Annotated in this window: 36 protein-coding genes and 1 other RNA gene; 20 read left to right on the top strand and 17 right to left on the bottom strand. The window is 71.7% G+C overall.

Annotated elements, in window-relative coordinates:
- Positions 1–124: 124 nt before the first annotated feature.
- Genes ACFWUY_RS31245 through ACFWUY_RS31265 form a run of 5 tightly spaced genes read right to left on the bottom strand, consistent with a single transcriptional unit; the run spans position 125 to position 5,547 of the window.
- On the bottom strand, positions 125–1,435 hold the full coding sequence (locus ACFWUY_RS31245) for a DUF58 domain-containing protein (RefSeq protein ID WP_384117527.1): 1,311 nt from the start codon (positions 1,433–1,435) through the stop codon (positions 125–127).
- A 12-nt stretch (positions 1,436–1,447) separates the two neighbouring features.
- Positions 1,448–2,431 (bottom strand): AAA family ATPase, encoded by a 984-nt coding sequence (locus ACFWUY_RS31250; RefSeq protein WP_384117529.1) that lies wholly within the window; start codon positions 2,429–2,431, stop codon positions 1,448–1,450.
- Positions 2,428–3,630, bottom strand: a complete 1,203-nt coding sequence (locus tag ACFWUY_RS31255) for a DUF4350 domain-containing protein (protein WP_384117532.1) — start codon at positions 3,628–3,630, stop codon at positions 2,428–2,430. The genes ACFWUY_RS31250 and ACFWUY_RS31255 overlap by 4 nt, the downstream gene beginning before the upstream one ends.
- Entirely contained in the window at positions 3,627–4,319 is a 693-nt protein-coding gene (locus ACFWUY_RS31260) for a DUF4129 domain-containing protein (protein WP_384117537.1), read from the bottom strand. Before ACFWUY_RS31260 ends, ACFWUY_RS31255 begins: the two co-directional genes overlap by 4 nt.
- Positions 4,320–4,323: 4 nt before the next feature.
- On the bottom strand, positions 4,324–5,547 hold the full coding sequence (locus tag ACFWUY_RS31265; protein WP_384117540.1) for a hypothetical protein: 1,224 nt from the start codon (positions 5,545–5,547) through the stop codon (positions 4,324–4,326).
- Positions 5,548–5,877: 330 nt separating this feature from the next.
- On the opposite strand from ACFWUY_RS31265, the gene mtrA reads away from it, so the two are divergent.
- The 6 genes from mtrA to ACFWUY_RS31295 all read left to right on the top strand — a co-directional run bounded on the left by mtrA (position 5,878) and on the right by ACFWUY_RS31295 (position 13,317).
- Positions 5,878–6,555 carry a two-component system response regulator MtrA gene (gene mtrA, locus ACFWUY_RS31270; protein ID WP_030224028.1) on the top strand — a complete coding sequence of 226 codons (678 nt, stop codon included), beginning with the start codon at positions 5,878–5,880 and terminating at the stop codon, positions 6,553–6,555.
- Between the two features lies 1 nt (position 6,556).
- On the top strand, positions 6,557–8,575 hold the full coding sequence (mtrB, locus tag ACFWUY_RS31275) for an MtrAB system histidine kinase MtrB (protein ID WP_384117548.1): 2,019 nt from the start codon (positions 6,557–6,559) through the stop codon (positions 8,573–8,575).
- Positions 8,565–10,457 carry an LpqB family beta-propeller domain-containing protein gene (locus tag ACFWUY_RS31280; protein ID WP_384117553.1) on the top strand — a complete coding sequence of 631 codons (1,893 nt, stop codon included), beginning with the start codon at positions 8,565–8,567 and terminating at the stop codon, positions 10,455–10,457. Before mtrB ends, ACFWUY_RS31280 begins: the two co-directional genes overlap by 11 nt.
- Before the next feature lie 101 nt (positions 10,458–10,558).
- On the top strand, positions 10,559–11,368 hold the full coding sequence (locus tag ACFWUY_RS31285) for a ComF family protein (RefSeq protein ID WP_384117558.1): 810 nt from the start codon (positions 10,559–10,561) through the stop codon (positions 11,366–11,368).
- A gap of 295 nt (positions 11,369–11,663) precedes the next feature.
- Positions 11,664–12,344, top strand: coding sequence for a ribosome hibernation-promoting factor, HPF/YfiA family (gene hpf / locus ACFWUY_RS31290; protein ID WP_384117561.1), 681 nt, complete (start codon positions 11,664–11,666; stop codon positions 12,342–12,344).
- A 220-nt stretch (positions 12,345–12,564) separates the two neighbouring features.
- Positions 12,565–13,317, top strand: coding sequence for a response regulator (locus ACFWUY_RS31295; RefSeq protein WP_384117563.1), 753 nt, complete (start codon positions 12,565–12,567; stop codon positions 13,315–13,317).
- Between the two features lie 44 nt (positions 13,318–13,361).
- Here ACFWUY_RS31295 and ACFWUY_RS31300 read toward each other — a convergent pair whose 3' ends face one another.
- Positions 13,362–14,531 carry a winged helix-turn-helix domain-containing protein gene (locus ACFWUY_RS31300; protein WP_384117566.1) on the bottom strand — a complete coding sequence of 390 codons (1,170 nt, stop codon included), beginning with the start codon at positions 14,529–14,531 and terminating at the stop codon, positions 13,362–13,364.
- A 30-nt stretch (positions 14,532–14,561) separates the two neighbouring features.
- Positions 14,562–15,152, bottom strand: coding sequence for a GNAT family N-acetyltransferase (locus ACFWUY_RS31305; RefSeq protein WP_384117569.1), 591 nt, complete (start codon positions 15,150–15,152; stop codon positions 14,562–14,564).
- A gap of 239 nt (positions 15,153–15,391) precedes the next feature.
- Here ACFWUY_RS31305 and secA point away from each other — a divergent pair, with 239 nt between their 5' ends.
- Positions 15,392–18,202: a preprotein translocase subunit SecA gene (gene secA / locus ACFWUY_RS31310; protein WP_384117572.1), complete on the top strand. Its 2,811-nt coding sequence runs from the start codon at positions 15,392–15,394 to the stop codon at positions 18,200–18,202.
- Between the two features lie 132 nt (positions 18,203–18,334).
- Here the strand turns inward: secA and ACFWUY_RS31315 are convergent, their stop codons facing one another.
- Positions 18,335–18,907 (bottom strand): Rv3235 family protein, encoded by a 573-nt coding sequence (locus ACFWUY_RS31315; RefSeq protein WP_384117575.1) that lies wholly within the window; start codon positions 18,905–18,907, stop codon positions 18,335–18,337.
- A 275-nt stretch (positions 18,908–19,182) separates the two neighbouring features.
- Here ACFWUY_RS31315 and ACFWUY_RS31320 point away from each other — a divergent pair, with 275 nt between their 5' ends.
- Both ACFWUY_RS31320 and ACFWUY_RS31325 read left to right on the top strand, forming a co-directional pair.
- On the top strand, positions 19,183–19,689 hold the full coding sequence (locus ACFWUY_RS31320) for a DUF6912 family protein (RefSeq protein ID WP_384117577.1): 507 nt from the start codon (positions 19,183–19,185) through the stop codon (positions 19,687–19,689).
- Between the two features lie 58 nt (positions 19,690–19,747).
- Entirely contained in the window at positions 19,748–20,404 is a 657-nt protein-coding gene (locus tag ACFWUY_RS31325) for an HAD family hydrolase (protein WP_384117580.1), read from the top strand.
- 207 nt (positions 20,405–20,611) lie between these two features.
- On the opposite strand, the gene ACFWUY_RS31330 is transcribed toward ACFWUY_RS31325, so the two are convergent.
- Positions 20,612–21,166 carry a DJ-1/PfpI family protein gene (locus tag ACFWUY_RS31330; protein ID WP_384117583.1) on the bottom strand — a complete coding sequence of 185 codons (555 nt, stop codon included), beginning with the start codon at positions 21,164–21,166 and terminating at the stop codon, positions 20,612–20,614.
- 431 nt (positions 21,167–21,597) lie between these two features.
- Here ACFWUY_RS31330 and ACFWUY_RS31335 point away from each other — a divergent pair, with 431 nt between their 5' ends.
- The gene (locus tag ACFWUY_RS31335) at positions 21,598–26,568 is read left to right on the top strand and encodes an NAD-glutamate dehydrogenase (protein ID WP_384117586.1); all 4,971 of its coding nucleotides are present in this window, start codon (positions 21,598–21,600) and stop codon (positions 26,566–26,568) included.
- An 86-nt stretch (positions 26,569–26,654) separates the two neighbouring features.
- Here the strand turns inward: ACFWUY_RS31335 and ACFWUY_RS31340 are convergent, their stop codons facing one another.
- The 3 genes from ACFWUY_RS31340 to ACFWUY_RS31350 are packed head-to-tail and all read right to left on the bottom strand — an operon-like array spanning position 26,655 to position 29,762.
- Positions 26,655–27,974, bottom strand: coding sequence for a glycosyltransferase 87 family protein (locus tag ACFWUY_RS31340; RefSeq protein ID WP_384117589.1), 1,320 nt, complete (start codon positions 27,972–27,974; stop codon positions 26,655–26,657).
- A gap of 26 nt (positions 27,975–28,000) precedes the next feature.
- Entirely contained in the window at positions 28,001–28,798 is a 798-nt protein-coding gene (locus ACFWUY_RS31345) for an ABC transporter ATP-binding protein (RefSeq protein ID WP_384117591.1), read from the bottom strand.
- Positions 28,791–29,762 carry an ABC transporter permease gene (locus tag ACFWUY_RS31350; RefSeq protein WP_384117594.1) on the bottom strand — a complete coding sequence of 324 codons (972 nt, stop codon included), beginning with the start codon at positions 29,760–29,762 and terminating at the stop codon, positions 28,791–28,793. The genes ACFWUY_RS31345 and ACFWUY_RS31350 overlap by 8 nt, the downstream gene beginning before the upstream one ends.
- A gap of 160 nt (positions 29,763–29,922) precedes the next feature.
- Between ACFWUY_RS31350 and ACFWUY_RS31355 the strand changes: the two genes are divergently transcribed.
- Positions 29,923–30,522, top strand: a complete 600-nt coding sequence (locus ACFWUY_RS31355) for a TetR/AcrR family transcriptional regulator (RefSeq protein WP_384117597.1) — start codon at positions 29,923–29,925, stop codon at positions 30,520–30,522.
- A gap of 14 nt (positions 30,523–30,536) precedes the next feature.
- Here the strand turns inward: ACFWUY_RS31355 and ACFWUY_RS31360 are convergent, their stop codons facing one another.
- From ACFWUY_RS31360 to ACFWUY_RS31375, 4 genes are all read right to left on the bottom strand, one after another.
- Entirely contained in the window at positions 30,537–31,454 is a 918-nt protein-coding gene (locus tag ACFWUY_RS31360) for a carbohydrate ABC transporter permease (protein WP_384117603.1), read from the bottom strand.
- Positions 31,451–32,818 (bottom strand): carbohydrate ABC transporter permease, encoded by a 1,368-nt coding sequence (locus ACFWUY_RS31365; protein ID WP_384117608.1) that lies wholly within the window; start codon positions 32,816–32,818, stop codon positions 31,451–31,453. Before ACFWUY_RS31365 ends, ACFWUY_RS31360 begins: the two co-directional genes overlap by 4 nt.
- 9 nt (positions 32,819–32,827) lie before the next feature.
- On the bottom strand, positions 32,828–34,183 hold the full coding sequence (locus ACFWUY_RS31370) for an ABC transporter substrate-binding protein (RefSeq protein ID WP_384117611.1): 1,356 nt from the start codon (positions 34,181–34,183) through the stop codon (positions 32,828–32,830).
- A gap of 123 nt (positions 34,184–34,306) precedes the next feature.
- Complete coding sequence (locus tag ACFWUY_RS31375) at positions 34,307–38,350, bottom strand: FtsK/SpoIIIE domain-containing protein (protein WP_384117614.1); 4,044 nt, start codon at positions 38,348–38,350, stop codon at positions 34,307–34,309.
- A gap of 536 nt (positions 38,351–38,886) precedes the next feature.
- Between ACFWUY_RS31375 and ACFWUY_RS31380 the strand changes: the two genes are divergently transcribed.
- The 4 genes from ACFWUY_RS31380 to ACFWUY_RS31395 all read left to right on the top strand — a co-directional run bounded on the left by ACFWUY_RS31380 (position 38,887) and on the right by ACFWUY_RS31395 (position 44,513).
- The gene (locus ACFWUY_RS31380) at positions 38,887–40,620 is read left to right on the top strand and encodes a serine/threonine-protein kinase (protein ID WP_384117617.1); all 1,734 of its coding nucleotides are present in this window, start codon (positions 38,887–38,889) and stop codon (positions 40,618–40,620) included.
- Positions 40,621–40,728: 108 nt separating this feature from the next.
- Positions 40,729–41,973: a serine/threonine-protein kinase gene (locus ACFWUY_RS31385; RefSeq protein WP_384117619.1), complete on the top strand. Its 1,245-nt coding sequence runs from the start codon at positions 40,729–40,731 to the stop codon at positions 41,971–41,973.
- 57 nt (positions 41,974–42,030) lie between these two features.
- On the top strand, positions 42,031–43,134 hold the full coding sequence (prfB, locus tag ACFWUY_RS31390; RefSeq protein ID WP_384117621.1) for a peptide chain release factor 2: 1,104 nt from the start codon (positions 42,031–42,033) through the stop codon (positions 43,132–43,134).
- 392 nt (positions 43,135–43,526) lie between these two features.
- Positions 43,527–44,513: an LPXTG cell wall anchor domain-containing protein gene (locus tag ACFWUY_RS31395; RefSeq protein ID WP_384117624.1), complete on the top strand. Its 987-nt coding sequence runs from the start codon at positions 43,527–43,529 to the stop codon at positions 44,511–44,513.
- 94 nt (positions 44,514–44,607) lie between these two features.
- On the opposite strand, the gene ACFWUY_RS31400 is transcribed toward ACFWUY_RS31395, so the two are convergent.
- Positions 44,608–44,790, bottom strand: coding sequence for a hypothetical protein (locus ACFWUY_RS31400; protein WP_030209918.1), 183 nt, complete (start codon positions 44,788–44,790; stop codon positions 44,608–44,610).
- Positions 44,791–45,025: 235 nt separating this feature from the next.
- Between ACFWUY_RS31400 and ftsE the strand changes: the two genes are divergently transcribed.
- The 5 genes from ftsE to ssrA all read left to right on the top strand — a co-directional run bounded on the left by ftsE (position 45,026) and on the right by ssrA (position 48,973).
- Complete coding sequence (ftsE, locus tag ACFWUY_RS31405; RefSeq protein ID WP_030223113.1) at positions 45,026–45,715, top strand: cell division ATP-binding protein FtsE; 690 nt, start codon at positions 45,026–45,028, stop codon at positions 45,713–45,715.
- Positions 45,716–45,738: 23 nt separating this feature from the next.
- On the top strand, positions 45,739–46,656 hold the full coding sequence (ftsX, locus tag ACFWUY_RS31410; RefSeq protein ID WP_384117627.1) for a permease-like cell division protein FtsX: 918 nt from the start codon (positions 45,739–45,741) through the stop codon (positions 46,654–46,656).
- A gap of 78 nt (positions 46,657–46,734) precedes the next feature.
- Positions 46,735–47,922, top strand: coding sequence for a S41 family peptidase (locus tag ACFWUY_RS31415; RefSeq protein WP_384117630.1), 1,188 nt, complete (start codon positions 46,735–46,737; stop codon positions 47,920–47,922).
- An 18-nt stretch (positions 47,923–47,940) separates the two neighbouring features.
- Complete coding sequence (smpB, locus tag ACFWUY_RS31420) at positions 47,941–48,480, top strand: SsrA-binding protein SmpB (RefSeq protein WP_384117634.1); 540 nt, start codon at positions 47,941–47,943, stop codon at positions 48,478–48,480.
- 100 nt (positions 48,481–48,580) lie between these two features.
- Positions 48,581–48,973, top strand: a transfer-messenger RNA (tmRNA) gene (gene ssrA, locus ACFWUY_RS31425).
- Positions 48,974–49,140: the final 167 nt, after the last annotated feature.

Below are 49,140 nucleotides of genomic sequence, written 5' to 3' on the forward strand. Positions count from 1 at the left end.
GGGGGACCCTGTGGGAGAGTAGGACACCGCCGAACAATCATTGTGGGAAAGCCCCGCACCTTCTGGTGCGGGGCTTTTCTGCGTTTACAGGCCGGCACCCTTTTCGGGGGCGGGACGCCGGGTGTCAGAGGCGGCCGGCGGCCTTGAGGGCGAGGTAGGCGTCGGCCAGGGCGGGGGCGAGGGTGTCGGGGGCGGCGTCGACGACCGTGACACCGCGGCGCTTGAGCTGGTCGGCCGTACGGGAGCGCTGGGATGTCGTCTGGGTCGCTGCCGCAGCCTCGTAGACGCCGTCGATCGTGCCGCGAGTTGCCGTCATCCGGGCGATGTGGGGATCGGCCACGGAGGCCACCAGGACCGTGTGGCGCTGGGCGAGCTGAGGCAGGACCGGGAGGAGGCCCTCTTCGATCGGGGCCGCGTCGAGGCTTGTCAGCAGGACGATCAGTGAGCGGCGAGGAGCGCGCGCGAGGGCGGTCGCGGCCAAGCCGCGGGCGTCGGTCTCCACCAGCTCGGGCTCGAGCGGGGCGAGGGCGCTGATCACGGCAGGGAGGACGTCGGCGGCGGAGCGGCCCTGAACCTGGGCGCGGAGGCGCCGGTCGTAGGCCAGGAGGTCCACGCGGTCACCGGCACGGGAAGCGAGCGCGGTGAGGAGGAGAGCCGCGTCCATGGAGGCGTCCAGGCGAGGAACGTCGCCGACGCGGCCGGCCGAGGTGCGGCCGGTGTCGAGCACGATGAGGATGTGACGGTCGCGCTCGGGGCGCCAGGTGCGGACGGCGACCGTGCTCTGGCGGGCGGTGGCACGCCAGTCGATCGAGCGGGTGTCGTCGCCGGGGACGTACTCGCGGAGACTGTCGAACTCGGTACCTTCGCCGCGGGTCAGCACGCTGGTGCGGCCGTCGAGTTCACGGAGCCTGGCCAGGCGGGACGGCAGGTGCTTGCGGCTCGTGAAGGGCGGCAGGACGCGAACGGTCCAGGGGACCTCGTGGTTGCCCTGGCGGGCCGCGAGGCCGAGGGGGCCGTAGGAACGGACCGTGACCCGTTCGGCCCGGCGGTCACCGCGACGGGTCGGGCGCAGGGTCGTGGTGAGACGGCGGCGTTCCCCGGCGGGGACGGTGAGTCGTTGGCGTGAGGCGGCCTGCTCGGTGCCGGAGAGCCAACTGCTGGGCGGCCAGGCGTCGCGGAGCTGGGCGCGGAGAGTGCGGCGGGATGGGTTGGTGACGGTGAGCTGGACGTCCGCCACGTCACCGAGTCGAACGGATGTATCACCACTTCGGGTGAATTGGAGTGTTCGTACTGGCGCCGCCAGGGCGTAGTCGCACAGAATTGCGAGGGAGAGGGGTGCGTTCACCGCGAGCATCCCCGCCCAGCTGGGGGCGAGGATGCCGACGGGGAGCGATCCGAGGGCGGCGAGCAGCGCGGTTCGTCCGGTGAGGGCCATGGGGCGCCGTTCTCAGCGGGGGACGGGGACGTGGGCGAGGATCGAGTTGATGACGGAGTCGGGGGTGACCCCCTCCATCTCGGCCTCGGGCCGCAGGTGGATGCGATGTCGCAAGGTGGGGAGAGCGAGGGCCTTCACATCGTCCGGGGTGACGTAGTCCCGGCCGGTGAGCCAGGCCCAGGCGCGGGCGGTGGACAGCAGAGCGGTGGCGCCTCGGGGGGAGACCCCGAGCGCGAGTGAGGGGGAATCACGCGTGGCACGGCAGATATCGACGACGTAGCCGGCGATCTCGGAGGAGACCGAGACCTTGGCGACGGCCGCCCGGGCGGCTTCGAGCTCGGCGGGGCCCGCGACGGGGCGGACACCGGCGGCCTTCAAGTCGCGGGGGTCGAAGCCCTCGGCGTGACGGGTGAGGACCTGGATCTCGTCCGCGCGTGAGGGCAGAGGGACCGTCAGCTTGAGGAGGAACCGGTCCAGTTGGGCCTCTGGGAGGGGATAGGTGCCCTCGTACTCGACGGGGTTCTGGGTCGCGGCCACCAGGAAGGGCTCGGGCAGGGCGCGTGGGGTGCCGTCGACCGTGACCTGGCGTTCCTCCATCGCCTCCAGGAGGGAGGCCTGGGTCTTCGGGGGCGTGCGGTTGATCTCGTCGGCGAGCAGGAGGTTGGTGAAGACCGGGCCGGGCTGGAAGGAGAACTCGGATGTCCGGGTGTCGTAGACCAGGGAGCCGGTGACATCGCTCGGCATGAGATCGGGGGTGAACTGGACGCGCTTCGTGTCCAGTTCGAGTGCGGCGGCGAGCGAGCGGACCAGCAGGGTCTTGGCGACGCCGGGCACGCCTTCGAGGAGGACGTGTCCCCGGCAGAGCAGGGCGACGACGAGACCGGTGACGGCGGGGTCCTGGCCGACCACGGCCTTCGCGATCTCGGTGCGCAGGGCCTCCAGGGAGGCGCGGGCGCTGACCGAGTCCGTAGCGGTCTCGGGGGTCGGGGCGCTCATGAGGTGCGTACCTCTCTTTCGAGGGCGTCGAGTTGGTCCGCCAGGCGGATGAGAGTGGCGTCGTCGGCGGGAGCCGGGCCGAAGAGAAGGTTCCTGGGGTCCGCGGTGGTCTCGGGGAGACGGGCGGAAAGCGCGGGGAGGAGGCGCTCGGAGGAGTGGGCGTCCTGGGCGGGGACGCCGAGCACGGGGGCGATCCGGGTCCGGGTCGCGGTGCGCAGGACGGAGGCGGCGCGGTCACGGGCGTTCGCCTTGCGGTAGAGGCGGGCGCGGCCCTCGGTGGCCTCGGAGGCTCGGAGGGCGACGGGGAGTTGCTCGGTCACCAGGGGGCCGAGACGGCGGCCGCGCCAGATGGCGGCGAGCAGGGCCGCGATCGCGAGTTGGAGTGTGCCCCAGAGCCAGCCGGAGGGGATGAGGGAGAGGAAGTTGCCCGTGGTGTCGTCGTCGGATGTGTCGGCGGCGGCGGAGGCATCGGAGAGGGAGGGGAGGTACCAGACGAGATGGGGGCGGGAGCCGAGGAGTTGCAGGGCGAGCGAGGCGTTGCCCTGCTGGTCGAGACGGTCGTTGTAGAGGATGTCGGGCGAGCCGAGGAGGACGGTGTCGGAGGTACCGGGGCCGGGGACGCGGACCAGGGACGGCAGGTCGTCGGAGGGGTAGCAGGCTTCGGCGTCCGTGTCGGGGCCGGTGACGTAGCGCTCGCCGCCGAGGTCGACGCTGCCGGCGCGGGTGGCCGCCCCCAGAGTGCAGGAGGGGGAGCGGTTCCCCACAGGCGTGCTGGTGGCGGTGGTGACCCCTGGAGCCAGGACGGAGAGGGAGGGGGCGCCTGCGCCGAGGAGGACGGTGCGGCCGGTGGATCCGGCGATGGACCGGCGGAGCGTGGACTGTTGGGTCTCCGTCAGCAGGTCGGGTGCGGTGACCAGGAGGGTGCTCGTGGTGTCGGTCGCGCCCGTGGCCTCGTCGAGGGTGGTGGCGAGGGTGATCATGACGCCACGGGCCTTGAGGAGTTCGGCGACCGCTCGGCTGCCGTGGGGGTCGGCGGAGCGGGGGTCGAGCGCGCCGTGGGAGTCGGTGGACCGCACGGTCGCGAGGACGATGCCGCCGATGAGGACGAGGGCGAGGACGAGGACCGTGCCCCGGGCACGGGTCCAGAGCCGGCGGGGGGAGAGGGCGGTCGACGTGGTGCTGGTGGCCGGGCGGCTCATGCGGGCGTTCCCGTGGAGGCGGTGTCGAGGATGGGACGGGTCCGCTCCAGGGCGGTGTCCAGTTCCTCGATGCGGCGGTACGCGGTCTCGTCGGCGGTGCGACCGCCGTATGTGACGTCGTCGAAGGCGCGGGCCGCGAGGCGCAGTTCGTCCGCGTGGGAGGGCAGGGTGCGGCCCGCCTCCGCGGCAGCCTCGTCGGCGGTACGGCCGGGGCGGGGGTCGAGCAGGGTGCGCTCTTCGAGGGAGCGGACGACGGCCCGCATCCGTTCCTGGACCGCCTGGTTCCAGCGGCCGGCGGAGGCGTGTCGGGCGGCGGCGGCCCGGTGGTCGCGGGCGGTGCGGGGGCCGTCCGTGAAGAGGGAGTCGGCGGTGGTGCCGGGTGCCCGGTGGGGGGTGCCGAGGCGCCACCAGAGGGCGGCGGCGAGGGCGGCCACGAACAGGACCACCACGGCGAGTCCGAGGACACCGCCGGGGGTGGCCCCGGACGCGGCGCTGAAGAGGTCGCCGACCCACTCCCAGAAACGGTCGAGGCCGCGCTGGAGGAGGTTCGGGTCGTTCTCGTGGTACATCGGCTTGGACAGCTCCCGTTCCGCCGCCTCGCGGGCGGGGACGCGGGAGATGTCCACCGGTACGTCGTCGGCGGCGGCGTACCGCGCCCATGCCGTGGTGGTTCCCCCCGTGACCGTCACGGCATCAGCCTCCGACGGCCTGGTCGCCCGGTGCGGGGCCGTAGCCGGGGAGGCCCGCGGCCCGTGCCAGTTCGAGGTCCAGGGCTTCGCGGCGGATGCGCTGGTCCACGTAGAGGAGCACCGTGACACCGGCCGAGATGGGGTAGGTGATCGCGCCGGTGATCACTCCGCCGATGCCGGTGACGATCAGGAACGGCCAGCCGAAGGTGCTGGACGAGCCGGAGAGCAGGCCGGAGAAGCCGTCGCCGTCGACAGCGATGCCGATCATCGTGAACGGGATCGCGATGATCATCGTGAAGACGAAGATCAGCAGCTGGGTGAGGAGGGTGATGCCGAAGATCCGCCACCACGCGCCCTGGACCAGCTTGGCCGAACGCTTCAGCGAGGCGATCACGCCCTGGCGCTCCAGTATCAGAGCGGGGGGAGCGAGGTTGAAGCGGATCATGAGCCAGATGGCCGCGGTCAGGGAGCCGAGGCCTCCGAGGAGGACCAGTGCGACGCCCGCGCCGCCGCCGATCAGGACTCCGGGGAGTACGCCGACGAGGACGATTCCCGCGCTCAGGGCCGCGATCAGCAGAGTGAGGCCGAGGAGCTGGAGAAGGCGGGGACGGGCCTCCTGCCAGGCGGAGCCGAGCGACACCGGACGGCCGAGGATGGCGCGGCTGATGACGACGGTCAGCAGGGCGGCGCAGACCAGGGACGCCATCAGCGTCACCAGCAGGGCCGGGCCCAGGCCGATCAGGGACGACTGGGCCGACTCCAGCGACTGTTCGAGGGCCTCGGCGGGGGTGGCGTCCGGGTTCACCGCCGGGGCCGCGGGGGCGAGATACCGCTGGGCCAGGATGCTGGCGACCTGCGAGATCACCGAGACGGTGACCGAGATCGCCAGTACCGTGCGCCAGTACGTGCGGAGGGTCTTCACCGCGCCGTCGAGGATCTCGCCCATGCCCAGCGGGCGCAGCGGGATCACGCCGGGCTTCGCGGCAGGAGGCCTGCCCCAGTGGCCGTTCGAGTGCGGGGCGTTCCAGCCCGGGCCTCGTACGGGGGCCCGCGGCGGGGGCGGGTTGCCGTGGGTCGGCGGGGACCACCGGCCGGCGGGCGGCTGGTCCTTCGACCACTGAGGGGCGGAGCCGTTCGCGTCGGCCGGAACAGGCCGGGGAACCCCGGAACCGTCCTGGTCGTCGGAGGGGGCGGATCCGGGCGAGGTCCAGCCCGGAGTGTCGTTCACGGTCGTCCACCTCGGAGGAATGGTCGCGGTGCCGGATCGGCGAACCGGCTCGGTCACGGCGGCCGACACCTGGCACGGCGGCGGGCCGGGTGCCATCGTGCCACGCGGGACCCGCCCGTGGGCGGGACCGGTCTTGTCGTTCGTACCTTTGTCCGGACCTTCATTGTGCGAGCGGTAGGCGGCACACTGTGCGGATACCCGATCATCTCGCGCGAACCGTGCGATGGCGGGCCGAGCGGGGCGCGGTCGACGGGATCGCGCTCCGGGCTGGGGGAGGCGCTGTGGGACAGGTCACGGCAGGTAACGATTGGCTAATGGGATGATGTCGATATGAAGGGACGCGTTCTTGTCGTCGACGACGACACCGCACTGGCCGAGATGCTCGGCATCGTGCTGCGGGGTGAAGGGTTCGAGCCGTCGTTCGTCGCGGACGGTGACAAGGCGCTTGCCGCATTCCGGGAGGCCAAGCCTGACCTGGTGCTGCTCGACCTGATGCTGCCCGGAAGGGACGGCATCGAGGTGTGCCGCCTGATCAGGGCCGAGTCGGGTGTGCCGATCGTCATGCTCACGGCCAAGAGCGACACGGTGGACATCGTCGTGGGCCTGGAGTCCGGGGCCGACGACTACATCGTGAAGCCGTTCAAGCCGAAGGAGCTTGTCGCCCGTATCCGGGCACGGCTGCGGCGGTCCGAGGAGCCGGCTCCGGAGCAGCTCACCATCGGTGACCTCGTCATCGACGTGGCCGGGCACTCCGTGAAGCGGGAGGGGCAGTCCATCGCCCTGACCCCGCTCGAGTTCGATCTGCTCGTCGCGCTGGCGCGCAAGCCGTGGCAGGTCTTCACCCGTGAGGTCCTGCTGGAGCAGGTCTGGGGTTACCGGCACGCGGCCGACACCCGGCTGGTGAACGTGCACGTCCAGCGGCTGCGCTCGAAGGTCGAGAAGGACCCCGAGCGCCCGGAGATCGTGGTGACCGTCCGTGGCGTCGGTTACAAGGCAGGACCGAGCTGACATGAGTACAGGCAGTGCTGCTCCGAAGCCCGGGGACCCGGGAGACCGTACGGGGCGGGCTGCCGGACCGGGGCGGGGGGGCTCGCGTTCCGGCCGTCCGCCCCGCGGTGGACGGCTGTTCCAGGACGGGGCGCCGGGTGGACCGGTCCTCCGGCTCTTCGCACGCTGGGTGCGCCGCCCGCTGCTGCCCGCTGTGCGGCTGTGGCGGCGGAACATCCAGTTGCGGATCGTCGCGGGCACCCTGCTGATGTCCCTCGGAGTGGTGCTGCTGCTCGGCTTGGTCGTCATCGGCCAGGTCCGCAACGGTCTGCTCGACGCCAAGGAGAAGGCCGCCCAGAGCCAGGCCGCCGGAGGGTTCTCCGCCGCCCAGGACAGGGCGGCGACCACGTCATCCGCCCCCGGTCAGCAGGACGGCAGGCGGGCCGGCGCTTCCGTGGACTGGCGTTCCACCCTGGTCGAGCAGCTCGCCAGTGGTGGTCAGAGCGCCTTCAACGTGGTGGCGCTCTCCCTCGACACCGGTGACACCGCGAGCCGTGGCGTGCGCGCCTCGGGCGAGGTCGATCCGGCCACCAGCATCCCCGCCGAGCTGCGGCACTCGGTGGCCCAGGGCGCGGGCACGTTCCAGACGTTCGCCAGCATCCACTACACGAACGGCAAGGCGCCCGAGGCCGGTCTCGTGATCGGCAAGCGGCTGAACGACGCCGAGGGCGACCAGTACGAGCTGTACTACATCTTCCCGCTGACCCAGGAGGAGGACTCCCTCACCCTGGTCAAGGGCACCCTGGCGACCGCCGGGCTCTTCGTGATGGTCCTCCTCGGTGCCATCGCCTGGCTCATGGTGCGCCAGGTCGTCACACCCGTACGGATGGCCGCGGGGATCGCCGAACGGCTCTCGGCCGGCCGGCTCCAGGAACGCATGAAGGTCACCGGCGAGGACGACATCGCCCGGCTCGGCGAAGCCTTCAACAAGATGGCGCAGAACCTCCAGCTCAAGATCCAGCAGCTGGAGGAGCTGTCGCGGATGCAGCGGCGGTTCGTCTCGGACGTCTCGCACGAGCTCCGCACCCCGCTGACCACGGTCCGGATGGCCGCGGACGTCATCCACGAGGCCCGGGTCGACTTCGATCCCGTCACCGCGCGCTCCGCCGAACTCCTCGGCGACCAGCTCGACCGCTTCGAGTCGCTGCTCTCCGACCTCCTGGAGATCAGCCGCTTCGACGCGGGCGCGGCGGCTCTGGAGGCCGAGCCGATAGACCTGCGGCAGGTCGTGCGCCGGGTCATCGGCGGCGCCGAACCGCTGGCCGAGCGCAAGGGGACCCGGATCGTGGTCGTCGGCGACCAGCAGCCCGTGGTGGCCGAGGCGGACGCCCGCCGGGTCGAGCGGGTGCTGCGCAATCTCGTCGTCAACGCGGTCGAGCACGGGGAGGGCCGGGACGTCGTGGTGAAGCTGGCCGCCGCGGGCGGGGCCGTCGCCGTCGCCGTACGCGACTACGGCGTCGGGCTGAAGCCGGGCGAGGCCACGCGGGTGTTCAACCGCTTCTGGCGGGCCGATCCGGCCCGTGCGCGCACCACCGGCGGTACCGGTCTCGGCCTGTCCATCGCGGTCGAGGACGCCCGGCTGCACGGCGGCTGGCTCCAGGCCTGGGGTGAGGCCGGCGGCGGTTCGCAGTTCCGGCTCACCCTGCCGCGCACCGCGGACGAGCCGCTGCGGGGCTCCCCGATACCCCTGGAGCCCGAGGACTCGCGGCGCAACCGGGAGCAGGCGGCCACCGGGCGCGCCCAGGAGGACGCCCGTCTCACGGCGGCGGTGCCGGCACAGGCCGTCGGCGACCGGCCGCAGCTTCCCGTACCTCCGAGGCTGCCCGTGCCGCCGCGGGCGACCGTCGACCCGACGGCCCTGCCCGGCAGTGGCGCACGCGTGGTGGCACGGGCGGTGGCGGACGGCGGTGGTGGGGCGGGTCCGGCGACGGCCGACGGACACGGGAACGTGGAGTGGGAGGACGGGACACGTGGGCGCTGACTCCCGGAAGGGGCACGCGGGGCGGGGCTTTCGAGAGGGGTCGGCGACACGGGCGCGGAGTCCGCGCGCGGTGGTGATCGCCGCGTGCGGCGGGCTGCTCGTGACCGGTTGCGCGACGATGCCGGACAGTGGCGACGTGCAGGCCGTCAAGGGGGTCAACCAGGGCGACTCGCAGGTGCGGGTCTACGCCGTCGCGCCCCGGGAGAACGCGACTCCGGACGAGATCGTCGACGGCTTCCTCGAAGCCATGACCAGTGACGACCCCGGCTTCGCCACCGCCCGCAAGTACCTGACGCAGCGGGCCGCGCAGACCTGGAAGCCGGAGCAGAGCATCACGGTGCTCACCACGGCGCCCGTCCGCGACCCCTCCGACCGCCACGCCGACCCCGACAACCAGGGCCGTGCCTACCCGCTCTCCGGCCGCAAGATCGCGACCGTGGACGCACGTCACGCGTACCAGCCGGTCAGCCCCGCCACGTACCTGCAGTCGATCCATGTCGTGCAGCAGCCCACCGCCAACGGCAAGGGCAAGGAGTGGCGCATCGACAGCCTGCCGCCCGGCCTGGTGCTCGGCGAGGCCGACTTCCTCCGCAACTACCGGTCGGTCAACAAGTACTACTTCGCCTCGGGGGAGGACTGGGTCGTCGCCGACCCCGTCTACATCCGCCAGCGGCAGGACCCCGTCACCCGGATGGATCCGGTGACGCAGACGGTCAAGGCGGTCCTCGAAGGTCCCACGAACTGGCTCAAGCCGGCCGTCGACTCCCGCTTTCCCTCCGGTACGGAGCTGAAGAAGGGCGTCACCACGCTGGCGACCGACGACCAGTCCACGCTCAAGGTGCCGCTCAACGCCAAGGCGGACCTGGTGGGTGGTGAGGCGTGCCGGCGGATGGCGGCGCAGCTGCTGTTCACGCTGGGCGGTCTGACGTCCGTACGCGTCGAGCAGGTGGAGCTGCTGGGGTCGTCCGGTCAGTCGCTGTGCCGTCTCGGCAAGGGACAGGCGGCCGAGTTCGCCCCGGTCAGGAATTCGGACCTGGAGGAGAACCCGTACTTCGTCGACGAGCACCACAAGTTGATGATGCTGGCCGTCGAAGGCAGGGAGGCGAACGCGCCCCTGGAGGTGCCCGGCCCGCTCGGCAAGGGCACGACCCCGCTCCGTTCGGTCGCCGTCGACCGGGGCGAGACCCGCGCCGCCGCGGTCGGGGAGAACGGCCGGGATCTCTTCGTCTCCTCCATCACCGCGGAGGAGGACCTGTCGCCGGCGGTTCTGAGTAGCAAGGCCGTCAGGCCCGTCGACCGGCTGTCCGCGCCCAGCTGGGACGGCCGGGGCGACCTGTGGGTCGCCGACCGCGATCCCGCCGCGCCCCAGCTGTGGATGGTGCCCGGTGGCACCGGCGACCCCGTCAAGGTGCGGACGCCGTGGCTGGGGGACGACGCCAGGATCGACTCGCTGCGGGTCTCCGCCGACGGTGTCCGGATCGCCCTGGTGGTCACCCGGGGCGAGCGCACGACCCTGCAGATCGGCCGGGTGGAGCGGCAGACGACGGACGAGGAGCGGGTCGTCTCCGTGCTCGCCCTCCAGCCCGCCGCGCCCCGGATGGAGTCGGTCACGGCCGTCTCCTGGGCCGGGCCGAGCCGGCTCGTCGTCGTCGGCAGGGAGGCGGGTGGCGTCCAGCAGATCCGCTACCTCCAGACGGACGGCTCGACCTCGGCGACCTCGGTGCTCCCCGGTCTCAACGGGGTGACCTCGGTGGCCGCGCCGCAGACCGACTCCATGCCGGTGGTCGCCGACTCCGGCGACGACGGCATCGTGCGGCTGGCCCCCGGCACGAACTGGCAGCCGCTGGTCAAGGACGGCACCTCGCCCGTCTACCCGGGGTAACGACACCGGGGCCCACGGCCTGCGCGGGCCTCTGACCTGACGTACTCCGGTGGTTTTCCACAGGGGTGGCCGGAGGGCTCGCAAAGGCGCACAGTGGAGCCATGCGGGGGTGGTGGCGCGAGATCGCCGGGCTGGTGTTGCCGGTCGCCTGCGGAGGCTGCGGCAGACCGCGCACCGAGCTGTGCCCCGCGTGCGCGACCGCGCTGACCGGGGCGGGAGCGGGACCGCGCAGGGTGCGGCCCTCGCCCGAACCCGCCGGGCTGCCCGTGGTCCACGCGGTCGCGCCGTACGCCGACGCCGTACGGGAACTGCTCCTCGCCCACAAGGAACGTGGGGCGCTCACTCTGGCCCGGCCCCTGGGCGGCGCCCTGGCCCTCGCCGTGGAGGCCGCCGCCGGGGAGGCCGAGGGGCCTTCGACCGGTCCGCTGCTCCTCGTGCCGGTGCCGTCCTCACGGCGCTCCGTGCGGGCGCGTGGTCACGATCCGACGAGGCGGGTCGCCCTTGCGGCGGCGGCCCGACTGCGGTCCTCCGGCCGTCAGGCGCGGGTCGTTCCCGTGCTGCGGCAGCGGCGGTACGTGGCGGATCAGGCGGGGCTCGGGGCGCGCGGACGGCTCGCGAACCTCTCCGGAGCCCTGGAGGTCGTGCCGGGCGGCGGACGGCTTCTCGCGACGGGGAAGGTGGTGCTCGTGGACGACCTGATGACCACGGGGGCCTCGCTGGCGGAGGCGGCGCGCGCCCTCGGAGTCGTACACCACCCGTTCATTCCTGGAATACCGCACGGTTTACCGGGTGGTTTCAGGCAGCGCGGATTCGAACAGCGGGTGGCGGCTGTGATCGCATCCTCTCCCGCTTCGTTCGAAATAAACCGGAACTTGCCAGGAACTTGGATCGTTGCAGGTGGTGAGAGGTGAAAACACCCGAACGGAGGTATGTCGCGGTAGCGGGTGCCGACACCCGTCCGAAGGGGCTATGTTCGGTTGTGAGGAATGGTGAAAGCCATCGCCTCCGACGAATACTGGTTGCGCCTACAGGACAGGAGTTCAGGGCGAATTAACCTCTTGTCGATGGGGTGGGGATCATGTCGACTGGGGAGGAGGAGGTGAAAGTCGCCAAGTCCGAGCTCCGGTAATCCACCGGAGTCTGGTGCAAAGGGAGATGCCCGGCGGCCAAGGAGCCGACCAGGGCGATCCGGGAACGGAGTTCTGCGTGGACATCGTCGTCAAGGGCCGCAAGACCGAGGTGCCCGAGCGGTTCCGCAAGCACGTGGCCGAGAAGCTGAAGCTGGAGAAGATCCAGAAGCTCGACGGCAAGGTGATCAGCCTCGACGTCGAGGTGTCCAAGGAGCACAACCCGCGGCAGGCCGACAGGTCCGACCGCGTGGAGATCACCCTCCACTCCCGAGGCCCGGTGATCCGGGCGGAAGCTGCGGCAGGCGACCCGTACGCAGCGCTCGACCTCGCCAGCGACAAGCTCGAGGCACGACTGCGCAAGCAGCACGACAAGCGGTACACCCGCCGTGGAAACGGCAGGCTTTCGGCGGCGGAGGTCGGGGACGTCGTGCCCGGCGCCGCCCAGTTCAACGGAGACGGCCAACTGGTCGCCGACGAGTCCGACAAGGTGCCCACCACGATGATGGGCTCGATCGAAGTCCAGGGCGAGGGCCCGCTGGTGGTCCGCGAGAAGACCCACCGGGCCGCACCCATGACGCTCGACCAGGCGCTCTACGAGATGGAGCTGGTCGGACACGACTTCTATCTCTTCGTCGACTCCGACACGAAGCAGCCGAGCGTCGTCTACCGGCGACACGCGTACGACTACGGCGTCATCCACCTGGAGGGCGACCCGCTCGCCGAGGCCGGCGGCGCCGGCGGTGCGCTCGGCGGCTGACGGTCGGCACGCACCCCCACATCAGCCCAACCCGCACCTGTTGTCCCACACGGTGCCCCTGGGAGCGCCCTCCGCGCTCCCAGGGGCACCCCGTGTGTCCACGGGGCACGCCGTCGCCGCCCGGGCATGAAATCATGGCGTGCACGCCAACCGGTGCTCTGCGCGTACCGGTTGGAGGACCGGAATCGAATTCAGGCCACGGCCTTCAGGGGGAGGAACGATGGCGGACAGCTTCGGGCCGGTGCTCAGCGGGCGCGAGCACGGTAATGCGGTCCCGGAGGGATCGGATTCGGACAGTGGCACATTCCGCAAGGAGCCCATCCGGGTCCTTGTCGTGGACGACCACGCCCTCTTCCGCCGCGGACTGGAGATCGTCCTCGCGCACGAGGAGGACATCCAGGTCGTCGGCGAGGCCGGTGACGGGGCGGAGGCCGTGGACAAGGCCGCCGATCTGCTGCCCGACATCGTCCTGATGGACGTACGGATGCCCCGGCGCGGCGGTATCGAGGCGTGCACCTCCATCAAGGAGGTGGCCCCCAGCGCGAAGATCATCATGCTGACGATCAGCGACGAGGAGGCCGACCTCTACGACGCGATCAAGGCCGGGGCCACCGGTTACCTCCTCAAGGAGATCTCCACCGACGAGGTCGCGACGGCCATCCGCGCGGTCGCGGACGGCCAGTCGCAGATCAGTCCCTCGATGGCGTCGAAGCTCCTCACCGAATTCAAGTCGATGATCCAGCGCACCGACGAGCGCAGGCTGGTGCCCGCGCCCCGGCTGACCGACCGTGAGCTGGAGGTCCTCAAGCTCGTCGCGACCGGGATGAACAACCGGGACATCGCCAAGGAACTGTTCATCAGCGAGAACACGGTGAAGAACCACGTGCGGAACATCCTGGAGAAGCTCCAGCTGCACTCCCGCATGGAGGCCGTGGTCTACGCGATGCGGGAGAAGATCCTCGAGATCCAGTAGGCGGTGAGGGGCGGGCGGGAGCCGACGGCCGATCGGGCGGGCGCTCAGGCCAGGGCCCGTACCAGCTCCGGTGCGAGCTCGGGGTGGTTCACCCGCTCCGGGACCACCGACACCGTGTCGCAGCCGACCCACTCGGCCGCCTCACGCAGCGCCGTCGCCACCGCCGGCACGGCCTTCGGACCGTCGAGCGTCACCTGCCGGGCGACGAGCGTCCTGCCCTCGCGCGCGGGATCCACCCGGCCGACCAGCCGGCCTCCGGCGAGGACCGGCATCGCGAAGTAGCCGTGCACCCGCTTCTGCTTCGGCACGTACGCCTCCAGGCGGTGCGTGAAGCCGAAGATCCGCTCCGTGCGGGGGCGCTCCCAGATCAGCGAGTCGAACGGCGAGAGCAGCGTCGTACGGTGCCGGCCGCGCGGCTCCGTGGCCAGCGCCGCCGGGTCCGCCCAGGCGGGCTTCCCCCAGCCCGCCACCGTGACCGGCACGAGCCCCGTCGTCTCGATCACCGCGTCGAACTGCTCGCCCTTGATCCGGTGGTAGTCGGCGATGTCCGCGCGCGTGCCCACGCCCAGAGCCTCCCCGGCCTGCCGCACCAGACGCCGCACGCACTCCGTGTCGTCCAGGTCGTCGTGGAGCAGGGCCCGCGGGATCGCCCGCTCGGCCAGGTCGTACACCCGCTTCCAGCCGCGCCGCTCTACCACGACCACCTCGCCGAACATCAGCGCGCGCTCGACGGCGATCTTGGTTTCGGACCAGTCCCACCACTCGCCCTTGTTCTTCGCGCCGCCCAGTTCGGTCGCCGTCCGCGGTCCCTCGTCCCGGAGCTGGTCGATGACCTTGTCGTACGCCCCTGCCGAGAGGTCGTGGTACCAGTGCGGGCGGTCGCGGTAGGCGCGGCGGCGGAAGGCGAAGTGCGGCCACTCCTCGACGGGCAGGACGCACGCGGCGTGCGACCAGTACTCGAAGGCGTGCGCCTCCGTCCAGTACGCGTTCTCCACCGTCGTACGGCCCACGGCGCCCAGGCGTGCGTACGGGATGAGTTCGTGCGAGCGGGCCAGGACCGAGATGGTGTCGAGCTGGACCTGGCCGAGCGACCGGAGCACCCCGCGCACCCCGGCCCTGCGGTCGGGCGCGCCCAGGAACCCCTGGGCGCGCAGCGCGATCCGGCGGGCTTCGTCGGCGGACAGTTCGGCGGCGGGGCGCGGCGCAGTCGTCATGTTCCGCACCCTAGGCCCCGGCACTGACAGTCAGACCGCCTCGGCCGGACGCTCGGGGGCGGGGAGGTAGGGCAGGGGGCTCGGGAGGCCGAAGTCGGAGGGGAGCAGGGCACCGACCCAGGCGTCCCGGAGCGTGCCCTTGTTGGCCAGGCCGGCGCGCTGGGCGCCCTCCATCACGAAGCCGACGCGCTCGGCCACCGCACGCGAGCCGACGTTGCCCACCTCGGCGCGCCACACCAGGCGGGTGCAGCCGAGCGCGGTGAAGGCCCAGTGAGCGAGGGCCCGGACGGTCTCCGTCATGTAGCCGCTGCCGCGGTGCTCCCTGCCCAGCCAGTAGCCGACCTCCCAGACGCCCGTGCCGCGACTGCTGAGGGTGACGACGGCGAGCAACGGGCCGCCGGCCAGCTGTTCGACGGCGAAGGTGTACTCGGTGTCCTCACGCCAGCCGTCGGGCACGATCCGGTTCAGGAAGAGCTCGGCGTCCTGTCGCGTATAGGGATCGGGGACGACGGTCCAGCGCCGGATGTCCGGGTCCTGACAGACGGCGTACACCGCGTCGACGTCCTCGGGGACGAAGTTCCGCAGCCGCAGTCGGTCCGTGGTGAGGGTGATGGGATCCATGCCGGGATTGTGGTGACCTCGCGGACAGGAAGCGAACACTTTTCGGATGGGGCGGCACCTTCCGCCCACCTCGTGCGTTCTCTTTCCGGGCGGACGTACGGCTCCGGCACTGTGGGCCTCCCTTCGCGAGGGCGGTCTCGCTTACGATGGCCGTTGCGGTGGGGACCACCTGCCGTGCCCGCGCTCGCGTCCATGACAAGACCCAGTGCCAGGCCCGACCGGCAAGGAGACCAGCCTCAGTGTCCGTCTTCAACAAGCTCATGCGTGCAGGCGAAGGAAAGATCCTGCGCAAACTGCACCGCATCGCGGACCAGGTCAACTCCATCGAAGAGGACTTCGTCAACCTCTCCGACGCCGAGTTGCGGGCGCTCACCGATGAGTACAAGCAGCGGTACGCCGACGGCGAGAGCCTCGACGACCTGATGCCCGAGGCCTTCGCGACGGTGCGCGAGGCCGCCAAGCGTGTTCTCGGTCAGCGCCACTACGACGTCCAGCTGATGGGTGGCGCCGCGCTCCACCTCGGCTACGTCGCCGAGATGAAGACCGGTGAGGGCAAGACCCTCGTCGGCACCCTCCCGGCGTACCTCAACGCGCTCTCCGGCAAGGGCGTCCACCTGATCACGGTGAACGACTACCTGGCCGAGCGCGACTCCGAGCTCATGGGCCGGGTGCACAAGTTCCTCGGCCTGACGGTCGGCTGCATCCTCGCCAACATGACGCCGGCCCAGCGCCGCGAGCAGTACAACTGCGACATCACGTACGGCACGAACAACGAGTTCGGCTTCGACTACCTCCGCGACAACATGGCGTGGTCCAAGGACGAGCTCGTCCAGCGCGGCCACAACTTCGCCTGTGTCGACGAGGTCGACTCCATCCTCGTCGACGAGGCCCGTACGCCGCTGATCATCTCCGGCCCGGCCGACCAGGCGACGAAGTGGTACGGCGACTTCGCCAAGCTCGTCACCCGCCTCAGCAAGGGCGAGCCCGGCAACCAGCTCAAGGGCATCGAGGAGACCGGCGACTACGAGGTCGACGAGAAGAAGCGGACCGTCGCGATCCACGAGGCCGGTGTCGCCAAGGTCGAGGACTGGCTGGGCATCGACAACCTCTACGAGTCGGTGAACACCCCGCTCGTGGGCTACTTGAACAACGCCATCAAGGCGAAGGAACTGTTCAAGAAGGACAAGGACTACGTCGTCATGGACGGCGAAGTCATGATCGTCGACGAGCACACCGGCCGTATCCTCGCCGGCCGCCGCTACAACGAGGGCATGCACCAGGCGATCGAGGCCAAGGAGGGGGTGGCGATCAAGGACGAGAACCAGACCCTCGCCACGATCACCCTGCAGAACTTCTTCCTCCTGTACGACAAGCTCTCCGGCATGACCGGTACGGCCATGACCGAGGCCGCCGAGTTCCACCAGATCTACAAGCTGGGCGTCGTCCCGATCCCCACGAACAGGCCGATGATCCGCAAGGACCAGTCCGACCTGATCTACCGGACCGAGGTCGCCAAGTTCGCCGCCGTCGTCGACGACATCGCGGAGAAGCACGAGAAGGGTCAGCCGATCCTCGTCGGCACGACCTCCGTCGAGAAGTCCGAGTACCTCTCGCAGCAGCTCTCCAAGCGCGGCGTGCAGCACGAGGTCCTCAACGCCAAGCACCACGACCGTGAGGCGAGCATCGTCGCCCAGGCCGGCCGCCGCGGCGCCGTCACCGTCGCCACGAACATGGCCGGCCGCGGTACGGACATCAAGCTCGGCGGCAACCCGGACGACCTCGCCGAGGCCGAGCTGCGTCAGGCCGGCCTCGACCCGGTCGAGCACGTCGAGGAGTGGGCCGCGGCCCTCCCCGGCGCCCTGGAGCGGGCCAAGAAGGCGGTGCAGGCGGAGTTCGAGGAGGTCAAGGACCTCGGCGGGCTGTACGTGCTGGGCACCGAGCGCCACGAGTCCCGCCGTATCGACAACCAGCTGCGCGGTCGTTCCGGCCGTCAGGGCGACCCCGGCGAGTCCCGCTTCTACCTCTCCCTCGGCGACGACCTGATGCGCCTGTTCAAGGCGCAGATGGTCGAGCGCGTGATGGCCATGGCCAACGTGCCGGACGACGTGCCGATCGAGAACAAGATGGTCACCCGCGCCATCGCCTCCGCGCAGTCGCAGGTCGAGACCCAGAACTTCGAGACCCGCAAGAACGTCCTGAAGTACGACGACGTCCTCAACCGGCAGCGCCAGGTCATCTACGCCGAGCGCCGCCGCGTCCTGGAGGGCGAGGACCTGCACGAGCAGATCCAGCACTTCATGGACGACACGATCGACGACTACATCCGCCAGGAGACCGCCGAGGGCTTCGCGGAGGAGTGGGACCTCGACCGCCTGTGGAACGCCTTCAAGCAGCTCTACCCGGTGAAGGTCACCGTGGAGGAGCTGGAGGACGCGGCCGGGGACCGGGCGGGCATCACCGCCGAGTTCATCGCCGAGTCCATCAAGAGCGACATCCACGAGCAGTACGACTCGCGGGAGAAGCAGCTCGGCTCGGACATCATGCGTGAGCTGGAGCGGCGCGTGGTCCTGTCCGTCCTGGACCGCAAGTGGCGCGAGCACCTCTACGAGATGGACTACCTCCAGGAGGGCATCGGCCTGCGCGCCATGGCGCAGAAGGACCCGCTGGTCGAGTACCAGCGCGAGGGCTTCGACATGTTCACCGCCATGATGGAGGGCATCAAGGAGGAGTCCGTCGGCTACCTGTTCAACCTGGAGGTCCAGGTCGAGCAGCAGGTCGAGGAGGTCCCGGTGCAGGCGAGCGCTCCCTCGCTCACCAAGGAGGACGCCGTCCCCGCCCCCGCCGGGCGTCCGGAGATCCGCGCCAAGGGGCTCGACGCCCCGCAGCGGCCGGACCGGCTGCACTTCTCCGCGCCGACCGTGGACGGCGACGGCGGTGTCGTCGAGGGAGACTTCGCCTCCGACGACTCGGACTCCGGTGACGGGATGACCCGTGCGGAGCGGCGCAAGGCGCAGAAGAACGCGAGCGGTGGGCGTCGCCGCAAGAAGTGACGTCGTGCCGCTGAGGCGGTGCCGGTGAGCCGTTGAGGCTCGTCGTGGTGTGCGGAGGGGTCGGTCGCCCGGTGGGCGGCCGACCCCTCCGGCGTGTGTGAGGGGGTGGTCGGCCTGTTCGTCATGCGTTCGTCACGCGTGGTGGGGCGTCGGGGCTTTCGTGCCGAGGCCGTCGAGCTCGACCGCGGCGCAGCGCCAGCGCTGGTCGGCGCCGCGCTCGAGGCGGAACGCCATCGCCCGTACGCGGGGCCCGGTGGCGATCGTCGCGAAGGCCTCCACCGCCGTCCGGTCGGCGTCCACCTGGACCGAGCAGCGGCGCAGGACCGGGCGGGGGCCGAGCGAGCGCAGGGGCGTCTCCGGGGCGATCCGGACCAGCTGCTCGTACGCCTCGCCGACGGTGTGGCCGAGCATCCAGTGGACCGGCCGCTCCCCGCTGAGCACGGCGAGCAGGCGCTCGGCGAAGACGGTGTGCGGGGGGAGCGCGCGGGGCGGGGCCGGAGCCGTGGCAGGGGTGCGGGGGTGGCTGCCCGCGGGGCCGCGCGGGCGGGTGCCGGCGGGACCGCCGGGGGCGGTGCGGGGGCGGGGGGTACGGGGACGGGTGGCCGCCGCCCTGGTCGGCAGCGGGAGGGGGAGCGGTTGCGGCTGGGCGGCGGTCGGCGCGGGCGGCGTGGGCGCGGGTGTCGCGGTGGCGAGCGTGGTGGTCATGGCGGTCCCCTGTCGTTGTGTAACCGACTGATACCAGTCAGTAACTTCCGTTGGGGATCTTGTACGGGCGGGCTCGGGGCGCTCGCAAGGAGCTCGCGGCGGCGGGGTGAGCCGAAAGGTGAATCACCTATCCGGGTGACGCGGCGGAAAATCGGCTCTCCGGGGTCCGGAGAAGCACCTCCCCCGGTGGACGCCGGCGGGGACCGGCCGGGAACCCCGAAGGGGGACTCCGCACGTATCCTGAGGGCTCTCCGTCTACGAAAGAGCGGCCAGCAATGCGCGCGTACGTCCCCCTGACCCTCCCCGGTCTCGCACAGGCGCACAAGGCGGGCGAGCTGGGCCCCGGCCCGCTGACGGCCTACGCCGTCACCCCCGCCCTGCGCGAGTGGTACGTCTCCGACGACATCGAGGAACTGGAGTACGCGGCGCTCAACCGGGCCGCGTCCGCCTCCCTGCGTCTCCTCGCGGGCGACCCCGGCGCGCCCCGGCGCCGGATCGTCGTCGCCGTCGACGTGGCCGACAAGGACGCGACCATGGACCCCGACCGCGGGCTCGACGCCGGCTCCATCGGCGAGGTCCGGATCGCCGGGTCCGTGCCGCTCGCCAGGGCGGCCGCGGTGCACGCCGACGCGGACGACGCGGAGCCGGACGTGACGGCCGCCGCCGACGCGCTGGGAGCGGCGGACCAGGGTGACGACGACGCGCGGTTCGTCGTGGACGGGGCCGAGGACCACGAGCTGCTGTGGTTCGGGGTGCAGGAGATCCCGGGGCTGCTGGGCTGATCGGCCCGGACCCACCGCCGAGTCTTCGCTGTCGGTGCGGCCGGGTACCTTCTTCGGCATGGGGAAGCACGACGGCTCGCGCGGCAAACACCTGGTCTGGGACTGGAACGGCACACTGCTCGACGACACCGGGGCGACGAACGCGGCGTTCGCCGAGCTCGGGCTCGAGCCGATCACCCTGGAGCGGTACCGCGAGCTGTACACGGTGCCGGTGCCCAAGTTCTACGAGCGACTCATGGGGCGGCTGCCCACCGACGCCGAGTGGATCGTCATGGACGGCGTCTTCCACCGGCACTACTGGGAGCGGGCCGAGAACTGCGGGCTGACCTCCGGTGCCGCGGAGCTGCTCGCGGCGCGGCAGGCGTCCGGGTTCACGCAGTCGCTGCTGTCCCTCGCGCCCCACACGGATCTGATACCGCTGGTGCGGCGGCACGGGATCGCCGAGCGGTTCCTGCGGATGGACGGGCGCGTCGACACCTCGACGGACGGGAAGTCCGGGCACATGGTGCGGCACCTCGCGGCGCTCCGCGTCCCCGCGGACCGGGTCGTCGTCATCGGCGACGCGGCGGACGACGCGGTGGCGGCGGCGCATGTGGGGGCTCGGGCGGTGCTCTACACCGGCGGGTCGCACAGTCGGGTGTCGCTGGAGCGGGTGGGGGTGCCGGTGGTGGACTCGCTGGAGGAAGCGGTGGCTGTCGCGGAGGAGCTGGTCTAGCGGGTCGGCTCGGGCCGGTGGGTGGTGCGGTTGCGGGCCGGGTGCGGCCCGGTGGGTGGTTGTCCCACCCTCCCCCAAGCTCTCGGCTTCGCTCGAGCAGGGGGACCCCCATCGCCCTGGGGGTCCCCCCGGACGAAGTCTGGGGGAGGAACGTATGCCCACAACCACCTGGCCGAGCCGGCGATGCCCACAACCACCAGGTACGCGTCAGGCCTTGGTGCGGAGGATCTTCAGGAATTCGCGCATCCAGGTGGGGTGGTCCGGCCAGGCGCGGGAGGAGACCAGGAGGCCGTCGACCACCGCCGCGCTGTCCTGGAAGGTCGCCCCGGCCGCCTGCATGTCGAGTTCGAGCGCCGGGTACGCCGTGACCCGGCGGCCCTCGAGGCCGCCGATCGCCGCCGTCAGGAGCGGGCCGTGGCAGATCTGGGCCACCGGCTTGTCGGCGTCGAAGAAGGCCTTGAGCACCTTGCGGAGCTCCGGGTCGTTGCGCAGGTACTCCGGGGCCCGGCCGCCCGGGATCACCACCGCCACGTACGCGCCCGGGTCGACCTCGGAGAAGGCCAGGTCGGCGGGCCAGGTGTAGCCGGGCTTCTCGGTGTATGTGTCGAAGCCGGGTTCGAAGTCGTGGACGACGAACCGGAGCTGCTTGCGGGCCGGGGCCGCGATGTCGACCTCGTATCCCTCTTCGAGCAGTCGCTGGTAGGGGTACATCACCTCAAGCGACTCCGCCGCGTCACCGGTCACGATCAGGATCTTCGCCATGGCTCTCCCAGATCACAGAGGGTCGGTCTGCCGTGCTGCGCCCATGCTCGGGTACACGCTGCCCGGGGCGGGACACTTTGCCAAGAGGACATGTGTCGCTGTCCATAACGTCAAACTTCCACCCCCTCTTTTGTACACATACGGACCATGACGGCCCGGGGGTCGGGAGCGATAGGCTTTTCCCGTGATCAGCGCTATACGCCGAGGGGGCAATGCAGCCCCCGGCTGCCGCCCGGTCCGCGACAGCGGCCGGGCCGACCGTGCGTTCGCCGATCCTCTCCGTCCGGGCGGGCCGCGCTCCGTGGCCGATAACGACCCGGGCATCTCTCATTCGGGCATAACGTCGTCTTCGACCGGAACACCGTGTCGTGGCGCTGTGCCCTTCCTTCCACCGACGTCACGCAACGGCGCGCGACCAGGAGTCAGAGGACATGCAGACCAAGCTGGACGAAGCCAAGGCCGAGCTGCTCGAGAGGGCCGCCCGGGTAGCTGAGCACAGCCCGGTCGGGGGGCGACTTCCGACGGGCCCGGAGGGTGCCGGGGAGCACTCGGACCGGGACACCGTGCTCGAGTACCTCCAGCGCTACTACCTGCACACCGCGCCGGAGGACCTCGGCGACCGGGATCCGGTCGACGTGTTCGGTGCCGCTCTCTCTCACTACAGGCTCGCGGAGAACCGTCCGCAGGGCACCGCGAACGTCCGTGTCCACACTCCGACGGTCGAGGAGAACGGCTGGACGAGCAGCCACTCCGTCGTCGAGGTGGTCACCGACGACATGCCGTTCCTCGTGGACTCGGTCACCAACGAGCTGTCACGCCAGGGCCGCGGCATCCACGTCGTGATCCACCCGCAGGTCCTGGTCCGCCGTGACGTCGCCGGAAAGCTCATCGAGGTCCTCTCGGCACAGATCCAGGGCGAGCTGCCGCACGACGCGCTCACCGAGTCCTGGATCCACGTCGAGATCGACCGTGAGACCGACCGCGCCGACCTGAAGCAGATCACTGCCGACCTGCTGCGCGTCCTGTCCGACGTCCGCGAGACGGTCGAGGACTGGGAGAAGATGCGCGAGGCCGCCCTGCGGATCGCCGAAGGCCTCCCGGGCGAGCCCACCGCGTCCGACCTGCGGCCGACCGAGGTGGAGGAGGCCCGCGAGCTGCTGCGCTGGCTCGCCGACGACCACTTCACCTTCCTCGGCTACCGCGAGTACGAGCTGGTCGACGGTGACGCCCTGACCGCCGTGCCCGGTACGGGCCTCGGCATCCTGCGCTCCGACCCGCACCACTCGGGCGACGACCAGGGCCACCACGCGCACCCCGTCTCGCCGTCCTTCAGCCGGCTGCCCGCCGACGCCCGTGCCAAGGCGCGCGAGCACAAGCTGCTGATCCTGACGAAGGCCAACAGCCGGGCGACCGTGCACCGCCCCTCGTACCTCGACTACGTCGGTGTGAAGAAGTTCGACGCCGACGGCAACGTCATCGGTGAGCGCCGCTTCCTCGGCCTGTTCTCCTCGGCCGCCTACACCGAGTCCGTCCGCCGGGTCCCGGTCGTCAAGCGCAAGGTCCAGGAGGTCCTGGAGGGCGCCGGCTTCTCGCCGAACAGCCACGACGGCCGCGACCTGCTCCAGATCCTGGAGACGTACCCGCGCGACGAGCTGTTCCAGACGCCGGTCGACCAGCTCCAGGCCATCGTCACCAGCGTCCTGTACCTCCAGGAGCGGCGCCGGCTGCGGCTCTACCTGCGCCAGGACGAGTACGGCCGCTACTACTCGGCCCTCGTCTACCTGCCGCGCGACCGCTACACGACCCGTGTCCGGCTGCGGATCATCGACATCCTGAAGGAGGAGCTCGACGGCACCAGCGTCGACTTCACCGCCTGGAACACCGAGTCGATCCTGTCCCGGCTGCACTTCGTCGTCCGCGTCAAGCCCGGCACCGAGCTGGCGAAGCTCACCGACGCCGACGTCGACCGCATCGAGGCCCGGCTCGTCGAGGCCGCCCGTTCCTGGGCCGACGGCTTCGGCGAGGCGCTGAACGCCGAGTTCGGCGAGGAGCGCGCCGCCGAGCTGCTCCGCCGCTACGGCAACGCCTTCCCCGAGGGCTACAAGGCCGACCACTCGCCGCGTGCGGCCGTCGCCGACCTGGCCCACATGGAGGCCCTCGCCCAAACCAGCGGCTCGGACTTCGCGCTCTCCCTGTACGAGCCGGTCGTCGCGGGCCCCGGCGAGCGCCGCTTCAAGATCTTCAAGACGGGCGACCCGATCTCCCTCTCCGCCGTCCTGCCGGTCCTCAACCGGCTCGGCGTCGAGGTCACCGACGAGCGCCCGTACGAGCTGCGCTGCGCCGACCGTACGCACGCCTGGATCTACGACTTCGGTCTGCGGCTGCCGGCCTCGACGGGCAACGGCGTCGTCTCCTTCGGCGACGACGCCCGGGAGCGGTTCCAGGAGGCCTTCGCCGCCACCTGGAACGGCGAGGCCGAGAACGACAACTTCAACTCGCTCGTCCTCTCCGCCGGTCTCAACTGGCGCGAGGCGATGGTGCTGCGCGCCTACGCCAAGTACCTGCGGCAGGCCGGGGCGACGTTCAGCCAGGACTACATGGAGGACACCCTCCGCAACAACGTCCACACCACCCGGCTGCTCGTCAACCTCTTCGAAGCCCGGATGGCCCCGGAGCGCCAGCGCGCCGGCACCGAGCTGACCGACGGCATCCTGGAGGAGCTGGACGGCGCCCTCGACCAGGTCGCGAGCCTGGACGAGGACCGGATCCTGCGGTCCTTCCTCACCGTCATCAAGGCCACCCTGCGGACCAACTTCTTCCAGAAGAACGAGCGGGGCGAGCGGCACTCCTACGTGTCGATGAAGTTCGACCCGCAGGTCATCCCGGACCTGCCGGCCCCCCGGCCGGCCTTCGAGATCTGGGTGTACTCCCCGCGCGTCGAGGGTGTCCACCTGCGCTTCGGCAAGGTCGCCCGAGGCGGTCTGCGCTGGTCCGACCGCCGTGAGGACTTCCGTACGGAGATCCTCGGCCTGGTCAAGGCGCAGATGGTGAAGAACACCGTCATCGTGCCGGTCGGTGCCAAGGGCGGCTTCGTCGCCAAGCAGCTCCCGGACCCGTCCGTGGACCGTGACGCCTGGCTGGCCGAGGGCATCGCCTCGTACAAGACCTTCATCTCGGCGCTGCTCGACATCACCGACAACCTGGTCGCGGGCGAGGTCGTGCCGCCGGTCGACGTGGTCCGCCACGACGAGGACGACACCTACCTGGTCGTCGCCGCCGACAAGGGCACCGCGACCTTCTCCGACATCGCCAACGGGGTCGCCGAGTCGTACGGCTTCTGGCTGGGCGACGCCTTCGCCTCCGGCGGCTCCGCCGGCTACGACCACAAGGGCATGGGCATCACCGCCCGTGGCGCCTGGGAGTCCGTCAAGCGCCACTTCCGCGAGCTGGGCCACGACACCCAGAGCGAGGACTTCACGGTCGTCGGCGTCGGCGACATGTCGGGCGACGTCTTCGGCAACGGCATGCTGCTGAGCGAGCACATCAGGCTCGTCGCCGCGTTCGACCACCGGCACATCTTCATCGACCCGAACCCGGACGCGGCCGTCTCGTACGCCGAGCGCCGCCGGCTCTTCGAGCTGCCCCGTTCGTCCTGGGCCGACTACGACACGGCGCTGCTCTCGACGGGTGGCGGCATCCACCCCCGCAGCGCCAAGTCGATCCCGGTCAACGCGCACGTCAGGGCCGCCCTCGGCATCGAGGACGGCGTCACCAAGATGACCCCGGCCGAGCTGATGAAGGCGATCCTCCAGGCGCCCGTCGACCTGCTGTGGAACGGCGGCATCGGCACGTACGTCAAGTCCTCCGTCGAGTCGAACGCCGATGTCGGCGACAAGGCCAACGACGCCATCCGCGTCGACGGCCAGGACGTGCGCGCCAAGGTCATCGGCGAGGGCGGCAACCTCGGCGCGACCCAGCTGGGCCGTATCGAGTTCGCCCGCGTCGGCGGCCCCGAGGGCCACGGCGGCAAGGTCAACACCGACGCCATCGACAACAGCGCCGGAGTCGACACCTCCGACCACGAGGTCAACATCAAGATCCTGCTCAACGGGCTCGTCGCCGAGGGCGACATGACCGTCAAGCAGCGCAACAAGATCCTCGCGGAGATGACCGACGAGGTCGGCACGCTCGTCCTGCGCAACAACTACGCGCAGAACACGGCCCTGGCCAACGCCGTCGCCCAGTCGCCCTCGCTGCTCCACGCCCACCAGCGGTTCATGCGCCGCCTGGGCCGCGACGGGGCCCTCGACCGGTCGCTCGAGTTCCTGCCCAACGACCGCCAGATCCGCGAGCTGCTCAACAACGGCAAGGGCCTGAGCCAGCCGGAACTGGCCGTTCTCCTCGCGTACACCAAGATCACGGTGGCCGACGAGCTCATCGGTACGGAACTGCCGGACGACCCGTACCTGCGCGGGCTGCTCCACGCGTACTTCCCGACGCTGCTGCGCGAGAAGTTCACGGAGGCCGTCGACAACCACGCCCTGCGCCGCGAGATCATCACCACGGTCCTGGTCAACGACGTCGTCAACACCGGCGGCTCGACGTTCCTGCACCGCCTCCGCGAGGAGACCGGCGCGTCGATCGAGGAGATCGTCCGGGCGCAGACCGCCGCCCGCGTGGTCTTCCGCCTCAGCCAGGTCTGGGACGCCGTCGAGGCGCTCGACAACCGGGTGCCGGCCGAGGTCCAGACCCGGATGCGGCTGCACTCCCGCCGGCTCGTCGAGCGCGGCACCCGCTGGCTGCTCAACAACCGGCCGCAGCCGCTCCGGCTCACCGAGACCATCGACTTCTTCGCCGACCGCGTCGACGAGGTCTGGGAGCAGCTGCCGTCGCTGCTGCGCGGTTCGGACCTGGAGTGGTACCAGTCGATCCTGGACGAGCTGACCGCGTTCGGCGTGCCGGAGGAGCTCGCGCTGCGGGTCGCCGGCTTCTCGTCCGCGTTCCCGATCCTCGACGTCGTCGCGATCGCGGACCGGACGGGCAAGGACCCGCTCGCGGTGGCCGAGGTCTACTACGACCTGGCCGACCGGCTGCGGATCACCGACCTGATGGACCGGATCAGCGAGCTGCCGCGCAGCGACCGGTGGCAGTCGATGGCCCGCGCCTCGATCCGTGAGGACCTGTTCGCGGCGCACTCGGCGCTGACGGCGGACGTTCTGGCGGCGGGGAACGGCGCGTCGAGCCCGGAGGAGCGGTTCAAGGCCTGGGAGGAGAAGAACGCGGCGATCCTGAGCCGTGCGCGGACGACCCTGGAGGAGATCCAGGGGTCGGACACCTTCGACCTGGCGAACCTGTCGGTGGCGATGCGGACCATGCGCACGCTGCTCCGTACGCACAGCTAGGCATGATGTGAGGAAGGGCCCCGCCGGTGTTCCGGCGGGGCCCTTCCGTCTTCCCTTCCGTCTTCCGTTCCCGCGGTGGGTTTCCGTCATTCCGTTCCGGCGGTGACCGTCGAGGTCCACAGGCGGCGGGCGGCGAGCAGGGCCGCCGCGAGCAGCAGGCCGTTGCGGAGCACCATCACGGTCAGGCCCTGGGTGGTGCCGGTGATGACCTGGTCGTAGAGGACGGGGTACGCGAGCGAGCTCAGCGCGGCCGCCGGGAGCAGCAGCAGGGCCACCGGGCGCATCACGGTCTGCCGGGAGGTGAGGCAGACGGCGGCGAGCCCGAGCAGCCAGATCATGTACTGGGGGCTGATCACCCGGCTGGTGCTGGTGAACAGCAGGACGGCGGCGAAGGCCGCGTCGAGCGGGGTGGCCGCGGTCCAGCGGTCGGCCCGGACGCGCCACAGGAGCAGCCAGCCGAAGGCGAGGACGGTGAGCAGCAGGGCGAGGTGGCCGAGGGTGGAGACGTACGGGCCGACGTACTCGTAGGCCCCGTAACGGAACTCGACCCTCCCCGGCCAGGCGCCGGTGGCCCCGGCGAGCGCGAGGGCCGTGCCGCCGAGGGACTCGATCTGGATGCCCCGGTCACCCTGCTGGCGCAGGAAGCCGAGGGAGCCGGAGAAGAAGAGCGCGAGGGTGGCGAGGAGGGCGAGGGCGGCGACGGCCGCGGCGGTCCAGGCCTCCCGGCTGGTACGGCCCCGGGGGGCGCCGATCAGGGTGAGCACCGGCCAGACCTTGACCATCGTGCCGATCCCGGCGAGCACTCCGCCGAGCCGGTGGGAGGCGGTGGAGCGGGCGCCCAGGGCGAGCAGGGCGAGTACGGCGAGGGCGGTGGTCTGGACGTCGTACCGGGCGAGGGGCAGGTGGAGGAGGAGGGGCAGGCCGCAGACCCAGATCCAGGCGCCGTGGGTGAGCCGGGCGCTGTCGGCGCGGGCGAGGGCCAGGGTGATGACGGCGTCGGCGAGGAGGCTGAGGGCGACGAACGCCTGGAAGTAGGTCAGCCAGGGGAGGAGACCCGGCGACATGATCACGAGCCCCGCGCCGGGCGGGTACTGCCAGGTGACGTCGCCGGGCGGGAAGGTGCCCTGCGCGAACTGCCCGTACCAGTGCTGGTAGAGGCCCACCTCGCGGCCGACCCCGCCGATGCCGAGGTTGTCGCGGAGGAGCAGCAGGACCATGCCGACGCGGGTGAGGAGCCACACGGAGGCGAGGGCGAGGTAGGGGCCACTGCCGACCGTGACGAAGGTGGCGGAGGTGAAGGTGTCCGAGTCGAAGGGGGACCCGGTCAGGGCGGGGGGCTGCGTGCCGGTGCGGGGCGGGGGCTCGGTGCCGGTCCCGGAGGGCGACTCAGGGTGATCGTTCGTCATCCCTCCGTACTGTAGACCGTTTCGCGTTATTTGCCCGTTTCTCTGGTCCTTGTTCCGGTGAACTCCTCGTACGCCGCCACCACCTCCTTCGCCGGGCCGTCCATCCGCAGCGTCCCGGCCTCCAGCCACAGTGCCCGCTCGCAGGTCTCCGTGACGGTGGAGTTCGAGTGGCTGACCAGGAAGACGGTCCCCGCCTCCGCGCGCAGCTCGTCGATCCGCCGTTGGCTGCGGCGGCGGAAGCGGGCGTCGCCGGTGGCCAGGGCCTCGTCGATGAGCAGGACGTCGTGACTCTTCGCGGCGGCGATGGAGAAGCGCAGCCGGGCGGCCATTCCGGAGGAGTAGGTCCGCATCGGGCGGGAGATCGCGTCGTCCTTCTCGTCGATGCCGGAGAAGTCGACGATGCCGTCGTACCGTTCCCGGACCTCCGCGCGGCTCATGCCCATCGCGAGACCGCCCAGGATCACGTTCCGCTCGCCGGTCAGATCGTTCATCAGGGCCGCGTTGACGCCGAGGAGCGAGGGCTGCCCCTGGGTGTGGATCTGGCCCCGCTCGACGGGCTGGAGGCCCGCGACGGCCTTCAGGAGAGTGGATTTCCCCGATCCGTTCGAACCGATCAGGCCAATCGCCTCGCCCCGGTACGCGACGAAGCTGACGCCCCGTACGGCATGGACGCGCCGGGCCGCCGGGGCCGTGTCCCCGCGGCGCAGGATCCGGCCCAGGGCGGCCGTCGCCGCGCCACGGCCGCCGGAACGGCCGCCGTCGACCGTGTACGTGATGTGGACGCCGTCGGCCACGACGGTGGGCACTCGCTCGGTGTCAGCCACGGCCGTACGTCTCCTCCGCCTTCCAGAACCAGACGAAACCGCCCGCGAAGGCCAGCAGGGCCCAGCCGGTGGCGAGCGCCCAGACGTGCGGCGGCAGCTCCGCCGCGGTGTAGCTCTCGATCAGGGCGAAGCGCATGAGGTCGATGTAGACCGCCGCCGGATTGCACTGGAGGGCCAGCACCACGCCGGGCGGGAAACGGCCGTCGCTCGCCAGGTTCTGGATCGACCACATGGCGCCCGAGGCGTACATCCAGGTGCGGAGCACGAACGGCATCAGCTGCGAGACGTCCGGGGTACGGGCCCCGATCCGGGCCAGGACGAGGGCGAGGCCCGTGCTGAACAGCGCCTGGCAGAGCAGCGCGGGGACCGCGAGCAGCCAGCTCCAGGTGGGGAACTCGCCGAAGCAGAACAGGATCGCGACGAGTACGACGAGCGAGAGGAGCAGTTGCTGGAGCCGCTGGAGCGCGAGCGAGACCGGCAGGGTGGCGCGCGGGAAGTGCAGGGCGCGGACCAGGCCCAGATTGCCGCTGATCGCGCGGCTGCCGGCCAGGAGCGTGTCGGAGGTGAAGGTCCACACGAAGACGCCGGTGAGGAGGAAGGGGACGTAGTCCGGGATGCCGTGCCTGGCGTTCAGCAGGACGCCGAAGATCGCGTAGTACACGGCCGCGTTGAGGAGCGGGGTCATCACCTGCCAGAGCTGGCCGAGGCGGGCCTGGCTGTACTGGGCGGTGAGGCGGGCGGTCGCGAAGGCGGTGATGAAGGCGCGGTGGGACCAGAGCTGCCGGACGTAGGCCGGGAGGGAGGGGCGGGCGCCGCTCACGGTGAGGCCGTGGCGCAGGGCGAGTGCGCGGAGGTCCTCGAGAGGGAGGCCCTCGGAAGAAGGGCCCTCAGGAGGGGGACTCTCGGGAAGGAAACTCTCGGGAGGGGGCTTCCGTACGGGTGGGGTGAGGGTCTGGGTGGTCACGGGCAGGCGCTTTCGACTTCGGCGGCAAGGGGTGCGGGCATCCATCAGCGATGGAACGGATCCGTATCGTCGCTACGTGGACAGTAGGGCGCCTTGCGTCGGGACGCAACCGTATCGTCGTGACGTGACCGGGGCGTCGCCGTTCGTTAGGATGCCGTTCATGACCGAACCGACCCCCCGCCGCGCCCCCGCCGGAGCCGCCGTACTCCGCGAGGACGTGACCGAGGCCATCCGCGCCGCCGTCTTCGAGGAGCTCGCGGCCGTCGGCTTCGCCCGCATGTCCATCGAGGGCATCGCGCGCCGCGCGGGAGTCGGCAAGACCGCCGTCTACCGGCGCTGGAAGTCCAAGCTCGCCCTCGTCCTCGACCTCGTCGGCGCCTTCGCGGCCCAGGGCATGCCGGCACCCGCCACCGGCTCCCTGTACGGCGACGTGCGCGCGCTCCTCGAAGTGGCCTCGCACGCCCTGCGCCACCCGGTCGCCTCACAGGTCATCCCCGACCTGCTCGTCGAGGCCGCCCGGCATCCCGAGATCGCCGAGGCGGTCACCGCCACGCTGCTCGACGGGCAGCAGGGCGTCGTGACCCGGATCGTCCACGAGGCCGTCGCGCGCGGCGAACTCCCCGAGGGCACCGACCCGGGCCGCGCCCTCGACCTGGTCGTCGGACCGCTGTACTGGCGGCTCGTCGTGGTCCGTACGGCACCGCCCGAGGGGTACGTGGACGACCTCGCGCGCTCGGCGGTGGCGGCGCTCAAGGCCTGAGCCCGGTGGCGGTCCTACTTCACCGCGCCCGCCATCACCCCGGACGCGAACTGCCGCTGGAACGCGAAGAACACCACCAGCGGCACCACCATCGACACGAACGCCCCCGGCGCGAGCACGTCCACGTTGTTGCCGAACTGCCGTACCTGCTGCTGGAGCGCCACCGTGATCGGCGGCGACTGCGAGTCCGCGAAGATCAGCGCGATCAGCATGTCGTTCCACACCCACAGGAACTGGAAGATGCCCAGCGAGGCGATCGCGGGACCGCCGAGCGGCAGCACCACCCGGGTGAAGAGACGGATCTCGCCCGCCCCGTCCAGCCGCGCCGCCTCGAGGAGTTCGCGCGGGATCTCCGCGAAGAAGTTCCGCAGCAGGAAGATCGCGAACGGCAGACCGAAGGCGGTGTGGAAGAGCACCACCCCGAGGGTCGTCTCGAAGAGCCCCACCGCGCCGAAGAGCTTCGACACCGGGACCAGGGCGACCTGCACCGGGACCACGAGCAGGGCGACCACGCCCAGGAACCACCAGTCCCGGCCCGGGAAATCCAGCCACGCGAACGCGTATCCGGCGAACGAGCCGATGACGAGCACGAGCAGGGTGGACGGGACGGTGATCAGGACGGTGGAGACGAGGGAGCCGGTGATCGTGTCGTTCGCGAGGAGATGGGTGTAGTTCTCGGTGGTCAGCCGGGCCGGTGCGGTGAACACCTGCCACCAGCCGCCCGCCGCGATGTCGGACGGCGAGCGGAGCGAGGAGAGCAGCAGCCCCACCGTCGGCAGCAGCCAGAACAGGCCGGTGAGGACGAGGAACACGCGCACCGCGCCCCCGGCGGCCCGGGCGGCGAGCCGCGCGACGAGGGGACGGGACCGGGCGTCGGAAGGGCGGGACCGGAGGCCGAGGGAGCGGGACCGGATTTCGGGGGAACTGCTCATCGGCGGGCCTCCCGGCGCAGGCGGCGGATGTTGAAGACCATCACCGGGACCACCAGGAGCAGCAGCAGGACGGCGATGGCCGAGCCGACCCCGAGATCGGCGTCCGTACCGAACGACGAGCGGTACAGCTGGAGCGCGAGCACGTTCGCGTCGTCCTGGGCGGAGCCCGGCGCGATGACGAAGACCAGGTCGAAGACCTTGAGGACGTTGATCATCAGGGTGACGAGGACGACCGCGAGGACCGGGGCGAGCAGCGGCACCGTGATCCGGCGGAACACCTGCCACTCGTTCGCCCCGTCCACCCGCGCCGCTTCGAGCAGCTCGCGCGGCACGGCGGCGAGCCCGGCGCCGATCAGGACCATCGCGAACCCGGCCCACATCCACACGTACGCGCCGATGACCGCCGGGGTGACGAGGGACGGACCCAGCCACTCCACGCCGTTGTACTGCTCCCGGAAGTTGCTCGCCGGCAGCCGGAGTACGGCTCCGTCCACGCGGTCGGCGGGCAGCGTGAAGGTGCCGTCGGCCGCGGCCGTGGCCCTGGCGACGACCTCTCCGTCCCGTACGGCCTCGATCCGCAGCCCGGCGAGGCCCAGTTCGGCCGGGTCGACCGTGTTCGGCCGCCCGCCGCCGCCCCGGGTGAAGTCCAGCCAGGCCGTACCGACGACCGTGCCCGCCCCGGGGACGGGCTCCCGGGCCGGACGGGCCTCCTCAGGCATCTGTCCCGGAGCCACCCCGACCAGCGGAAGCCGTACGGGCTCCCCGGCGCGCACCGGGTCCTTCGTGACGTACGCGCCGCCGCCGGCCGCCTTCAGCGGATGCGCGGGCAGCGGCCGGGCCCGGGGGAAACCGGAGGACTCGGCGAAGGTGTCGTGGACGCCGACCCAGACGGCGTTGGCGACCCCGCGGTCCGGGTCCTGCTCGTAGACGAGCCGGAAGATGATCCCGGCGGCGAGCATCGAGATCGCCATCGGCATGAAGACGACCAGCTTGAACGCCGTGCCCCAGCGCACGCGTTCGGTGAGCACGGCGAAGACCAGACCGAGGGCGGTCGCCACCGCGGGGGCGAGAACCAGCCAGATCAGGTTGTTGCGGACGGCCGTGCGGAGCGAGTCGTCGGTGAGGAGGGCGAGGTAGTTGTCCAGGCCGACGAAGGACTCGCCGGAGCGGTCGAAGAGCGAGCGCTGGACGGAGTACCCGATCGGGTAGACGACGAGCGCGCCGAGCAGGAGCAGGGCGGGGAGCAGGAACCCCGCCGCCACCGTCCTGCTTCTGCCGTTCCTGTTCCGGATGGTCTTCGGCGTGTGGTCGCCGGTGCGGATGGCCCTCGGAGTGCGGTCGCTGTTGTGGGTGGTCCTCGGCATGCCGGGACCTCAGCCCTTCGCCGCGGCCCGGTACGCCTTCGCCGCGTCCGCCTCGAGACGCGCCTGCGCCCCCGCGATGTCCTTCGGGTTCTTCAGGAAGTCCTGGAGCGCCTTCCACTCGCCCTTGCCCGGCGTCCCGCCGAAGGACTGCGGCATCTGGTCCGACATGTCGAAGCGGAAGTCGTCACCGGCGCCGATGAGCGCCTTCGCGATCTCGCGCTGGACGTCGTTCGGGTACGCCGCCGGGTCCAGGTTCTTGTTGGGGGAGAGGAAGCCGCCCTCGGCCGCCCAGATCTTCGCCGCGTCCGGGGAGGCGAGGAAGGCGAGCAGCGCCTTCGCGCCCTTGGTGTCCTTGAGTGCCACGGCCGCGTCGCCCGCCGTCACCACGGGGCTGGTGCCCGAGCCGACGGTGGGGAACGGGAAGACCTTCGCGTCCGTACCGATCTTCGCCTTCGTCTGGGCGATGTTGACGGCCGCGAAGTCGCCCTCGAAGACCATCGCCCCCTTCGGCTGGTCGCCGCCGGTGAACGTCTGGGTGACCGAGACCGGGTACTCCGTCTGCAGTGCCCCGCTCGTGCCGCCGGCGAGCAGCGCCGGCTTGCCGAACAGTTCGCCGAGCGTCGTCAGGGCCGCGGTGACCGACGGGTCGGTCCACTTGATCGTGTGCTTCGCCAGCTGGTCGTACTTGGCCGGCCCCGCCTGGGAGAGGTAGATGTTCTCGAACCAGTCCGTGAGGGTCCAGCCGTCCGCGCCGCCCACCGACACCGGGGTGACGCCGGAGGCCGAGATCGTCTCGGCCGTGGCGAGGAACTCCTTCCAGGTCTTCGGCTCGGTGGCGCCCGCGTTCTCGAAGACGGCGGAGTTGTACCAGACCAGGGACTTGTTGGCGGCCTTGAAGTAGACCCCGTACTGGGTGCCGTCGACCGCGCCGAGCTCCTGCCAGCCGCGCGAGTAGTTCGCCGCCAGCTGGGCCTCGGCCTCCGGACCGACCGGCTTCAGCCACTTCTGGGCGGCGGCCTGCTGGATCGCGCCCACCTGCGGCAGCATCGCCACGTCGGGCGGCGAACCGCCCGCGATCTTCGTACCGAGGAAGTTCACGATCGGGTCCTGGGCCGGCACGAAGGTGACGGTCGCGCCGGTGCGCTTCTCGAACTCCTTCAGGACCTTGGTGAAGTTCTCCTGCTCGGGTCCCGTCCAGACGGCGGCGACCTCGATCTTCTCGCCCTTGAGGGGGAGATCGCCGTCGGCCGTCGGCCCGGGGTCCTTCCCGGCCCCGTCGCCGCACGCCGCGAGGGTGAGTGCGGCGAGTGCGGCGAACGCCGTCATGGTCACTGCGGCCTTGCGTGGACGAAGAGTTGTACGCATCGCTGCCCCGTCTCTCCCGTGCGCTTCGCTGTCCCGTGCCGACAGGTCTACGCCGGGTGGCGGAGCCCCGCAATACCGCCTTCCGCCCCAAGTGGGTGATCGTAACGGCCTCGTGACGTGACGTCAGCCGTGGGTCGCGGGGGTCAGCGGGGGCACCGGTGTCGCCTCGACCGAGCGGGCGGCCCGGTCGAGCGCGCTCGCCAGGAGCGCCAGATCCGTCGGTCCGTTGCCCAGCTCGCGGACCGGGCGGCGGGTCGGCGGATCGCCCATCCGCTCCCATTCCAGCGGTACGACCGTCGGGCGGAGCGTCGCCGTCCGGGGGATCCGTCCGGTGACGCGGCCCGCCTGGAAGGGGGTGACCCGGCCGTCCGGATGCCCGAGGCGCCCGCGTCCGGCCGCCGGTACGTCGGGGCCCGCGGTCACCGGGGGCGCGTCGAGGACGATCCGCAGCCGGGCCCCGTGGGCCAGCTCCGTGTCGGCGGTCCGGTCCGGGCGCGCGGAGGTCGCGACGAGGTGGACGCCGAGCCGCTCGCCGTTCCGCGCGACGGCTTCGAGGGCCCGCACGACGGACCCGGCGGCCGGCCGGCCGGAGGCGCCGAGCGCGGGGGCGACGAGCGCGTCGAAGTCGTCGACGAGGACGACGAGCCGCGGGAGGTACACGGTGCCGCCGGCCCTGGTGGCGGTCGGCTCGCCGGTGGCGGGGCGGGGGATCCTGCCGGCGGCTTCCTCCCCGGCGGGGCGGGGGATCCGGACACCGGTGTCGTCACCGGAGTGGCGTGGGGCCTGGCCGCTCGGACGGTCGGTCGGGTCGCCGTCCCCGGTGCGCAGGGTGCGGCTGCTCGGGCGGTCGTCCAGGGGACCGCCTTCCCTCCGGGGCAGCCGCCCGCTGGGCGTGTCGACCAGGAAGGCGTCACGCCCGGGGCGCGTACGGGCGCTGGACCGCTCGTCGAGCGAGCCGTCCCCGGTGCGGGGGACGCGTCCGCTCGGGTGACCGGTGAGGTCGTCGGCTCCCGGGCGGGGGATGCGTCCGCTGGGGTGACCGGTGAGGTCGTCCGCTCCCTCGCGGTACGCGCGTCCGCCGGTCTCGTCGCCCGCGGTGCGGGGCACGCGTCCGCTCGGGCGGTCGCCGAGATCGCCGTCGCCCGTGCGGAGCGTACGGCTGCTGGGCCGCCCGCCGAGGTCGTCCCCCGGGTACGCGATCCGGCCACTCGACCGCCCGCCGAGGTCGTCGGCGCCGGGGTAGGGGGTCCGACGGCTGGGGCGCGCGCCGAGGTCGTCGGCGCCGGGGTACGGGTTCCGGCCGCCGGCTCGGTCGTCGAGGTCGCCCGGGTACGGGGCTCGGCCGTTCGTCCGGGCGTCCGGGTACGCGGTCCGGCCGCTCGCTCGGCCGTCGGGGTCGGTGGAGTACGTGATCCGGCCGCTGGGGCGGCCGCCGAGGTCGTCCGCGCCGGGGTACGGGTCGCCCGGGCGACCGCCGCGGGTGCTCGGGAGGGCGCCGATCGTGCCGTCGCCCGTGCGGAGGGTCCGGCCGCTGGTCAGGCCGTCGAGGTCGGCCGCGTCCTGGACGCGGACGGTCGCGCGGGCGCCCTGCGGCACGGACTCCGCCGCGCTCGGGGCGCGCTGGCCGATCAGCCGCTCGGCGGCGGTCGCGGGGGGCGCCGCGCGCGTGCCCCGCCGGTCGGCGAAGTGACCGTCGCCGATGAGCTCCGCCCGGCGCTTCAGCTCCGCGCCGAGCGCCTGCGCGAACTCCCGCATCCGCACCGGGTCCGAGGCGACCAGGTGCTCGGTGACGTGCGGCAGCTCCGTACAGGCCGCGAGCCCTTCGCCGCGCTCGCCGCCCGCCCCGTCCACCAGGAGCAGACCGAGCCGGTCGGGGCGCCCGCCGGCCGCGAGCGAGGCGGCGATCGAGCGGAGGAGTTCGGTCCGTCCGCTTCCCGCGGGGCCCTCGATCAGCAGGTGCGGGCCCTCCCGGGTGAGGTCGACGGCGAGCGGGCCGCGCGGCCCCGCGCCCAGGACGGCCGTGCCGTCGCCCGCGGAGGCCCAGCGGGCCATCAGGGAGGCGGGGGTGGCGCGGGCGAGCCCGAGCTCGTCGAGGAGCCGTGCCGACGGGGGCAGCGCGGCGGCGCGGGCGCCCGGGGCGGCCGTCGTGTCCGTACGCAGGGGGGCGAGCGCGCGTCCGAACCGCTCGGCCCAGGCGACGGAGACCGCGTCGACGACGCCGACGGTGCCGTGCCCCGCGACCCGTCCGCCGGAGGTCCGCAGCAGCCGCAGCGCCGTCGCCACGTCGCCGCTGAGCAGCACGGCGGCTCCGCACTCGCGGAACGCGAGCGACGCGGCGCACGCGGTCTCGTAGGTGGCGGCCACCGGGGAGACGGGGGAGGCCGAGGGCGCCTCGGCGAGGCACAGGAGGTGGATGCCGGCGGCGGCTCCGGCTCCGGCGAGCCGGGCCACCGTCTCGCGCAGCGCCGCCGAACCGGGGTCGCCGTCCACGACCACGACCGTCGTCGGCCCGTCGTGGCGGGCCGCGGCCTCGGCGACGGCCGCGCGGTCGGCGCTGGGCCAGCCGGGACCCAGCGGGCCGTCGTCGAGCCGCCGGGTCAGTTCCGCCGTACGGGCCTGGGCCTGCTCGCGGTCGTACGCCAGGAGCAGCCGGCAGTCCTGGCCGTGGGCGGGCCGGACGTGCGGGAGCCAGCCGAGCCAGCCCCAGGCGCGACGCCGCTCGTCGAGCGAGCGGTTCCGGTCGGCGCTGATCAGCACGATCTCCAGGTCGGAGGGGGAGTGCAGGGCGGCGAGCTGGGCGACCACCGACCGGGCGAGGCCGGTGAGCCGGTCGGCGGGGCCGGCGAGACCGAGGGAGCCGGCCTCGCGCAGGCCCACGGTGACCGGCACGCCGGAGAGCTCGGCGCGGTCCGTCGTGCCGAGCCGGACCACCAGGGACTCGGCGTGGGTCTGGTCGCGCTCCCAGAGCCGGGGACCGGGGCCGAGGGCGGTGAGCAGGACGGTGGCCGGGTCGGGCCAGGTGTCGGCCACCGGTACGGGCGTGGGCGCGCCGTCCCGCGTGCCGGTGCCGGCCCGGGGGCCGGCGTGGGTGTCCGGGGCGGTCCGGGGGCCGGTGGCGGGTTCCGGGAGCTCCTCGCGTCCGCCGGTCAGACGCCGGGCCCACGCGCCGAGTCCGCGCTTTCCGCCCGGGCGGGTGGGCGTGGTCGGGGCGTCGCCCCGGGCCCGGCGCGACGGGCGGGTCCCGCTGTGGGCCTCGCCGCCTCCGTCGGGTCCTTCGTGTCCGTACCCGTGGCCGTGTCCCTCGGGGTGGTCCTCCGCGCGCGCGTGTCCGGAGGAGCCCGCGCCGTACGGGCCGTCGTACGCGTCCTCGGCCGCGCCGCCGAACAGGACACCGCCGGGGCCCGCGTGGGTGGTGTCGTCCGCCGGGGCGCCGGGAGCGGTGCCGGGCACGCCCGCGGGTCCCGGCCGGCCGGCCGGCTCCGTGCCGTCCCGTACGGTTCGCCCGCCCGCTCCGCAGGCGACCCGCAGGTGACCCTCGCCGTCCGGGGCCGTCGTCCTCACGTCCGTGCCCCGGAGGTCGTCGCAGGCGCCGGTGAGACGGAGGGCGGACTCGCCGAGCCGGAGGAGCGCGCCCGGGGCGAAGCGCACCGGGCGCTCGCCGACGGGCACGCCGTCGAGGGTCGTGCCGTTCGTCGAGCCGCGGTCGGCGACGGTGACCCGGCCGTCCTCGCCGACGGTCACGGTGCAGTGCGCACGGGAGACGTCCGGGTCGTCGAGCGGTACGTCGGCGTCCACGGAACGGCCGATTCTGATCGGTCCGCCGTGCAGCAGGTGCACCCCGCCCGCGTCCGGGCCCGCCACCACGTGCAGCCGTGCGGAGGCCGTCTCGCCGACGCGGTCGTCGGGTCCTGGAACCTGGAGGGAGAGCACGGCGCCGTCGACCAGCGGGGGCTCGCCGAGGACGCAGCGGCGCCCGTCGAGCCGCTCCGCGCCCGCGTAGAGCACGGTCGTGCCCGAGGCGGAGGTGTCGGGGCCGGTGACGGCCGCGGCGAGGTTCGAGGCGACGGCGGCGAGCGCCGTCCCCGCGGGGGCCGTGACGAGCACGTCGCAGGCGCGCCCGGCGCCGTGGCCGGCGTACGGCGCGAGGACGGTCAGCCGGATCTGCATCGCCGTCAGCGGTCCCTTCTGCGCGACATGCCCGGCAGGGGAACCGCCCTGTGACTCCCCCCACCCGGCACGGACGCGTCGTCCGGTACAGGTCGGCACGGCGCGGGGGCTCCCGACCCCTCCGATGCGACGTGCTGGAGGCATCCTCGCACCTGCCGCCGACAGCCCGCCCCCGGGTCGGCTGGAAGTGATCTTGAATGGTCGGCTGTGGACGTAAAAGTGCCTGGTTGGGCATGCCTTCGGAACGTGCCCGGCAACCGTCACGCCCCCAGGAGCGTCTTCTTCCGGACAGGTGCCCGGCCGTTTCCGGGCGGGAGCCGGGTCCGTCCCGGCACCCCGGGGCCCGGGCCTCCACCGCGAGGAACCTCCCGGAGGCCCGGCCACCGGCATCGGAATCGACCTGTGGACGACCGGCCGGTACCCCGTTCGGCGGCACTAAAGTGGGTCGGACACCCGGACGGGTCACAACAGAGGACAGGGACCCCGGGAGCATCACCGGACCACCCCATGACCACGGACAGCAGGGAGCGCGTGACGTGCGGCCTATCGGCAGCAAGTACCTGCTCGAGGAGCCGCTCGGCCGCGGCGCCACGGGCACCGTCTGGCGAGCCCGCCAGCGGGAGACGGCGGGCGCCGAGGCGGCCGTTCCCGGCCAGCCCGGCGAGACCGTGGCCATCAAGGTCCTCAAGGAGGAGCTGGCCAACGACGCGGACATCGTGATGCGCTTCCTGCGCGAGCGGTCCGTGCTGCTCCGGCTCACCCACCCGAACATCGTGCGCACCCGCGACCTGGTCGTCGAGGGCGATGTCCTCGCGCTCGTCATGGACCTCGTCGAGGGCCCCGACCTGCACCGGTACATCAGGGACAGCGGCCCGCTCACCCCGGTCGCCGCCGCGCTCCTGACCGCCCAGATCGCCGACGCGCTCGCCGCCAGCCACGCCGACGGCGTCGTCCACCGCGACCTCAAGCCGGCCAACGTGCTGCTCGCCGAGCAGGGCGGCCAGATGCACCCGATGCTCACCGACTTCGGCATCGCGCGCCTCGCCGACTCCCCGGGCCTGACCAGGACCCACGAATTCGTCGGCACGCCCGCGTACGTGGCGCCCGAGTCCGCCGAAGGACGCCCGCAGACCTCCGCCGTCGACATCTACGGCGCCGGCATCCTGCTCTACGAGCTGGTCACCGGCCGGCCCCCGTTCGCGGGCGGCACCGCCCTCGAGGTCCTCCACCGGCACCTCAGCGAGGAGCCGCGCCGCCCCTCGACCGTGCCGGGACCCCTGTGGACGGTCATAGAGCGCTGCCTCAGCAAGGACCCCGACCGGCGGCCGAGCGCCGTGAACCTCGCACGCGGTCTGCGCGCGGTCGCCGCCGGCATCGGCGTGCACGCCACGCCCGCGCAGATCGAGGCGGCGGACGGCGTCGGGGCCCTCCTCGCCCCCGACCCGGCGCCCGCGCCCGTCCCGGAGACGCCGGGGGCCGCCGACCCCACCCAGGTGCTGCCCAGCGGCGCCGGGACGCCGCCGCGGTTCGACCCCGCCGGCGCGACCAGCGTCATGCCGACCAGCGGCCCGGCGGGCGCCGCCGACCCGACGGCCGTCATGCCGCCCGTACCGCCGGGGCCGCCGCAGTCCGGCCAGGGCGCGCAGTCCGAGGAGCCGCACCCCTGGCAGAGCCAGCTGCGCGCGGCCCGCGACCGCAACGAGCAGACGCAGGTGCAGTACCTCGACCCGAGCGAGGACCCGCTGCGCCGCCGCCCGCAGCGGCAGCCGCAGCAGCCCCCGCAGTCGCCGCAGGGCCGGCAGCCCGGTGCGTACGGACAGCAGCAGCCGCCGCAGCCGTACCAGCAGCAGCGCCCGGCCCCGCAGCGGCCCGCCCCTCAGCAGTACCAGCAGCAGCACCAGCCGCAGCAGTACGCGCCGCCGCCACCGCCCGCCCCGCAGCAGTACGCCCCGCCCCAGCAGCAGTACACCCCGCCGCAGCCGCCGCCCCAGGCCCCGGCGCCCCGCGAGCCGCGCCCGCCGCGCCAGCGCAGCGCCAACCCGGTGCGGATCCCCGGCCTCGGCTGCCTCAAGGGCTGCCTGGTCATGATCGTCCTGTTCGTGGTCGCGGGCTGGCTCGTCTGGGAGCTGACCCCGCTCCAGGACTGGATCGCCGAGGGCAAGAGCTACTGGCAGGCCATCGGCGACGGCATCTCGTCGGTGACCGACTGGATCTCCTCGATCGGCGAGAGCACCGGCTCCGGGGGTACTACCGGCGGTACGGGGCAGTAGTACTGCCGATTTATCGACTTCCGAGGGGTGATTTCCCCTCGGAAGTGACGTCCGGCGGCTGTGGACGCGTAACTTTGCTCGCGAACCGCAGCCGCTGAGGGAGCAGTCTTGGCACGGAACATCGGCAGCCGCTACACCACCCACCAGATCCTCGGGCGGGGCAGTGCAGGAACGGTGTGGCTGGGCGAGGGGCCCGAGGGGCCCGTCGCCGTCAAACTGCTGCGCGAGGACCTGGCCTCCGACCAGGAACTCGTCGGCCGCTTCGTCCAGGAGCGCACCGCCCTGCTCGGCCTCGACCACCCCCGGGTCGTCAAGGTCCGCGACCTCGTCGTCGACGGCAACGACCTGGCCCTCGTCATGGACCTCGTGCGCGGCACCGACCTGCGCACCCGGCTCGACCGGGAACGGCGGCTCGCTCCCGAGGCCGCCGTCGCGATCGTCGCCGACGTCGCCGACGCCCTCGCCGCCGCGCACGCCGCCGGGATCGTCCACCGCGACGTCAAGCCCGAGAACATCCTGCTCGACATGGAGGGCCCGCTCGGACCCGGCGGCGCGCACCCCGCCCTCCTCACCGACTTCGGCGTCGCCAAGCTGATCGACACCCCCGGCCGGACCAAGGCCACCCGCATCATCGGCACCCCCGACTACCTCGCCCCCGAGATCGTCGAGGGCCTCCCGCCGCGCGCCGCCGTCGACATCTACGCCCTCGCGACCGTCCTGTACGAGCTGCTCGCCGGCTTCACCCCCTTCGGCGGCGGCCACCCCGGTGCCGTCCTGCGCCGCCACGTCACCGAGACCGTCGTCCCCCTCCCCGGCATCCCCGAGGAGCTGTGGCAGCTGATGGTGCAGTGCCTGGCGAAGGCCCCGGCCTCCCGGCTGCGCGCCTCCGAGCTCGCCGACCGCCTCAAGGACGTCCTGCCGCTGCTCAAGGGCATCCCGCCGCTCGACGTCGACGAGCTGGACCCGGAGGAGTCCGCACCGGCCCCCGAGCCGGAGCCGGAGGCGTACGCCACCGGTACGGGCACCGGTGAGCCCGGCCCGCGCCGCGCCGCCGTCCCCCTCGTCCCCGGCGCCTCCGCCGACTCCAACCGCGACACCCACACCTCCATGCGGGTCCCGGCCCCCGACGAGCTCTCGGGCGGCCCCCTCGGCACCGCCAGGGCCCCGCGCCCGGCCGGCGCCCGCCGCCCCGGCTCGGCCCGCCACAAGGCGGGCGCGATCCGCAAGCGCCGGATCACCCTCGCCGTCGCGGCGGTCGTCGTCGCGGGCGCGCTGGGCGCCGGCGGCTACCTGGCCGTCTCCGGGGACGCGGACGCCCCGCCGCAGGACTCGAAGCGGTCCTCACAGCCGTAAGGACCGCGGCAACGGCCAAAGGTTCGGCTCCTCGCCCGGAGCCGTTACGCTGGACGCGTGGCAGTCGTCGATGTATCCGAAGAGCTGAAGTCCCTCTCCTCGACCATGGGGTCGATCGAGGCCGTCCTGGACCTCGAGAAGCTGAGGGCCGACATCGCCGTGCTCGAAGAGCAGGCCGCGGCCCCGTCCCTGTGGGACGACCCGGAGGCGGCGCAGAAGATCACGAGCAAGCTTTCGCACCTCCAGGCGGAGGTCCGCAAGACCGAGACCCTGCGCGGGCGCATCGACGACCTCGCGGTGCTCTTCGAGCTCGCCGAGGAGATGGACGACCCGGACACCCTCGCCGAGGCCGAGACGGAGCTCATCTCCGTCCGCAAGGCCCTCGACGAGATGGAGGTCCGCACCCTCCTCTCCGGCGAGTACGACGAGCGCGAGGCCCTGGTCAACATCCGCGCGGAGGCCGGCGGCGTCGACGCCTCCGACTTCGCCGAGCGGCTCCAGCGCATGTACCTGCGCTGGGCGGAGCGCCACGGCTACTCGACCGAGATCTACGAGACCTCGTACGCGGAAGAGGCCGGCATCAAGTCGACCACCTTCGTGGTGAAGGCGCCGTACGCCTACGGCACGCTCTCCGTCGAGCAGGGCACCCACCGCCTGGTCCGCATCTCGCCCTTCGACAACCAGGGCCGCCGCCAGACCTCCTTCGCCGGCGTCGAGATCCTGCCGGTCGTCGAGTCCTCCGACCACGTCGAGATCGACGAGTCCGAGCTGCGCATCGACGTCTACCGCGCGTCGGGCCCCGGCGGCCAGGGCGTCAACACGACCGACTCGGCCGTGCGCATCACGCACCTCCCGACCGGCATCGTCGTCTCCTGCCAGAACGAGCGCTCGCAGATCCAGAACAAGGCGAGCGCCATGAACGTCCTCCAGGCCAAGCTCCTGGAGCGCCAGCGCCAGGAGGAGCGGGCCAGGATGGACGCCCTCAAGGACAGCGGCAGCTCCTGGGGCAACCAGATGCGCTCGTACGTCCTCCACCCGTACCAGATGGTCAAGGACCTCCGTACGGAGTTCGAGGTCGGCAACCCGCAGGCCGTTCTGGACGGCGAGATCGACGGCTTCCTCGAGGCGGGCATCCGCTGGCGCAAGCAGCAGGACAAGTAACCCCGCAGCAGCGCGCGTTCGGGCCCCGCACCTTCCGGTGCGGGGCCCGTCGCCGTTCCGCGCGAACACGTCCGCACGGTCGGCGGATTCGCTGGCGCAAGCGGAATCGGGGTGGGTGAGGTGCTTTGTCGACAAGGGAACTGGCGGCGCAGAGCCCGGAGTTCTGGGTTTACGTCACAGTTGCATCGTCGCATGTGGGGCAGTCCGTGATCTTTCGGGCATCGCACGCGCAACGACCTTGACGCCTCATCGGAAACTCGGAAGGGTGGCGTACTGGCATGCGCATTTCTGGGGCGCGTGCGAACGGGGGCCGGCCCAGTAGTGAGCCGCCTCTGTCGCCGCCCCCGAGCGCTGCCCCATGACGAGATGAGCTACTGGGGGTAGCAGATCAGATGACCAACAAGACGCGAGTCCGTTTGGTGCGCGTTGCGGCGAGCGCCGTGATCATCGCCGGTGCGTCCCTGACGGCGGCGGGCGCCGCGACGGCCGTCGGCGGCAACGAGAACGAGGTCGCCAGCCTGAGCGTGGGCATCCTCAACGAAGACGACCCGTGCGAGGAAGTCGGCGGCCTCTGCGAGAACGGCGGCGTCGACGGTGGCGCGGCTGACGGCGGTGCCGCTGATGGCGGCGCGGCCGATGGTGGTGCGGCCGATGGTGGTGCTGCTGACGGTGGCGCGGCCGATGGTGGTGCGGCTGACGGTGGTGCGGCCGATGGTGGTGCTGCTGACGGTGGTGCTGCTGACGGTGGTGCGGCTGACGGTGGTGCGGCCGATGGTGGTGCGGCCGATGGTGGTGCGGCTGACGGTGGTGCGGCCGATGGTGGTGCGGCCGATGGTGGTGCTGCTGACGGTGGTGCTGCTGACGGTGGTGCGGCCGACGGTGGTGCTGCTGACGGTGGTGCGGCCGATGGCGGTGCTGCTGACGGTGGTGCGGCCGATGGTGGTGCTGCTGACGGTGGTGCGGCCGATGGTGGTGCTGCTGACGGTGGTGCGGCCGATGGTGGTGCTGCTGACGGTGGTGCGGCCGATGGCGGTGCCGCTGACGGTGGCTCTTCCAACAACGGTGGTTCCTCCAACAACGGTGGCTCTTCCAACAACGGTGGTTCCTCCACCGACGGCGGCTCCTCCACCAGCGGTGGCGCCGGTACCTGCACCGTCGACCTCGACGGCGCCGAGTGCGTCGACACCGGCAACAACAACACCGACACCAACAACGCCGGCTCGCAGCCCGTGCAGCAGGGTCAGGCGAAGGAGGAGCTCGCCGAGACCGGTGCGGCCGAGACCTCGTTCCTGATCATCGGCGCCGCGACCATGATCGCCGGTGGCATCGGCTTCCGTATGCTGCCGCGTCTCGTCGCCGGTGGTCGTACCGCCGTCTGACCGATCCGCGTACGCGCATGACGAAGGGCCGGGGAACTCCTCCCCGGCCCTTCCTCGCGCTTTCCGGCTTCGTGTGGGTCCTCGCGCGGTCCGGCTAGGCCGTACGGACCGCCGCGAGCAGCGCTATCGCGGCCAGCAGGGCGATGGCCAGCGTCAGCAGCATCGCGGGCGAAAGACCCTGGGGGGTCAGGCGCTCGCGGTTCGCGCGGCAGACGGGGCAACGACCCTCGGCGACCGGAGCCGCGCAGTTGGCGCACACCAGTCGGTCGTAGGTCATGCGCTCTCCTCCTCCCGCACTGGGGGCTACATCAGGACAACGCCCGACAGGGGTCGGACGTTCCCCCTACCACTGTGCCAGCTCGGCGGCGTTTCGGCGCGCCCCACCGGATCGTCCCGGTTCCCCTCCGAAGGGCGAAAAGGATAAACCGCACAAGCCGGGACCGCGACTGCGCGGGCCTTCCCCGTTCGCGTAAGGTCACGCACACCTACTCCCGGCCGACCGTGGTGCATCCGTGATCCGATTCGACAACGTCTCCAAGTCCTATCCGAAGCAGAACCGCCCCGCGCTCCGGGATGTCTCCCTGGAGATCGAGAAGGGGGAGTTCGTCTTCCTCGTCGGTTCCTCCGGCTCCGGAAAGTCGACTTTCCTGCGGCTGCTCCTCCGTGAGGAGCGCGCCAGTCAAGGCCAGGTGCACGTCCTCGGCAAGGACCTGGCCCGCCTGTCCAACTGGAAGGTGCCGCACATGCGGCGTCAACTCGGCACCGTCTTCCAGGACTTCCGCCTGCTGCCCAACAAGACCGTCGCCGAGAACGTGGCCTTCGCCCAGGAGGTCATCGGGAAGCCGCGCGGCGAGATCCGCAAGGCCGTGCCGCAGGTGCTCGACCTGGTCGGGCTCGGCGGCAAGGAGGACCGGATGCCGGGCGAGCTCTCCGGTGGTGAGCAGCAGCGCGTCGCCATCGCCCGGGCCTTCGTCAACCGCCCGATGCTGCTGATCGCCGACGAGCCCACAGGCAACCTCGACCCGCAGACCTCGGTCGGCATCATGAAGCTGCTCGACCGCATCAACAGGACAGGGACCACCGTCGTCATGGCGACCCACGACCAGAACATCGTCGACCAGATGCGCAAGCGCGTCATAGAGCTCGAGAAGGGCCGCCTCGTTCGCGACCAGGCGCGCGGCGTCTACGGATACCAGCACTGAGCAGGTAGGGGACAGAACACACCATGCGCGCTCAGTTCGTGCTCTCGGAGATCGGTGTCGGTCTCCGGCGCAATCTCACGATGACCTTCGCCGTCATCATCTCCGTGGCCCTCTCGCTCGCCCTCTTCGGCGGTGCCCTGCTCATGCGCGAGCAGGTCAACACGATGAAGGACTTCTGGTACGACAAGGTCAACGTCTCCCTCTTCCTCTGCAACAAGGCCGACGCGGCCGACGGGGCCAAGTGCCCCAAGGGCGCCGTCACGACGCAGCAGAAGGAGCAGATCAAGGCCGATCTGCAGAAGATGGACATCGTCGAGGACGTCTTCTACGAGTCGACCGACGAGGCGTTCAAGCGGTACAAGGAGGAGTACGGCGACACCGCCATCGCCTCCGTCATCACGCCGGACCAGATGCAGGAATCGTTCCGGGTCAAGCTCAAGGACCCGGAGAAGTACAAGGTGATCGCCACCGCCTTCGCCGGCCGCGACGGGATCGAGTCCGTCCAGGACCAGCGGGACACCCTGCAGAACCTCTTCGACCTGATGGACGGCATGAGGATCGCCGCTTTCGGTGTCATGGCACTCATGCTGGTCATCGCGCTGATGCTGATCGTGAACACCGTCCGCGTCTCGGCCTTCAGCCGCCGCCGCGAGACCGGCATCATGCGCCTCGTGGGCGCCTCCAGCTTCTACATCCAGATGCCGTTCATCATGGAGGCCGCCTTCGCCGGACTCCTCGGCGGCGCGGTCGCCTGTGTGCTGCTGCTCGTCGGCCGGTACTTCCTCATCGACCACGGCCTCGCGCTCGCCGACAAGATGCAGCTGGTCAACTTCATCGGCTGGGACGCCGTCTTCTCGGTGCTGCCGCTGGTGCTCGCCATCGGTCTGCTCATGCCCGCCTTTGCCGCTTTCATCGCGCTGCGCAAGTACCTGAAGGTGTGAGAAGACACCCCTGCCGGAGGATGGCGTCGTACGGTCAAAGCCCGTGCGGCGCCATCGCCTTGTCCTAGAGTGGGCGCCATGCCGGCCGACACCGAGCACCTCTGTATCCGGCCCCGCGGAGTACTCCGTGGGGCCGTTCTGACGTTGGTCTTCGCCGGAGTCCTCGCCACCGCCGCCGCCACCGGCTCCCTGCCCCGGCAGGTCTCCGCCGACGAGCCCGCGGGGGCGTCCACGCGCGCGGGGCAGCGGCCCCCGGCCGGCGCGCCCGTCGACCGCGCCGCCCTGAACCGTGCCGCCGCCGCGGCCATGGCCGACGGGAAGTCGGGCAAGCAGGCCGCCGAGGAGTTCGTCAGCCGCAGCGGCGACCGCTGGGGCGCGGTGTACGACAAGAAGGAGTACGCCGAGTTCGAGCAGGCCCTCGACGGCACCTACACCGGCGTCGGGCTCTCCGCGGGCCGGGCGGGCGAGGACCGCGTCCGGGTGACCCGGGTGCAGGCCGGCGGCCCCGCCGAGCGGGCCGGGATCCGGGCCGGCGACCGGCTCGTCTCCGTCGACGGACGCCCGGTCGACGAGCTCTCCGTCTCCGAGGTCGTCGCCCTGCTGCGCGGCGACGGCGTACCCGGCTCGGCCGTCGTCCTCCGGGTCGAGCGGGGCCGCGCCGCCTGGACGCGGACCCTGCACCGGGCCCGGCTCGTCACGGACCCGGTCACCGTCCGCCGCCTGGACGACGGGACGCTGCTCATCCGGGTCGCCGCCTTCACCAAGGGCGCGGGCACGCGCGTACGCGACGCGGTACGGGCCGCCCCGGCCGGCGCCGGCGTCCTGCTCGACCTGCGGGGCAACGCGGGCGGCCTGGTGGCCGAGGCCGCCGTGGCCGCCTCCGCCTTCCTCGACGGCGGCCTGGTCGCCACGTACGACGTGGAGGGCGAGCAGCGGGCCGTGTACGCGGAGGGCGGCGGCGACACCGGCCGGCCCCTGGTGGCGCTGATCGACGGGGGCACCATGAGCGCGGCCGAGCTGCTCACCGGCGCCCTCCAGGACCGGGGCCGGGCGGTCACGGTGGGCTCGCGCACCTTCGGCAAGGGGGCGGTCCAGATGCCGAGCGCCCTGCCGGACGGTTCCGTCGCCGAGCTGACCGTCGGCCACTACCGCACTCCGGCCGGGCACGTGGTGGACGGCCGGGGCATCACCCCCGACCTGGTGGCCGGGAAACGGGCCGAGGAACGGGCGAAGACGGTATTGAGTGGCCTCGGAGGGGGCTCGTAGTGCGAAAATGACCGCACTATGGCAAAGGGACTCGTGAACGTGCAGGGCAAGCCTGCCAAGAAGAACCAGGACAAGGCGCCCGAGCGCAAGATCATCGCGCAGAACAAGAAGGCGCGCCACGACTACCACATCATCGACACGTACGAGTGCGGTGTGGTGCTGATGGGCACCGAGGTGAAGTCGCTGCGGATGGGCCGCGCCTCGCTGGTCGACGGCTTCGTGCAGATCGACAACCACGAGGCGTGGCTGCACAACATCCATGTGCCCGAGTACATGCAGGGCAGCTGGACCAACCACTCGGCGAAGCGGAAGCGGAAGCTGCTGCTGCACCGGGAGGAGATCGACAAGCTGGAGTCGAAGTCCCAGGAGACCGGTCACACGATCGTGCCCCTCGGGCTGTACTTCCTGAACGGCCGGGTCAAGGTCGAGATCGCGCTCGCCAAGGGCAAGAAGGAGTTCGACAAGCGCCAGACCCTGCGCGAGAAGCAGGACACCCGGGAGACCAACCGGGCCATCGCGGCGGCCAAGCGCAGGGAGCGGGCGGCCAAGATCGCCTAGCGGCGCGGCCGCGGGTAATACGCTGGCACCAGCGCCCGTCGGTCACGTACGATGGGTCGTGCACACCTCGCAAGGGGGGTGCGCGTTGATAAAAAAACATGGGGATGATCGGTTTCGACAGCGGATACCGATGCAGAGGAAGCGTGTCGAGGAAGCGGCAATGATCTCGTAAACCATATGTCGCAACCAATAATCGCCAACTCCAAGAGCGATAACTCCCGCTTCGCCCTCGCTGCCTAATTTTAGGTAACGACAAGAAGCCTCTGTGAGGAGCGTCAGCCCGGGGATGGTCCCGACCCGGATCCTGGCGTCATTAAGGGATCTAAACCTCTCACTCCGGTCACGGGAGTGAGGGGGAAATCAAACAGTGACTGAGCCCGTCGGAGACTTGTCCGCGTGATCTCCGGGGCTGAGAAACTCGTAGCGGACTGCACACGGAGAAGCTCTGTTTCCGTACCGTTGGACGCGGGTTCGATTCCCGCCATCTCCACCGAGCGTCCGAGGGGCACGCCCCGCCCGGACACCTCATCCCATGTGGGCAGAGGCCCGGGGGGGGGCCCGGCGGGGCGGGGCGGGGTGGGGGGGAGGGGGGTTGTTTTTAAAAAAAACAAGGGCACCCCAAGCGTTTTGGTTTTGTGTTGGGGGGTGTGTGTTTTTGAA

It is taken from the genome of Streptomyces sp. NPDC058664, assembly GCF_042716635.1.
Classification (GTDB): Bacteria; Actinomycetota; Actinomycetes; order Streptomycetales; family Streptomycetaceae; genus Streptomyces.

Bases quoted from the DNA above. Each gene is read 5' to 3' on its own strand.
- ACFWUY_RS31300 (WP_384117566.1), bottom strand. From the start codon at position 14,531: ATGACGACTGCGCCGCGCCCCGCCGCCGAACTGTCCGCCGACGAAGCC.
- ACFWUY_RS31305 (WP_384117569.1), bottom strand. From the start codon at position 15,152: ATGGATCCCATCACCCTCACCACGGACCGACTGCGGCTGCGGAACTTC.
- ftsX (WP_384117627.1), top strand. From the start codon at position 45,739: ATGCGCGCTCAGTTCGTGCTCTCGGAGATCGGTGTCGGTCTCCGGCGC.
- ACFWUY_RS31255 (WP_384117532.1), bottom strand. From the start codon at position 3,630: ATGAGCCGCCCGGCCACCAGCACCACGTCGACCGCCCTCTCCCCCCGC.
- ACFWUY_RS31295 (WP_384117563.1), top strand. From the start codon at position 12,565: ATGGCGGACAGCTTCGGGCCGGTGCTCAGCGGGCGCGAGCACGGTAAT.
- mtrA (WP_030224028.1), top strand. From the start codon at position 5,878: ATGAAGGGACGCGTTCTTGTCGTCGACGACGACACCGCACTGGCCGAG.
- ACFWUY_RS31330 (WP_384117583.1), bottom strand. From the start codon at position 21,166: ATGGCGAAGATCCTGATCGTGACCGGTGACGCGGCGGAGTCGCTTGAG.
- ACFWUY_RS31360 (WP_384117603.1), bottom strand. From the start codon at position 31,454: ATGAGCAGTTCCCCCGAAATCCGGTCCCGCTCCCTCGGCCTCCGGTCC.
- ACFWUY_RS31340 (WP_384117589.1), bottom strand. From the start codon at position 27,974: ATGACGAACGATCACCCTGAGTCGCCCTCCGGGACCGGCACCGAGCCC.
- mtrB (WP_384117548.1), top strand. From the start codon at position 6,557: ATGAGTACAGGCAGTGCTGCTCCGAAGCCCGGGGACCCGGGAGACCGT.
- ACFWUY_RS31315 (WP_384117575.1), bottom strand. From the start codon at position 18,907: ATGACCACCACGCTCGCCACCGCGACACCCGCGCCCACGCCGCCCGCG.
- ACFWUY_RS31365 (WP_384117608.1), bottom strand. From the start codon at position 32,818: ATGCCGAGGACCACCCACAACAGCGACCGCACTCCGAGGGCCATCCGC.
- ACFWUY_RS31400 (WP_030209918.1), bottom strand. From the start codon at position 44,790: ATGACCTACGACCGACTGGTGTGCGCCAACTGCGCGGCTCCGGTCGCC.
- smpB (WP_384117634.1), top strand. From the start codon at position 47,941: ATGGCAAAGGGACTCGTGAACGTGCAGGGCAAGCCTGCCAAGAAGAAC.
- ACFWUY_RS31250 (WP_384117529.1), bottom strand. From the start codon at position 2,431: ATGAGCGCCCCGACCCCCGAGACCGCTACGGACTCGGTCAGCGCCCGC.
- ACFWUY_RS31245 (WP_384117527.1), bottom strand. From the start codon at position 1,435: ATGGCCCTCACCGGACGAACCGCGCTGCTCGCCGCCCTCGGATCGCTC.
- ACFWUY_RS31320 (WP_384117577.1), top strand. From the start codon at position 19,183: ATGCGCGCGTACGTCCCCCTGACCCTCCCCGGTCTCGCACAGGCGCAC.
- ACFWUY_RS31355 (WP_384117597.1), top strand. From the start codon at position 29,923: ATGACCGAACCGACCCCCCGCCGCGCCCCCGCCGGAGCCGCCGTACTC.
- ACFWUY_RS31375 (WP_384117614.1), bottom strand. From the start codon at position 38,350: ATGCAGATCCGGCTGACCGTCCTCGCGCCGTACGCCGGCCACGGCGCC.
- ACFWUY_RS31415 (WP_384117630.1), top strand. From the start codon at position 46,735: ATGCCGGCCGACACCGAGCACCTCTGTATCCGGCCCCGCGGAGTACTC.
- ACFWUY_RS31325 (WP_384117580.1), top strand. From the start codon at position 19,748: ATGGGGAAGCACGACGGCTCGCGCGGCAAACACCTGGTCTGGGACTGG.
- ACFWUY_RS31370 (WP_384117611.1), bottom strand. From the start codon at position 34,183: ATGCGTACAACTCTTCGTCCACGCAAGGCCGCAGTGACCATGACGGCG.
- ACFWUY_RS31335 (WP_384117586.1), top strand. From the start codon at position 21,598: ATGCAGACCAAGCTGGACGAAGCCAAGGCCGAGCTGCTCGAGAGGGCC.
- ACFWUY_RS31285 (WP_384117558.1), top strand. From the start codon at position 10,559: ATGCGGGGGTGGTGGCGCGAGATCGCCGGGCTGGTGTTGCCGGTCGCC.
- ACFWUY_RS31395 (WP_384117624.1), top strand. From the start codon at position 43,527: ATGACCAACAAGACGCGAGTCCGTTTGGTGCGCGTTGCGGCGAGCGCC.